Source organism: Pseudohaliea sp., from assembly GCF_054552115.1.
On the sequence record NZ_JBTOLW010000027.1, the window covers coordinates 1 to 54,266 of the forward strand.

Annotated in this window: 47 protein-coding genes; 30 read left to right on the plus strand and 17 right to left on the minus strand. The window is 68.2% G+C overall.

Annotated features, from left to right (window positions below):
- Positions 1-219 precede the first annotated feature (219 nt).
- Both ACX93N_RS12615 and ACX93N_RS12620 read right to left on the minus strand, forming a co-directional pair.
- The gene (locus ACX93N_RS12615; RefSeq protein ID WP_459428784.1) at positions 220-2,712 is read right to left on the minus strand and encodes an ABC transporter permease; all 2,493 of its coding nucleotides are present in this window, start codon (positions 2,710-2,712) and stop codon (positions 220-222) included.
- A complete protein-coding gene (locus tag ACX93N_RS12620) occupies positions 2,709-3,371 on the minus strand; it encodes an ABC transporter ATP-binding protein (protein WP_459428785.1) in 663 nt (220 codons plus the stop codon). Before ACX93N_RS12620 ends, ACX93N_RS12615 begins: the two co-directional genes overlap by 4 nt.
- 64 nt (positions 3,372-3,435) lie before the next feature.
- On the opposite strand from ACX93N_RS12620, the gene ACX93N_RS12625 reads away from it, so the two are divergent.
- From ACX93N_RS12625 to ACX93N_RS12635, 3 genes are all read left to right on the plus strand, one after another.
- Complete coding sequence (locus ACX93N_RS12625) at positions 3,436-4,032, plus strand: arylesterase (RefSeq protein WP_459428786.1); 597 nt, start codon at positions 3,436-3,438, stop codon at positions 4,030-4,032.
- Positions 4,029-4,856, plus strand: a complete 828-nt coding sequence (locus tag ACX93N_RS12630) for an ion transporter (protein WP_459428787.1) — start codon at positions 4,029-4,031, stop codon at positions 4,854-4,856. The genes ACX93N_RS12625 and ACX93N_RS12630 overlap by 4 nt, the downstream gene beginning before the upstream one ends.
- Before the next feature lie 366 nt (positions 4,857-5,222).
- Positions 5,223-7,697, plus strand: a complete 2,475-nt coding sequence (locus tag ACX93N_RS12635) for a TonB-dependent receptor (protein ID WP_459428788.1) — start codon at positions 5,223-5,225, stop codon at positions 7,695-7,697.
- A gap of 21 nt (positions 7,698-7,718) precedes the next feature.
- Here the strand turns inward: ACX93N_RS12635 and ACX93N_RS12640 are convergent, their stop codons facing one another.
- Positions 7,719-8,645, minus strand: a complete 927-nt coding sequence (locus ACX93N_RS12640; RefSeq protein ID WP_459428789.1) for a hydrogen peroxide-inducible genes activator — start codon at positions 8,643-8,645, stop codon at positions 7,719-7,721.
- Positions 8,646-8,784: 139 nt separating this feature from the next.
- On the opposite strand from ACX93N_RS12640, the gene ACX93N_RS12645 reads away from it, so the two are divergent.
- From ACX93N_RS12645 to ACX93N_RS12660, 4 genes are all read left to right on the plus strand, one after another.
- Complete coding sequence (locus ACX93N_RS12645) at positions 8,785-9,204, plus strand: rubrerythrin family protein (RefSeq protein WP_459428790.1); 420 nt, start codon at positions 8,785-8,787, stop codon at positions 9,202-9,204.
- Positions 9,205-9,311: 107 nt separating this feature from the next.
- Positions 9,312-10,634 (plus strand): heterodisulfide reductase-related iron-sulfur binding cluster, encoded by a 1,323-nt coding sequence (locus ACX93N_RS12650; protein WP_459428791.1) that lies wholly within the window; start codon positions 9,312-9,314, stop codon positions 10,632-10,634.
- 41 nt (positions 10,635-10,675) lie between these two features.
- Positions 10,676-11,278: a DUF3501 family protein gene (locus ACX93N_RS12655; protein ID WP_459428792.1), complete on the plus strand. Its 603-nt coding sequence runs from the start codon at positions 10,676-10,678 to the stop codon at positions 11,276-11,278.
- A gap of 14 nt (positions 11,279-11,292) precedes the next feature.
- Positions 11,293-12,117, plus strand: coding sequence for an HAD-IIB family hydrolase (locus ACX93N_RS12660; RefSeq protein ID WP_459428793.1), 825 nt, complete (start codon positions 11,293-11,295; stop codon positions 12,115-12,117).
- 22 nt (positions 12,118-12,139) lie between these two features.
- Here ACX93N_RS12660 and hrpB read toward each other — a convergent pair whose 3' ends face one another.
- Entirely contained in the window at positions 12,140-14,647 is a 2,508-nt protein-coding gene (gene hrpB / locus ACX93N_RS12665; RefSeq protein ID WP_459428794.1) for an ATP-dependent helicase HrpB, read from the minus strand.
- 128 nt (positions 14,648-14,775) lie between these two features.
- Here hrpB and ACX93N_RS12670 point away from each other — a divergent pair, with 128 nt between their 5' ends.
- Genes ACX93N_RS12670 through ACX93N_RS12685 form a run of 4 tightly spaced genes read left to right on the plus strand, consistent with a single transcriptional unit; the run spans position 14,776 to position 20,940 of the window.
- On the plus strand, positions 14,776-16,962 hold the full coding sequence (locus ACX93N_RS12670) for an ABC transporter substrate-binding protein (RefSeq protein ID WP_459428795.1): 2,187 nt from the start codon (positions 14,776-14,778) through the stop codon (positions 16,960-16,962).
- 13 nt (positions 16,963-16,975) lie between these two features.
- Positions 16,976-17,953, plus strand: a complete 978-nt coding sequence (locus ACX93N_RS12675; protein ID WP_459428796.1) for an ABC transporter permease — start codon at positions 16,976-16,978, stop codon at positions 17,951-17,953.
- A gap of 15 nt (positions 17,954-17,968) precedes the next feature.
- A complete protein-coding gene (locus ACX93N_RS12680; protein WP_459428797.1) occupies positions 17,969-19,339 on the plus strand; it encodes an ABC transporter permease in 1,371 nt (456 codons plus the stop codon).
- Positions 19,336-20,940, plus strand: a complete 1,605-nt coding sequence (locus ACX93N_RS12685; RefSeq protein ID WP_459428798.1) for an ABC transporter ATP-binding protein — start codon at positions 19,336-19,338, stop codon at positions 20,938-20,940. Before ACX93N_RS12680 ends, ACX93N_RS12685 begins: the two co-directional genes overlap by 4 nt.
- A gap of 6 nt (positions 20,941-20,946) precedes the next feature.
- On the opposite strand, the gene ACX93N_RS12690 is transcribed toward ACX93N_RS12685, so the two are convergent.
- The gene (locus tag ACX93N_RS12690) at positions 20,947-22,218 is read right to left on the minus strand and encodes a Na/Pi symporter (protein WP_459428799.1); all 1,272 of its coding nucleotides are present in this window, start codon (positions 22,216-22,218) and stop codon (positions 20,947-20,949) included.
- Positions 22,219-22,437: 219 nt separating this feature from the next.
- Here ACX93N_RS12690 and ACX93N_RS12695 point away from each other — a divergent pair, with 219 nt between their 5' ends.
- The 7 genes from ACX93N_RS12695 to ACX93N_RS12725 are packed head-to-tail and all read left to right on the plus strand — an operon-like array spanning position 22,438 to position 28,386.
- Positions 22,438-23,220 carry a DUF3450 domain-containing protein gene (locus tag ACX93N_RS12695; protein ID WP_459428800.1) on the plus strand — a complete coding sequence of 261 codons (783 nt, stop codon included), beginning with the start codon at positions 22,438-22,440 and terminating at the stop codon, positions 23,218-23,220.
- The gene (locus ACX93N_RS12700; protein ID WP_459428801.1) at positions 23,217-24,614 is read left to right on the plus strand and encodes a MotA/TolQ/ExbB proton channel family protein; all 1,398 of its coding nucleotides are present in this window, start codon (positions 23,217-23,219) and stop codon (positions 24,612-24,614) included. The genes ACX93N_RS12695 and ACX93N_RS12700 overlap by 4 nt, the downstream gene beginning before the upstream one ends.
- Complete coding sequence (locus ACX93N_RS12705; RefSeq protein WP_459428802.1) at positions 24,611-25,156, plus strand: MotA/TolQ/ExbB proton channel family protein; 546 nt, start codon at positions 24,611-24,613, stop codon at positions 25,154-25,156. The genes ACX93N_RS12700 and ACX93N_RS12705 overlap by 4 nt, the downstream gene beginning before the upstream one ends.
- Positions 25,149-25,559, plus strand: coding sequence for an ExbD/TolR family protein (locus ACX93N_RS12710; protein WP_459428803.1), 411 nt, complete (start codon positions 25,149-25,151; stop codon positions 25,557-25,559). The genes ACX93N_RS12705 and ACX93N_RS12710 overlap by 8 nt, the downstream gene beginning before the upstream one ends.
- 37 nt (positions 25,560-25,596) lie before the next feature.
- Positions 25,597-26,226, plus strand: coding sequence for an energy transducer TonB (locus tag ACX93N_RS12715; protein WP_459428804.1), 630 nt, complete (start codon positions 25,597-25,599; stop codon positions 26,224-26,226).
- Positions 26,223-27,464, plus strand: coding sequence for a hypothetical protein (locus ACX93N_RS12720; protein ID WP_459428805.1), 1,242 nt, complete (start codon positions 26,223-26,225; stop codon positions 27,462-27,464). Before ACX93N_RS12715 ends, ACX93N_RS12720 begins: the two co-directional genes overlap by 4 nt.
- A 49-nt stretch (positions 27,465-27,513) precedes the next feature.
- A complete protein-coding gene (locus ACX93N_RS12725) occupies positions 27,514-28,386 on the plus strand; it encodes a DUF2971 domain-containing protein (protein WP_459428806.1) in 873 nt (290 codons plus the stop codon).
- A 3-nt stretch (positions 28,387-28,389) separates the two neighbouring features.
- On the opposite strand, the gene ACX93N_RS12730 is transcribed toward ACX93N_RS12725, so the two are convergent.
- Positions 28,390-29,247, minus strand: coding sequence for a DUF1295 domain-containing protein (locus ACX93N_RS12730; protein ID WP_459428807.1), 858 nt, complete (start codon positions 29,245-29,247; stop codon positions 28,390-28,392).
- Complete coding sequence (locus tag ACX93N_RS12735) at positions 29,244-30,371, minus strand: zinc-binding dehydrogenase (RefSeq protein ID WP_459428808.1); 1,128 nt, start codon at positions 30,369-30,371, stop codon at positions 29,244-29,246. Before ACX93N_RS12735 ends, ACX93N_RS12730 begins: the two co-directional genes overlap by 4 nt.
- Before the next feature lie 124 nt (positions 30,372-30,495).
- Here ACX93N_RS12735 and ACX93N_RS12740 point away from each other — a divergent pair, with 124 nt between their 5' ends.
- On the plus strand, positions 30,496-31,386 hold the full coding sequence (locus ACX93N_RS12740) for a lysophospholipid acyltransferase family protein (RefSeq protein WP_459428809.1): 891 nt from the start codon (positions 30,496-30,498) through the stop codon (positions 31,384-31,386).
- Between the two features lie 11 nt (positions 31,387-31,397).
- Here the strand turns inward: ACX93N_RS12740 and ACX93N_RS12745 are convergent, their stop codons facing one another.
- Together ACX93N_RS12745 and ACX93N_RS12750 are read right to left on the minus strand one after the other, a co-directional pair.
- The gene (locus tag ACX93N_RS12745; RefSeq protein WP_459428810.1) at positions 31,398-32,759 is read right to left on the minus strand and encodes an MATE family efflux transporter; all 1,362 of its coding nucleotides are present in this window, start codon (positions 32,757-32,759) and stop codon (positions 31,398-31,400) included.
- A 77-nt stretch (positions 32,760-32,836) separates the two neighbouring features.
- Complete coding sequence (locus tag ACX93N_RS12750; protein WP_459428811.1) at positions 32,837-33,367, minus strand: peroxiredoxin; 531 nt, start codon at positions 33,365-33,367, stop codon at positions 32,837-32,839.
- Between the two features lie 243 nt (positions 33,368-33,610).
- Between ACX93N_RS12750 and ACX93N_RS12755 the strand changes: the two genes are divergently transcribed.
- The 5 genes from ACX93N_RS12755 to ACX93N_RS12775 all read left to right on the plus strand — a co-directional run bounded on the left by ACX93N_RS12755 (position 33,611) and on the right by ACX93N_RS12775 (position 38,423).
- Positions 33,611-34,021, plus strand: a complete 411-nt coding sequence (locus ACX93N_RS12755) for a hypothetical protein (RefSeq protein ID WP_459428812.1) — start codon at positions 33,611-33,613, stop codon at positions 34,019-34,021.
- 206 nt (positions 34,022-34,227) lie between these two features.
- On the plus strand, positions 34,228-35,904 hold the full coding sequence (gene bchE / locus ACX93N_RS12760) for a magnesium-protoporphyrin IX monomethyl ester anaerobic oxidative cyclase (RefSeq protein WP_459428813.1): 1,677 nt from the start codon (positions 34,228-34,230) through the stop codon (positions 35,902-35,904).
- Position 35,905: 1 nt separating this feature from the next.
- Positions 35,906-36,511, plus strand: coding sequence for a bacteriochlorophyll 4-vinyl reductase (gene bchJ / locus ACX93N_RS12765; protein ID WP_459428814.1), 606 nt, complete (start codon positions 35,906-35,908; stop codon positions 36,509-36,511).
- An 89-nt stretch (positions 36,512-36,600) separates the two neighbouring features.
- Positions 36,601-37,479 carry a WYL domain-containing protein gene (locus ACX93N_RS12770; RefSeq protein WP_459428815.1) on the plus strand — a complete coding sequence of 293 codons (879 nt, stop codon included), beginning with the start codon at positions 36,601-36,603 and terminating at the stop codon, positions 37,477-37,479.
- A 5-nt stretch (positions 37,480-37,484) separates the two neighbouring features.
- Positions 37,485-38,423, plus strand: a complete 939-nt coding sequence (locus ACX93N_RS12775) for a hydrogen peroxide-inducible genes activator (protein ID WP_459428816.1) — start codon at positions 37,485-37,487, stop codon at positions 38,421-38,423.
- Positions 38,424-38,465: 42 nt separating this feature from the next.
- On the opposite strand, the gene ACX93N_RS12780 is transcribed toward ACX93N_RS12775, so the two are convergent.
- Positions 38,466-38,987: a retroviral-like aspartic protease family protein gene (locus ACX93N_RS12780; RefSeq protein WP_459428817.1), complete on the minus strand. Its 522-nt coding sequence runs from the start codon at positions 38,985-38,987 to the stop codon at positions 38,466-38,468.
- A 337-nt stretch (positions 38,988-39,324) separates the two neighbouring features.
- Here ACX93N_RS12780 and ACX93N_RS12785 point away from each other — a divergent pair, with 337 nt between their 5' ends.
- Positions 39,325-39,690: a hypothetical protein gene (locus ACX93N_RS12785; RefSeq protein ID WP_459428818.1), complete on the plus strand. Its 366-nt coding sequence runs from the start codon at positions 39,325-39,327 to the stop codon at positions 39,688-39,690.
- A gap of 153 nt (positions 39,691-39,843) precedes the next feature.
- Here the strand turns inward: ACX93N_RS12785 and ACX93N_RS12790 are convergent, their stop codons facing one another.
- Entirely contained in the window at positions 39,844-41,151 is a 1,308-nt protein-coding gene (locus ACX93N_RS12790; RefSeq protein WP_459428819.1) for a cation:proton antiporter, read from the minus strand.
- A gap of 30 nt (positions 41,152-41,181) precedes the next feature.
- Here ACX93N_RS12790 and ACX93N_RS12795 point away from each other — a divergent pair, with 30 nt between their 5' ends.
- The 3 genes from ACX93N_RS12795 (at position 41,182) to ACX93N_RS12805 (ending at position 44,989) form a co-directional block, all read left to right on the plus strand.
- Positions 41,182-42,636 (plus strand): DUF2867 domain-containing protein, encoded by a 1,455-nt coding sequence (locus ACX93N_RS12795; protein WP_459428820.1) that lies wholly within the window; start codon positions 41,182-41,184, stop codon positions 42,634-42,636.
- 68 nt (positions 42,637-42,704) lie between these two features.
- Positions 42,705-44,321, plus strand: a complete 1,617-nt coding sequence (locus tag ACX93N_RS12800; protein ID WP_459428821.1) for an FMN-binding glutamate synthase family protein — start codon at positions 42,705-42,707, stop codon at positions 44,319-44,321.
- Positions 44,322-44,413: 92 nt separating this feature from the next.
- Positions 44,414-44,989: a Tll0287-like domain-containing protein gene (locus tag ACX93N_RS12805; RefSeq protein WP_459428822.1), complete on the plus strand. Its 576-nt coding sequence runs from the start codon at positions 44,414-44,416 to the stop codon at positions 44,987-44,989.
- A gap of 3 nt (positions 44,990-44,992) precedes the next feature.
- Here the strand turns inward: ACX93N_RS12805 and ACX93N_RS12810 are convergent, their stop codons facing one another.
- Positions 44,993-45,244, minus strand: coding sequence for a hypothetical protein (locus ACX93N_RS12810; RefSeq protein WP_459428823.1), 252 nt, complete (start codon positions 45,242-45,244; stop codon positions 44,993-44,995).
- Between the two features lie 239 nt (positions 45,245-45,483).
- Between ACX93N_RS12810 and ACX93N_RS12815 the strand changes: the two genes are divergently transcribed.
- Complete coding sequence (locus ACX93N_RS12815) at positions 45,484-47,247, plus strand: WS/DGAT/MGAT family O-acyltransferase (protein WP_459428824.1); 1,764 nt, start codon at positions 45,484-45,486, stop codon at positions 47,245-47,247.
- Positions 47,248-47,293: 46 nt separating this feature from the next.
- Here ACX93N_RS12815 and ACX93N_RS12820 read toward each other — a convergent pair whose 3' ends face one another.
- From ACX93N_RS12820 to ACX93N_RS12835, 4 genes are all read right to left on the minus strand, one after another.
- Entirely contained in the window at positions 47,294-48,211 is a 918-nt protein-coding gene (locus ACX93N_RS12820; protein WP_459428825.1) for a DUF808 domain-containing protein, read from the minus strand.
- Between the two features lie 9 nt (positions 48,212-48,220).
- A complete protein-coding gene (ppk1, locus tag ACX93N_RS12825) occupies positions 48,221-50,347 on the minus strand; it encodes a polyphosphate kinase 1 (protein ID WP_459428826.1) in 2,127 nt (708 codons plus the stop codon).
- A 98-nt stretch (positions 50,348-50,445) separates the two neighbouring features.
- Positions 50,446-51,321: a universal stress protein gene (locus tag ACX93N_RS12830; protein WP_459428827.1), complete on the minus strand. Its 876-nt coding sequence runs from the start codon at positions 51,319-51,321 to the stop codon at positions 50,446-50,448.
- Positions 51,322-51,380: 59 nt separating this feature from the next.
- Entirely contained in the window at positions 51,381-52,208 is an 828-nt protein-coding gene (locus tag ACX93N_RS12835; protein WP_459428828.1) for an alpha/beta fold hydrolase, read from the minus strand.
- A gap of 136 nt (positions 52,209-52,344) precedes the next feature.
- On the opposite strand from ACX93N_RS12835, the gene fghA reads away from it, so the two are divergent.
- Positions 52,345-53,187: an S-formylglutathione hydrolase gene (gene fghA / locus ACX93N_RS12840; RefSeq protein WP_459428830.1), complete on the plus strand. Its 843-nt coding sequence runs from the start codon at positions 52,345-52,347 to the stop codon at positions 53,185-53,187.
- Between the two features lie 11 nt (positions 53,188-53,198).
- Here fghA and ACX93N_RS12845 read toward each other — a convergent pair whose 3' ends face one another.
- Positions 53,199-53,906, minus strand: a complete 708-nt coding sequence (locus ACX93N_RS12845; RefSeq protein WP_459428829.1) for an alpha/beta hydrolase — start codon at positions 53,904-53,906, stop codon at positions 53,199-53,201.
- Positions 53,907-54,266: the final 360 nt, after the last annotated feature.

A 54,266-nucleotide genomic window follows, 5' to 3' on the forward strand; every position in this document is an offset into this window, starting at 1 on the left:
ACCCGGGGTTTTTGTGTTGTCCCGGCGGGGCTCACCGCGAAACTCTGGTGTGGTTGCGGGAGGGTGGGGCCGTTCTCTCCCTGTTACGCGTTTGGTGTCTTTCCTTTCCGGCATCCGCCCCTACGGCTTCAGCCCTGGACGTGGCTGCGGCGCGAGGAGTGGGAACGGAGGTAAAGCGCTTGAAGGTCCAGAGGCTACTGTGCCTTTCTGCCAGGAGCTTCAACCAGCCTCTTCCCGCAGCACTGCCAGCGGCGGCGTGTTGACGACCCGCCGGCAGCCCCAGACGCCAAGCGCAGCGATCAGTACGGCGGAACCGACAAGACCCAGGGGCCAGAGCCAGGGCGTGGGCCGGTAGGCCATCTCCAGGACCCGCGTCTGCAGCACCCAGGCGGAGAGCTCCGCGCCGAGCGTGGCGAGGACGCCGGCGAAAAGCCCGAGCGCGGCGAACTCGATTGCCAGGCCGCCGAGTACCAGCCCGCGCCGCGCGCCGAGGGAACGCAGCAGGGCGCTCTCCTGAAGCCGGCTGTCGACGCTCGCCTGCACGCCGGCGACGAGGACAAGCGCGCCGGCGAGGAGGATGATGGCCAGCACCAGCTCGATGGCGGCGCTGACCTGGCGCACGATGCTGCGCAGCTGCGAGAGCACCATATCCATTTCGATCACGCTTACCGTGGGAAACTCGCGCAGCAGCCGGTTGAGAAAGGCCTTGTCGCCGCCGAGGTGAAAACTGGTCATGAAAGTCGCCGGGTAATCGGCCAGCAGTCGCGGCGGGAAGATCATGAAGAAGTTAGGCCGCATGCTCTCCCAGTCCACCGCGCGGAGGCTGGCGACAGTCACCGCAAGCTCGCGGGCACCGATGCGCAGCTCGAGGCGGTCGCCGGGGCCGGCGCCGAGGCGCTCGGCAAACTCCTCCTCCAGCGACACCACGGCGGCGTCGCTGTCGGCGTTCCACCAGCTGCCCGCGAGCAGCTCGTTCCCGGGCGGCGGTGTCGCTGACCAGGTGAAGTTCGCCTCCCGCTGCCCCGGCCCGTCGCCCTCCTCGTCTGCCGGGAGCGGCTCACCGTTCACCGCCATGACCCGGCCGCGGATCATGGGGTAGAGGCCCTCGGAGGCAATACCGTCGGCGCGCAGCCGCCGCTCCACGGCGGCCACCTCTTCGGGGGCGATGTTGAGGATGAAATGATCCGGCGCCTCCGGCGGTAGCTGGGCCTGCCAGCTGTCGATGAGCGAGCTGCGCACCAGGGTCAGGAGCAGCAGCAGCATGATGGCAATTGCGAACATCACCATCTGCAGCGCGTTGCCGGCACCGCGGCGCTGCAGGCTGGCCAGTGCCAGGCGCCAGATGCTGCCCGCGCGCATGCCGGCCAGGCGGCCGCCGCGCAGGAGCAGCAGCGCGCCACCGCCGCCGACGGCAACGGTAAGGGCAAGGCCGGCCAGCACGGCGCCGGTGAGCGCCAGGTCTCGGGAGTACCAGGCCATGAGGCCGCTCACCGCCAGAAGGCCGAGGCCGTAATCGAGCAGGCCGCGCCCCGAGTCCAGGGGTAGGTCCCGGCGCAGTACGCGCAGCGGGCTCGCGCCGGCCAGGCGCCATAGCGGCGGCCAGGCGAAGCAGCCGAGACAGACCAGCGCAGTCACCGCGCCCACCAGCCAGGGGCGCCAGCCGGCGGGGCCCGGGTCGAAGGGCAGCCGCGCTGCCAGCAGATCGAAGGCGAGCGCCTGCAGCAGGAGGCCGGCCAGGCAGCCGGCGACGGTAGCGGCGACGCCGAGGAGCGCGAAGCTGCCGCCGTAGAGACGCCCGACGTAGCCGCTGGTAGCACCCAGGCTCTTCATGATCGCCACGTAGTCGGCATGCCGGGCGCAGAAGCGCCGGGCGGCGAGGGCGATTGCCACGGCGGCGAGCAGCACACCGAGGCTGCCGGCGAGCAGCAGGAAGCGCTCAGCGCGGTCCAGGGCCGAGGCCACGCCGGGTTGCCCCTCCTCCACGGAAAGCAGGCGCTGCCCCGGCGAGCGCTCCCCTTGGAGCCAGTCGCGGAAGGCGGCCACGGCGCCGGGATCACCGGCGAACAGCTGCCGGTAGCGGACCCGGCTGCCGGGCTGGACGACGCCGGTCGCGGGAATATCATCGACGTGCATGAGCACCCGCGGACCCAGACCGAGGAAACTCGCGCCCCGGTCCGGTTCCGTGCGTACGGCCCCGGCGACAGTGAAACGCGCTGCACCGAGCTCAACGCTGGCGCCGGGCTCGATGCCCAGGAGGGCAAAGAGCCGCGAGTCGAGCCAGAGCGCGCCGGGTTCAGGGCCACCAGCGCGGCCGGAAGCGCTGCCGAAGGGCTCGCGACTCGCCGTGAGTTCGCCGCGCAGCGGGTAGCCCCCGGAAACCGCCTTGACCGCTCCCAGGGCCATCGCCTCGTCACCGGCGCTTACCATGCTGGTGAAGGTCAGCACCCGGGCCGTGCGCAGGCCGCGGTCCGCGGCCTCCTCGAGCCAGTGCGCCGGCAGCGGCTGGCTGGCCTGCACGACGAGATCGGCGGCGAGGAAGCGGTGGCTCTCCTGGGCGAGGGCCCCCTGGAGACGCGCCGTGAAGGCGCTGATGCCCGTGACCACGGCCACCGCGAGAACCAGGGCGGCGAGCAGCACGCCGAGTTCACCGCCGCGCCAGTCGCGGGCGAGGAGCCGCAGGGCGCTGCCCCCGGGTCGCAGGGACGATTTCACGCTTCCTCGAGCTCCCCGGCCGTCATGCGCAGGCAACGCTCGCAGCGCGCCGCCAGCCCTTCATCGTGGGTGACCAGGACCAGGGTCGTGCCCTCCTCCCGGTTGAGCGCGAACAGCAGGTCGACAATGCGCTCGCCGGTCGCCGTGTCGAGGTTGCCCGTCGGCTCGTCGGCGAAAAGAATGTGCGGTTCCGCGGCGAAGGCGCGGGCAATGGCCACCCGCTGCTGCTCGCCGCCGGAAAGCTGGCGCGGATAGTGTCCCGCTCGCTCGCCGAGCCCGACGCGCTCAAGGTAGCGACCGGCGCGATCGGCTGCCTCGCCGTCGCCGCGCAGCTCGAGGGGCAGCATGGCGTTCTCCAGTGCAGTGAGCGCCGGCAGCAGCTGGAAGGACTGGAAGACAAAACCGATCTCACGGGCGCGCAGGAGCGCGCGGCCGTCTTCGTCGAGCCGGTCCAGGGCGACATTACCGATCTCGATGCTGCCCTCGCTGGCGAGGTCCAGGCCGGCAAGCAGCCCGAGCAGGGTGGATTTCCCGGAGCCGGACGCACCGATGATGGCCACCGTCTCGCCCGACTTGATTTCGAGGTCGATGCCTTTCAGTATCTCGAGTTCCCCGCCCGCTACAGGGACCCGCTTGCGAAGCGCGCGCGCCGTGATCATCCGTTTCTCCTTGTTCCGCGATTTACGCCGGCTGGCCGCCGCCGGATTGTTGCTGCTGGCGGCTATGACAGGCGCCGCGGCCGTCGAGGACGCAGGCAGTACCGGCGACGGGCGGCGCCTGCTCGTGCTGGGCGATAGTATCAGCGCCGCTTACGGGCTGTCCCTCGAGGAAGGCTGGGTCGCCCTCGCCGGGGCCGCCCTCGCGGAGCGCGGGCTGCCCGTCGAGATCATCAACGCGAGTATCAGCGGCGAAACCAGCGCGGGCGGCCGCCGGCGTCTGCCGGCGCTGCTCGAGGCCCACGATCCCGACGCCGTGGTCATCGAGCTCGGTGGCAACGACGGCCTGCGCGGCTACCCGGTAGACCAGCTTCGGCGCAACCTGGCGGCGATGGCCGGGGCCGCGCAGGCCAGTGGCGCCCGTGTCCTCCTGCTGCCCATGGAGATTCCGCCGAACTACGGCCCCCGCTACGCGGGCGCCTTTCGCGACAGTTTTATCCGGGTGGCCGAGGAAACCGGAGCCACCCTCGGCCCCTTCCCCCTCGAGAGCGTGGCGACGGATCCCGCCCTGATGCAGCCAGACGGCATCCACCCGACCGCCGCCGCGCAGCCGCTCATCGTCGAGACCCTGCTCCCGGCCCTGGCGGCGGTACTGCGCCCATGAGCCTGCGCGAGCAAAGCCCGCTGCAGCAGCGGCTGTACACGATCGTGTTCGGTACCGAGACGCCGGCGGGAAAGTGGTTCGATATCGCCCTGATCACGGTGATCCTGGTCAGCGTGACGGTGATCATCCTCGACTCCATGCCCGATTACCACGCGCGCTACGGGGACCTGTTCCACGATATCGAATGGGGTTTCACGCTGCTGTTCACCGCGGAGTACCTGCTGCGCATCTGGATTGCGCAGAACCGCCGGGCCTACCTGCTCAGCGTCTACGGCGTCATCGACCTCCTGTCGATCCTGCCCACCTACCTCGCCCTGCTCATGCCGCAGACGGCCCCGCTGCTCATCATCCGCCTGCTGCGGGTCCTGCGGGTCTTCCGGGTGCTGCGCCTCTTCGCCTATCTCAACGAGGCCAACCAGGTCGCCGGGGCCCTGCGCCAGTCGGCGCGGCAGATCTTCGTGTTCTTCGCCATGGTCGTCACCACCATGGTGATCTTCGGCTGCCTTCTCTATGTCATCGAGGGGCCCGGAAACGGCTTCGATAACATCCCCGTCAGCATCTACTGGGCCATCGTGACCATCACCACCGTCGGCTACGGGGATGTTGTCCCGGTCACCCCCCTGGGGCGCCTCATCTCGGCCATGGGCATGCTCGTCGGCTACGCGATCATCGCCGTGCCCACGGGCATCTTCACTTCCAAGCTCATGAGCGGCGCTGCCCGCAAGCTCACCGTCAACTGCCCCCAGTGCGCCCGCGCCGGCCACGAGCCCGATGCGCGCCACTGCAAGTACTGCGGCGCTGCCCTGTTCGACGAGAAGGACTGAGCTGAAAACAGTCTTTCAGCCATTCCCGGGGTGAGCCCGGGATACTGCTCTCAGTCGCTCCCCGATACACGCTTTGTGAGAGCAGTATCCCGGCCTCACCCCTAGCGCCTCATGAACTTCCAAAACGCTCAATTTTCCTGAGGCGGTAGGGGCGGCTGCCGGGGGATGGCCCCACCAAGCGTGTATCGGGGAGCGACCCGGCCAGGCTAGGCTGGGCGCATCCCCCGGCAGTCCGCCCGGAACACTACCCCAGGCGCGGTTCGAACAGCCTCTGACCGAGCACGGCCGGGGCTCTCGCCCCCTGTCGCCGATTCTGGTAGCTTCGACAGCAGCTTCACATAACGATAAGCCACAAGGAGCATCGCCATGCGCAACCGCACCCTTCCGCTGTGGGTCGCCGCCGGCACCGCGCTGCTGGCCCAGCACCCGGCCCTCGCCCAGGACCGGCGCCTGGAAGAGGTGATCGTCACCGCCGAGAAGCGGGCGACCACCGTGCAGGATACCCCGATCGCCGTTACCGCCTTCAGCGGGGAGGAGCTCGACCGGGCGCTGATCAACAAGCCCCTGGACATGCAGTTCAACGTCCCGAACATGCTGATGAGCAAGGACAACTTCACCACGGCGCAGATCTCCATCCGCGGCATCGGCAACCTCGCCGTCGGCGCGGCCGCCGACAGCGGCACGGGGATGCACTTCAACGGTGTATACCTGAACAACGGACGCATCTTCGAAAGCGAATTCTTCGACGCCGAGCGTGTGGAGGTGCTGCGCGGGCCCCAGGGCACGCTCTACGGGCGCAACACGACCGCGGGCGTGGTGAACCTGCTTACCCGCAAGCCGGGTGACGAGTTCGGCGGTTTCGTGAACGTCGAGGCCGGCAACTACGCGCACCGCAAGCTGAAAGGGGCGCTCAACATCCCGCTCACGGACCGGCTGGCACAGCGCTTCGCCGTCTTCTACCTGGAGCGCGACGGCTTCGTGGACAACCTGTTCACGGGCCGGGACATGGACGGCCGCGACATGTATTCGCTCCGCTCGTCCACACGCTGGCAGGGAGAGCGCACGGACGCCACGCTCACCATCCAGTACTTCGAGGAGGATTCGGACCGGATGCGCGGCAGCGCCCAGCGCTGCCTGAGGGACCCGGAGGGGGTGCTCGGCTGCCTGCCCACCGGGCTCGCGAATCAGCGGCCGCACAGTGGCGCCACGGTAGCCGGGTTCCTCGTCACCAACCTCGTGGCACCGCTCACGGGCCTGTCCTTCCCCGAGGACGACTTCGTCAACTCGCCGTTCTCCGAGGACCCGCGGGAGCAGTACCTCGATTTCACGCCGGTCTACCAGGTGGAGGACACGGTGATCTCCCTGGAGATCGACCACGACATCGGCGACCTGACCCTGAGCTCCGTCACGGGTTACCACCAGTCGGATTTCAGCGCGCGCAATGACTACGACTTCACGGTGGCCTCGGAACCCTGGCCCGTAGCGGTGACCGTGGACCGCGGCCCGGACGGCCCGATCACCGTTGACCGCGCCTACTCGACGGACCGCTCCACCACCAGGCCCGAGCAATGGAGCCAGGAACTGCGCCTGGCGTCGAACAGCGACGGACCCTGGAATTTCATGGTCGGTGGCTTCTATCTCGACTACGAGTCCGACGTGCACTATTACGTCTACTCCGCGGCCCTGGAACTGTTCGGCAGCATCGCCGGCATCCCACCGGAGCAGCGCCTGTTCGACAACGACACGCAGGACTACCGGCTCGAAACCTGGGCGGCTTTCGGCGAACTCTACTGGCAGGCGCGAGACGACCTCCTCGTGACCCTTGGCCTGCGCTACACGGAGGAGGAAAAATCCTCGCGGCAGCGCACCGTCTACCTCAACTTTCTCAGCGACCCGACGCAGCCCGGCGGCGACTACGACAGCTTCGGTGGCAGCTGGGAGGAGCCGACAGGCAAGCTCAACGTGACCTGGGATGTGAACGACGATGTGATGACTTATGCGACGCTCTCGCGCAGCTATAAAAGTGGCGGCTTCAACCCCATCGCTGCCGAGTCCCCCCTGCTCGCGCAGGATCCCTCCCTCGCCACCTTCGACCCGGAGTACATCAACAGCCTGGAACTGGGCGCCAAGACCCGCCTCTTCGACAATACGCTGCAGGCGAACCTGACCTGGTTCTACTATGATTACGAGGGTTTGCAGATCTCGAAGATCACCAACCAGACTTCCCTCAACGAGAACTTCGATGCGACGATCCAGGGCTTCGAGGGCGAGTTCATCTGGGTGCCGGACCAGCACTGGCGCGTCAGCGCAAACCTGGCCTGGCTCGACAGCGAGCTCGACGGCGGCAGCAGTCTCGATCCGGCAGATATCAATGGCCTCGGCACCACGGAGAACATCATTTCCACCCCCAACGCCAACGTCTACGTCGGCCCGGGCTGCCCCGGGGGCGCGGCGCCCTGCGCGGGCATCGAGCAGGAACTCGACGGCAACACGCTGCCCAACGCGCCGGAGTTTTCCGTCAACCTCGGTATCGCCTACCGCTGGCAACTCGGGGGCGGCATGGACCTGGTCGCAGCGACGAACTACTACTGGCAGGACGAGTTCTACACCCGGGTGTTCAATACCGGCAATGACGTCGTCGATGCCTGGGACGTGTGGAACGCGACGGTGACCCTGCACGGAGCGGACGGCCGCTGGTTCGCCGAACTCTGGGGGCGCAACCTCAAGGACGACGACTTCGTCACGGGCCAGTACCTGGGTGACCAGAACGTGGGCCTGGCGACCAACCAGTTCCTTCTGGAGCCCCGCACCTGGGGCATGACCCTGGGTTATCGTTTCTGAAGGGGCACGGCCCGGTCAGCGCTACTGCGTAGCCGCGATGAAGTCACCGAGCAGGCGGAACTCCGCCTGCCGGGGTGACTTGCGCCGCCAGAGCAGGCCGATCTGCCGCTCGACCCCCGGTTCGTCGAAGGCGCGCACGACGATGTCGGTACTTGCCAGCAGGTTCGCCTCGAGGGCCATGCGCGGCAGGAGCGTCACACCGATGCCATTCGCGACCATCTGCACGATCGTGTTCAGGCTCGTCGCCTGGTAGGGAACGCTCACGTCAGCGTCGCGCAGCTTGCAGGCCTCGAGGGCATGCTCGCGCAGGCAGTGACCATCCTCCAGGAGGAGCAGGTCCGTGCCGCGCAGGGCCCCCGTGTGCAGCGGTGTCGCCTCCGCCAGCGGGTGCGACGCCGGGCAGGCGAGAAGAAACTCGTCGGCGAAGAGCGGCCGCTCTTCCACCCCGTGCGCCGGGAACGGCAGCGCCAGCAGCAGGACATCGAGTTCGCCGCGGTTCAGGGCGTCAACCAGGTGCTCGGAAAGGTCCTCGCGGATGAACAGGCGGAACTCCGGGTAGGTCTCGCGCAGTTCCCGAAGCAGCGCCGGCAGGATGAAGGGCGCGATGGTCGGTATCACGCCGAGCCGCATGGCGCCGGCAAACGGCTCGGCCGCGGCACGGCAGGAGGCGACGATATCCTCGACGGCCAGGAGCACGTTGTTGGCCCGTGCGACCACGTCCCCGCCGAGGACGGTGAGCAGTACCTGGCGGTTGCTGCGCTCCACCAGGGGCGCGCCCAGCGTGTCCTCGAGTTCGGCGATGCCGGCACTGAGCGTGGACTGGGAGACATGGCAGGCGCGCGCCGCGTGGCCGAAGTGCCCGTGCTCGGCCACGGCGCAGAGGTAGCGCAGCTGTTTCAGGGTGGGCTGGCGGCTCATGGAAACACTCGCAAATGCGATCGATTCCATCGAATAATCCCAGCAATTTTTTTTAATTGCCAGAACCCGCTCCCTCCACTAGCTTGAACAGGCTGCCGCCGCAGGGTGGCACCCGCACCCGCAGATACCGCTAACAAACGGGAAACCGGTCAACGCAAGGAGAAGCACTATGTCGCTCAAGGGAAGCAAAACGGAACAGAACCTGAAGGACGCCTTTGCCGGCGAGTCCCAGGCCAACCGCCGCTACCTCTACTTCGCCGCCAAGGCCGACGTCGAGGGCTACAATGACGTGGCAGCCGTCTTCCGCTCCACTGCCGAAGGCGAGACCGGTCACGCGCACGGGCACCTCGAGTACCTCGAGGAAGTCGGTGACCCGGCAACCGGCCTGCCCATCGGCGGCACCGCCGAGAACCTGAAAGCCGCAATCGCCGGCGAGACCCACGAGTACACCGACATGTACCCGGGCATGGCGAAGACAGCCCGGGACGAGGGCTTCGACGAGATTGCAGACTGGATGGAAACGCTGGCGAAGGCCGAGCGCAGCCACGCCAACCGCTTCCAGAAGGCTCTCGATACCCTCGACGCCTGACCGGGGCGCGCCCCGCGCGAGCGGGCTCGACCACCGCGGGGCCGCCCCTGGCGGCCCCGCGTCGTTACGACTACCCCGGGAAATGGAAGCGAGGGAGGACAAGCTCCATGCGTGAAGGCAGCCTGGAGGCACCAACCCGGCACCCCATCGCCTGGAAGAGCGAGGCTTTCTGGGACCGCGAGGAACTCAACGAGGAGCTCGAGCGAGTCTACGATATCTGCCACGGGTGCCGTCGCTGCGTGAGCCTCTGCGACGCGTTCCCAACGCTCTTCGACCTCGTCGACGACTCGGACACCCTGGAAGTGGATGGCGTCGACAAGGCCGATTACAACAAGGTCGTGGATCAGTGCTATCTCTGTGACCTCTGCTACATGACCAAGTGCCCCTACGTGCCCCCGCACGAGTGGAACGTGGATTTCCCCCACCTCATGCTTCGCGCGAAGGCCGTGAATTTCCGCGAGCACGGAGCGGGGTTCCGGGACCGGACGCTCACGAGCACTGACAAGGTCTTCGCCGCGGCGACGATTCCGCTGGTGGATGTCACCGTGAACACGCTGAACGGCAGCAGCGGTTTCCGCAGGGCGCTCGACAAGACCCTGGGCATCCACCACGAAGCGCCGCTGCCGCCCTTTCACAGCAACACCCTGCGCAAGCGCGCGAAAGGCCTGCGCCAGGACATCACGCCGGCGCCGGTCGGCGAGACCCGGGGCAAGGTGGCGCTCTACGCCACCTGCTACGGCAATGCCAACACCCCGGAAGTCGGCGAGGACTTCATCGAGGTTTTCCAGCACAACGGCATAGCCATTGATCTCGTGCCGAAGGAGAAGTGCTGCGGCATGCCCAGGCTCGAGCTGGGCGACCTCGACGCCGTGGACAAGCTCAAGCAGGCGAACATCCCTGTACTCGCGGCCCTGGTCGACCAGGGCTATGACCTCACGGCTCCGATCCCCTCCTGCGTCCTCATGTACAAGCAGGAGTTGCCGCTCATGTACCCGGACGACCCGCTGGTGCAGAAGGTGAAGGATGCCTTCTATGACCCCTTCGAGTATCTCTGGCTGCGCCACAAGGGTGGCGCCCTGAAAACGAACTTTCCCAACGCCATCGGCAAGGTCGCCTACCAGGTCGCCTGCCACCAGCGGGTACAGAACATCGGTCTGAAGACCCGTGACGTGCTCGGTCTCGTGCCGGGCACGGAAGTCACGGCCCACGAACGCTGCTCGGGCCACGACGGCACCTACGCCGTGAAAAGCGAAACGCGCGCCAGGTCACTGAAGATCGCCCGGCCGCTGGTACGCAAGGTCGACCAGCAGGAACCGGACCACGTGGCCAGCGACTGCCCCATGGCGGGCACGCAGGTGGCACACCTGTCGGAGAAGGTCGATCACGCCACCCATCCCATGACGCTGCTGCGCATGGCCTACGGTCTGTGATAACTGCGGTGAACTCGATACCCGATTCCCAGGAGGCTGCAATGACAACGCACCTGACCCGCGAGGACCTCTGGTCCCTCGAGCAGTACTCGGAGGAGAGGCCGGCCTTCCGGGCCAGGGTCATGGCGCACAAGAAGACCCGCCAGGTCCCTCTCGGTAACCACGCGCGGCTCTACTTCGAGGACGCGCTGACCATCAAGTACCAGATCCAGGAAATGCTGCGCATCGAGAAGGTCTTCGAGGCCGCCGGCATTCTCGAAGAGCTCGAGGCGTACAATCCGCTGATCCCGGACGGCCACAACTGGAAGGCCACGTTCATGATCGAGTACGAGGATCCGGCCGAGCGGGCGCTGCGCCTCGGCGAGATGATCGGCATCGAGGACAAGGTGTGGCTGCGGGTCGGCGACAACGAGCGTGTCTACCCGATCGCCGACGAGGACCTGGAGCGGGACACTGCGGACAAGACGTCCTCCGTTCACTTCCTGCGTTTCGAGCTGACACCTCCCATGATCGCAGCAGCGCAGAACGGCGACCCGATCAGCGCCGGTATCGATCACCCGGCCTACCCGGTCGAGGGCAGCCCGGTCGACGACGCCGTGCGTGCGTCCCTGGTGAATGATCTGGCCAGCGCCCGGGTCCACTGAGGCTGCCAGCGGCGATGGAACTGGTCGTTTTCGACCTCGACGGCACGCTCCTGAACCGGGAGTCGGCGATTTCGGACTACACACGGGAAACGCTCCAGCTTCTCTCGGCAGCCGGCATCGCCTATACGGTGGCAACCGGGCGCACGCTTCACGGCGCCCGCGACCTTCTCGAAGGGCACGGCTTTCTCCTGCCGCAGGCTTTCAAGAACGGGGTGGTGATCTACAACCCGGAGCTCGGGCGCTACAGCCACCGGCACCTGCTCACCCAGGACGAGATCCGGCACGTCCTGGAGGCCTTCATCGACCAGTCGATCACCCCCTTCCTCTTCACCATCGAACCCGGCGAACGCCACGCTGTGTACCACGCGCCGCTGCAGACCCGGGCCGAGGAGCGGCTCGCAGACATGTTCCGCGGTGACCGGGACCTGCCCGTACTGCCCCTCAGCAAACTGCCCGCCGACGCGGACATCGCCAACGTCAGCGCCCTGGGCCCGGAGCGCGGTATCCGCGCGGTGGTCGACGCGGTTGCCGACGAACCGGGGCTGGTGGCCTACATGGGCACAGCCATCGAGGACCGGGACCTGTGCTGGGTGGACATCCACCACCACGCCGGCACCAAGGGCGATGCGGTGAGCTGCCTGAAGCAGGAGCTGGGTCTCGAGCGGATCATCTGCTTTGGCGACAGCGACAACGACCTCAGCATGTTCGCCGCTGCCGACGAGGCCTACGCACCGGCCAACGCCAAGGCGGAGGTGCTGGCGGCGGCCAGCGCCGTCATTGGCCATCACGACGAGGACGGCATCGCCCGCTTCCTGCGCGAGCGCTTCGGGCTCGGCTGAGCCCGTCCGAAGTCGCCGCCGGTCACGAGCGCCGGCGGCGGGTCGCGGCGGTCGCCTCGGCAGCCAGCGGGTCCTCCGGCCACGGATGCTTCGGATAGCGCCCGCGCTGTTCGCGCCGGACTGCCTCGTAACCCTCCCGCCAGAACGAGGCCAGGTCCGCCGTGACCTGCAAGGGGCGCCCTGCGGGCGACAGCAGGTGCACCAGCACCGGTACTCGCCCGCCGGCCACGCGCGGCGTCTCGGCACAGCCGAACAGCTCCTGCAGCTTGACGGCCAGCACCGGCACCGCTCCCTGCGTGTAATCGAGGCGCACTTCGCGGCCGGAGGGTACAGGGAGCGTCGCCGGGGCTTCCCGCTCCAGCCGCGCCGCAGCTCCGGCGGGCAGCAGGCCGAAGAGGCAGGCGCGGCTATCCACGGCCCGCAGCTCCTCCAGGCTTCGCGCCGCACCCAGGTAGGGACCCAGCCAGTCTTCCAGGGTCGCCAGCAGCGTCGCATCGGAAAGGTCCGGCCAGCTAGCGGGCGACAGGCGCCGGAGGAAGGCGACGCGGGCACGCCACTGCTCCCCGGCATCATCGAGGCCGAGGGCTTCGATGCCGAGCTCCCGCACCCGCGCCAGCAGCAGCGGTTGCGCCCGCGCCGGTTCCGGCGCCGGCAGCGTGTCGCTCGCCAGCGTCAGCGCGCCCAGCCGGCGCTCCCGGCGGGCCACGGCCCGCTCCTGCGCCGGATCCCAGCGCACTGCCTCGCGCTCGGTCACCAGCGTCGCGAGCGCCGCGCCGAAAGCGGACGGGTCCAGCGGAGCGGCGAGGCGGATCCGGTCCGGTGCGTCCCGCTCTCCCCCGCTCGCGGCGGCGACCGCGAGCCACGGCTCCGCCGCGAGGGGCGCCCCCCCGGGCAGCACCGCCCGCCGCCCGTTCGCGAGCTGGTAGGTCGCCTGGCGATCGCGCGCGATGCGTCGGGCGACGCGCTCCGGGTAGGCCCGGGCCAGGAGCGTCGCGGGGTCGCCGCCGCTGGCGTCCTCGACCCCGAGCAGGGATCGCAGACGCCGCACCTCGCGGCGCACCGCGTGGCGCCAGGCCTTGTCCACGCCTTTCCCGTGCTCCGCGCCGAGCACTGCAAGCAGCTGCCCGAGGTCCTCTCCGGCGCCCGCCGGTGGCCGTTCCTCGAGTAACGCTGCAAGCTCGCAGGCGAGGGCCTGCGCCGGGCCCGGCGGGGCCGTCAGGAGCATGTGGGCCAGGCGCGGATGTACCGGCAGTTCGAGCATGCGCCGGCCGTGATCGGTCAGGCGGCGGCGCCCGTTGGCTACGGCGATGGCACCAAGGCGGGCAAGGAGTTCGCAGGCAGAGGCAAAAGCCGCCGCCGGCGGCGCCTCCAGCCACGGCAACGCACCGGGATCCTCGGCACTCCAGGCAAGGACCTCGAGGGCGAGCGTCGCGAGGTCGGCGTGGCGGATCGGCGGCGATCGCTGCGCCTCGAGGCGATCATGCTGTTCCCGGCTCCAGAGCCGGTAGCAGCGACCCGGACCGATACGCCCGGCACGACCTGCGCGCTGGTCCGCACTGGCCCGGGAAATGCGCCGGGTGAGCAGGCGCCCCATGCCGCTGGCGCGGTCGTAGCGCGGTTCCCGGCAGAGACCGCTGTCGACCACTGCATCCACCGCGGGCAGGGTCAGGCTGGTCTCGGCGATGTCCGTGGCGAGTATGATGCGCCGCTCCCCGCCGGGCGGTGGCGCGAGTACGGCCTGCTGACGCGGCAGGGACAGCCCGCCGTGAAGCGCGAGCGAGGGCCCTGCCCGGGTGCCGAGCGCAGTGGCCACCCGGCGGATCTCCGCCTGCCCGGGCAGGAAGACCAGGGTGTCACCGCTGCCGTCCGCCTGCGCCTGCGCAACCGCGTCCAGGAGGGCCTCGACGGGGAGTTCACCGGGCCTCGCCGGCTGCCCGTAGCGGATATCCACGGGATGGGCGCGGCCCGCGCTGTGCAGGAGCGGGGCGTCGGGAAGCAGTGTGGCAAGGTCCAGGCCCTCGAGGGTGGCCGACATGAGCAGCAGGCGCAGGGGGTCCTCGTCACGGAGCAGCGAACGCGCCTGCAGCAGCATGGCCAGCGCGAGGTCTCCGCCGACGCTGCGCTCGTGGAACTCGTCGAGGATGACCAGCCCCACGTCCTCCAGCGCCGGATCCGCCTGCAGCAGGCGCAGGAAGACGCCATCGGTCACGACCTCGAGGCGCGTGCGTTTCCCCGACCGGCTGTCGCCGCGGACGCGGTAGCCCACCCGCTCGCCGGGGACCTCCCCGAGGCGCCCAGCCAGGAATGCAGCCGCACTGCGGGCAGCAAGGCGCCGGGGCTCCACCAGGAGGATGCGGCGACCGGCGAGCCAGGGGGCCTCGAGGAGATGCAGGGGCACGCGCGTGGTCTTGCCGGCCCCCGGTTCCGCCTGCAGCAGAGCTTCACCCCGTGTGCCAAGGGCACGGGCCAGTTCGTCGAGCATCTCCTCGATGGGCAGTGGACCGTCCCGCTGCCCGGCTTTTCGCTTCATGGTCTTTCCCCGCAGTCCCGGCCGCATGATAGCGGTGAGTCCCCGGAGACCCCAGCGCCCTGCGCCGGCGGGGTAGCCTGCCGGCGGGATTTTGCTATGCTGCGCCCTTTCCCAGCGAGTGGGACGCCGTGCCAGCGCCCGACACCCCCGACCAGCGCCCCGCCCTCCGCCAGCACATCCTCGCCTTCTGCGCCTGCCTGCTGCTCGCCGGCTGCGGCCAGGGGCCGTGGAACAACCCGCATCCGCCGCCCGAGGGCGACAAGCTCACCTACTACTCGGTGATGTCGCCCGCGCCGCCGAAGCATCTCGACCCCGCGATCTCCTACGCCTCGGATGAAGCGCTCTACCTCATGCAAGTGTACGAGCCCCCCCTCGGCTACCACTTCCTGAAGCGGCCCTACGAGCTCGAGCCCCTGGGCGTGGAGGCCATGCCTACGGTCACCTACCTCGACGCGGATGGCGAGCCGCTGCCTGTGGGCCGCGCCGACGAGGCCGCCTACAGCCGCTATCACCTCGCCGTGCGCGCGGACGCCCGCTACCAGCCGCATCCCGCCTTTGCGCTTAGGGAAGACGGCGCGCCGCGCTACCGCTTCGACAACCCGGCCGAGGGCCGCCGCTACCGGCAGATCAGCGACTTCGCACACTCCGGCTCCCGCCCCGTGCGCGCCGAGGACTATGCCTACGCCATCAAGCGCCTCGCCGACCCGGCGGCCGGCTCGCCGATGATCGCGTTTATGGGGCGCTACATCGTCGGCATGGAGGCGCTGACCGCCGAACTCGCAGAGGTGCCGAGAGACGGCTGGCTCGATCTGCGCGACTTCGATCTCGCGGGGGTCGAGGTCCTCGATGAGCGCCACTACACCATCACCATCAACGGGCGCTATCCACAGTTCGTGTACTGGCTCGCCATGCACTTCTTCTCGCCGGTGCCGGCGGAGGTCGATGCCTTCTTCCACAACCCGGGCTTTGCCGAGAGCAACCTCACCCTCGACTGGTGGCCCGTGGGCTCCGGCCCCTTCATGATGGTGAAGAACGACCCGAACAGCGAGATCGTCCTCGAGCGCAACCCGAACTACCACGGCGACGTGTACCCGAGCGCAGGCGCGCCCGGCGATCGGGAGAAGGGCCTCCTCGAGGATGCCGGCAGAACCATTCCCTTCATCGACCGCGCCGAGTTCCGCCTGGAGAAGGCGGTGCTGCCGCTCTGGACCAAGTTCCTCCAGGGCTACTACGACCGCTCCGGCGAGGTCCACGGCAACACCAACAGCGTCTTCGACCGGGCCTTTGTCGTCGGCCCCGAAGGCCTCGAGCTCGCCGACGACCTCGCCGACCATGGCATCACCCTGTCGCCGGACGTGAAGCCCGGGCTCTATTACTACGGCTTCAACATGCGCGACCCGGTACTCGGCGGCTACACGGCGGAGCGGCGCAAGCTGCGCCGGGCGCTGCAGATCGCCTTCGATGTCGAGGAATACCTGAGCATCTTCTACAAGGGCAACGGCTTCGTCGCCCACTCGCCGATACCGCCCGGTATACCGGGTCACAAGAAAGGCGCCGAGGGGATCAACCCCTACACCCATGACTGGGTAGACGGCGAGGCCCGGCGCAAGCCCATCGAGGCGGCGCGCCGGCTGATGGTGGAGGCGGGCTACCCCAACGGGCGCGATGCGCGCACCGGGGAACCGCTGAAGGTCTTCATCGATGTACAGAGCCAGGCCATCTCGACGACGAGCATGAACTGGATCGACCGGGCCTTCTCGCGCATCGGCGTGCAGGTGGAGTTCCGCCCCGCGGACTGGAACCGGACCCGGGAAAAGCTGCTGACGGGCAACACGCAGATCTTCTCCCACGGCTGGCTGGCCGATTACCCGGACCCGGAGAACTTCCTGTTTCTTCTCTACGGCCCGGAGAGTCCACTCCTCTGCAACTGCGACGGCGCCAACAACGCGAGCTACGAGCGGCCCGAATACGACGAGCTCTTCGAAGCCATGCGCATCGAACCGCCGGGGCCGGCACGCGACGCCATGGTGGAACGCATGGTCGACATGTACCGCGAGGATGCGGTCTGGCTCTTCGCCTACTATCCGAAGGATGTCTACCTGAACAATGCCTGGGTGCACAACACGAAACGCCACGGCATCTCCAAGAACACCCTCAAGTACCTGCGCATCGATCCGGAACTTCGCGCCGCGAAGCGGCGGGAATGGAACCAGCCCGTCACCTGGCCGCTCTATGCCGGCACCGGGCTCGTCGTCGCCCTGCTCCTGCCCGGTGTCATCGCCTACCGGCGCCGGCAGCGGGCAACGGCGCGCTAGAAGAGGATCCTACGTGTTTGCCTACATCGTCCGACGCCTGCTCTACGCCATCCCCATTCTCATCGGCGTCAACCTGCTCACCTTCGTGCTGTTCTTCGTGGTCAACTCCCCGGACGACATGGCCGTCTCCCAGCTCGGCGCCAAGTACGTGACGCCGGAGGCGATCGAGAACTGGAAGGCGAAGAACGGCTACGACAAGCCCCTGTTCTACAACGAGGCGGCGGACGGCCTCGGCGCGGTGACAGAAACGATCTTCTTTGCCAAGTCCGTGCGCCTCTTCGCCTTCGATTTCGGCCGCTCGGAGAGCGGCCGCGACATCAGCACGGACGTGCGCCGGCGCATGGGGCCGAGCCTCGCGGTTGCGCTGCCCACCTTCCTTGTCGGCATCGGCGTGAACATCTGCGTGGCCCTGATGGTCGTGATGTTCCACGCGACCCGCCTCGATCGCGCGGCGGTGATCGTGTTCGTGGCCCTCATGTCCATCTCTTATCTTTTCTACATCATCGGCGGCCAGTACCTCGTCGCCAAGACCTGGCGCCTCGTCCCCATCAGCGGCTTCCACATGGACGGCCAGGTGTGGAAGTTCCTGCTGCTGCCCGTCCTGGTGGGCGTGGTCGCCGGTATCGGCGCCGGGGCACGCTGGTACCGCACGCTGTTCCTCGAGGAGGCCAACCAGGACTACGTACGCACGGCTCGCGCCAAGGGTTGCAGCGAGCTGGCAGTGCTGTTCCGGCACATCCTCCCGAACGCCCTCATCCCCATCCTGACCGGGGTGGTCGTGCTCGTGCCCATGCTGTTCATGGGCAGCCTGCTCATCGAGTCCTTCTTCGGCATCCCCGGCCTCGGTTCCTACATGCTCGACGCCATCAACGCCCAGGACTTCGCCATCGTCCGCAGCATGGTCTTCATCGGTTCCATCCTCTACATCGTCGGCCTGATCCTCACCGACATCTCCTACACCTGGGCCGACCCCCGGGTCCGCCTGTCCTAGGAGCTGTCCGATCTCATGAAGCCCGTCATCCTCTGGTCCGACGCCCTCATCTTCCTGCTGGTGGCGGCTCTGGTGCTGTTCTTCTGGCGGCTGCGCCGCGACCCGCAGGCCCGGGAGCGCTGGCGCCAGGTGTTTGCCTCCCGCCTCGGCATGGCCGCCTTCACGGTCATCGTCGCCTACGTCGGCGTCGCCCTGCTCGACTCCCTGCACTTCCGCCGGGCGCTGCCGCCACCGGAGGGCGTCACCACCAAGGAAGTCTTCTACGACAACCAGGTGACCAGCGTGCTGGACACGCTGACCGCGGGCATGGGCGAGCGCTTCGAGCGCACCTACTCCGCGCCCTTCGCCCTGCGCTCCTTCGAGAAACAGACGATGAAGGACGCGGCCGGCAACACGGTGCGCGACTTCCCGCCGCTTCGCCACGCCGGCATGCACGTCGACAACCCCGCGGACAAGTGGGCCGACGTGGCCCGCAGGAGCACCCTTGCCCTGGCCTGGGGGCTGGCCCTCGCGGCGCTGCTGATTCTGCCCCAGTGGTGGCTGCTGCGGCACAGCCCCCTGCCCTGGGCAAGCTCGTGGTGGGTGCAGGGCGTTCTCGCCTGCGTCGCGGTCTGGCTGGTCAGCATCAGCCGGCATTACCACGTCCTCGGCACGGACCTCGGCGGCACGGATGTGCTCTACCAGTCCCTCAAGGGCGTGCGCACCGGCGTGCTCATCGGCGCCCTGTCCACCCTGGTGATGCTACCCATCGCGGTCACCCTCGGCGTCTGTGCCGGCTACTTCAAGGGCTGGGTGGACGACGTCGTGCAGTATCTCTACACCACGCTGAGTTCCATCCCGGGCATCCTGCTCATCGCCGCGGCCGTGCTGCTGTTCCAGGTCTACATCGACCTGCACCCCGACGCCTTCCCCACCGGGCTCGAGAAGGCCGACGCCAGGTTCATCGCCCTGTGTTTCATCCTCGGGGTGACCAGCTGGTCCACCCTGTGCCGGCTGATCCGCGCCGAGACGCTGAAGATCAGCCAGCTCGGCTACGTGCAGGCCGCCCATGCCTTCGGTGTAAGCCACGGGCGCATCCTCGCCCGGCACATCCTGCCGAACACGGTGCACATCATCCTGATCACCTTCGTGCTCGATTTCAGCGCCCTGGTGCTGGCGGAGGCGGTGCTGTCCTACATCGGTGTCGGCGTGGACCCGAGCATGGGCAGCTGGGGCAACATGATCAACGGCGCGCGCTCCGAGCTGTCCCGGGAGCCGGCGATCTGGTGGACCCTCAGCGGCGCCTTCCTGTTCATGTTCCTGCTGGTGCTGTCCGCCAACCTGTTCGCCGATCTCGTGCGCGACGCCTTTGATCCGCGCACGCGACTCGGACCGGAGGCCGCATGAATCAGCAGGCTGATACGCTGACCCTCGAGGGTCTTTCCGTCGAACTGGCGGACACGGCCCAGGCGCTGGTCAAGGATGTCGTCATTCACCTTCGCGCCGGGGAGATTTTCGCCCTCGTGGGGGAATCCGGCAGCGGCAAGTCCATCACGTCGCTCGCCGCGATGCGCCTGCTCCCCGACGCGCTTCGCGTCGGCAGCGGCCGCGCGCTCATGGGCGACACGGACCTCTTCGCCCTGCCCGAGGCGCGCATGCAGGCCGTCCGCGGCCGGCGCATGGCGATGATCTTCCAGAATCCCATGAGCGCCCTCAACCCGGTGCAGACCGTGTTCCGGCAGGTGGCGGAGACGCTGCGCCTGCACACGTCCCTGCGCGGCGCCGCCCTGCGCGATCGGGTGGCGTCACTGCTCGAGGAGGTGGGTATCCCCGATCCTCGGCAGCGCATGGGCTTCTACCCGCACCAGCTCTCCGGTGGCCAGCAGCAGCGGATCATGATCGCCATGGCGCTCGCCTGCGAACCGGAGGCGCTCATCGCCGACGAGCCGACCACGGCCCTCGACGTGACCATCCAGAAGCAGGTGCTCGAGCTCATCCGCGACCTCGCCCGCTCGCGGCGCCTCGCCGTGCTCCTGATCACCCACGACATGGGTGTCGTGCGGCAGACGGCCGACCGGGTCGCTGTCATGTACCGCGGGCGCATCATCGAGGAGGCCAGCGTGGCTGCCTTCTTCGCCGCGCCAAAGGAGGACTACAGCCGGCGCCTCATCGACGCCCTGCCGGGGAAGGACAGTTTCCTGCCACCCGTTCAGGCGCCGCCGCTCCTGGAGGTGCGGGATCTTGCCGTGCATTTCCCGGTGCGCGGAGGCCTTCTGCGCCGGGTGCAGGACGTCACCCGCGCGGTGGACGGCGTCTCCCTCACCCTCGCCCGCGGCGAGACCTTCGCCCTCGTGGGCGAGTCCGGCAGCGGCAAATCGACGCTCGGCCGGGCCATCCTCGGCCTGGAGCCCGCGAGCGGTGGCGAGATTCATTTCGACGGCACCCGCATCGACGGCCTCGACCGCGGCGCGCGGCAGTCTTTCCGCCGCCGCATTCAAGTCATTTTCCAGAATCCCTACAGCTCGATGAACCCGCGCATGGCGATCGGCGCCATCATCGCCGAGGGCATGCTGAGCCTGGGCATAGAAGCCGCGGAAAGCCGTCGCGATGAGCGGGTGGCCGCTCTGCTGGAACGGGTCCGGCTGCCCGCGGACTGCGCGCGTCGCTACCCGCACGAACTCTCCGGCGGGCAGCTCCAGCGCGTCGCCATCGCCCGCGCCCTGGCGGTGGACCCGGAACTCATCATCTGCGATGAGCCGACCAGCGCGCTCGACGTATCGATCCGTGCGGACGTACTGGCGCTGCTCGCCGAGCTGCAGCGTGAGGACGCGTTGGCAATGCTGTTCATCACCCACGACCTGTCCATCGTGCCCGGGCTCGCCCACCGTGTCGGCGTGATGCGCTCCGGCCTGCTCGTGGAAACGGGGACCGCGGAGAAAGTACTCAACGCACCGGCGCACCCCTACACGCAGGAACTGCTCGCCGCCGTGCCCCGCGTCAGCGGCTGAGGGGGCCTACTCGAGGCGCAGATCCACGGCCTCCACCTCGTCCTGCAGGCAGCCGATGTCCTCACGCTCACAGACCTCGACGGGCAGGTTCGGCTGGCGCCGCTCGAACAGGTATTCCGCACCGAACACTACGCCGGGGAGCACGAAGAACAGGGTCGAGATATAGCCGAGCGCCCAGCCCCGGTGGCCTTCCACGCGGCGGCCGAGCCACTGGCTGGAATGGACCGGCAAATCGCGCAGCACCGGGACCAGGGTGAACGCGAGCACGCCGAGGACATTGTAGAGCAGGTGCACGAGCGCAATCTGCAGCGCGAGTTCCTGGTTCGATCCGGTAATCGCGGTGGCCGCAAGCAGCGCCGTGACGCAGGTACCGATGTTGGCGCCCAGGGTGAACGGGTAGATCTGCCGGGTCGAGAGCACCCCGGCACCGGCCAGCGGGACCACCAGGCTCGTGGTGGTGGACGAGGACTGTACCAGGACCGTCACCAGGGTCCCGGATGCAATGCCCGTGAACGGCCCGCGGCCGATCGCGGTATCGATGATGCCCTTCGCGCGTCCGCTCATGGCGGCGCGCAACAGTCCGCCGAGGCACAGCACGGACGTGATGATGCAGGCGACCCCTGCGGCGATGGTCAGCAAGGCCGCCGGTGTCTGTGGCAGCAGGCCGCCAAGCAGGTCGCGCAGGCCGTGACCCAGGGGATCCGTGGCCGCGCCCACGAGGTTGAACCCACCGACCGACGCTTCCGGCCCGCCGCTCAGTGCCGCGGCGAGCACCCGGCCCATCCGCTCCAGCGGGTGGAACAGGGCCTCGATCGGAAGGAACACGACAATGCTGTAGAGGTTGAAGAAGTCATGCACCGTCGCCGCCTCGAAGGAGGCGCGGAAGGCGCCGCGCTGGCGGAGGTTGCCGAGGCTGACGATGGTATTGGTGATGGTGGTCCCCATATTCGCGCCCATGATCATGGGCACGGCGATGGATACGGGCACGCCGCCGGCGACCAGCCCGACGATGACCGACGTGACCGTGCTCGAGGACTGCACCAGGGCCGTGGCCAGGGTGCCGAGGATGACGCCGACCACCGGGTTGCTGGCAAAGGCGAAGATGGCAGCGGCGCCGTCGGCCCCGCCGGAGGCCCACTTGAAGCCAGTACCGATCGTACTGACGCCGACCAGCAGCAGGTAGATGAAGAAAGCGACGCCCGCCCAGAGCGCAGCGGGGGAAAGACGCTTGACCACCGCGGCCTCGTCGGCAACGGCGGCGGCTGGTTCAACAGGCATGGGGGCATCCCGGTATAAGCACTCCGGGAGTGTCGCTGTCCTTCATGACAACGCAGTGACAGGCCCGTGACAGTAGCCGGACACGGTTGACCGAGGTCAATGAGTCGACCGCCTCACCCCGCGAAACGGCTGCCGCGTTCGTTATGACACATTCCTGTAACAGAATTCCTTTTTCCTTGGGAAGCTTCAGTAAATGCACCTTCGAAACCGGGAAAGCCCATGACACGCAGAACCCGACTGGCCCTGCCAATCCTCATCGCCCTGGGCGCCAGCGCGGCGCCGCCACTCCCGGCCCAGGGGGACCTTGAGCGGATCGAGGGCGAAGGCCTCGCCCGCAGCGAGGAGCGCCGCGAAAGCCAGGCGACCGTCGATGCGCTGAACGCGGAGAACCGCGGGCTCCTCGAGGACTACCGGGGGGAGCTGCGCATCGTTCGCGGTCTCGAGGATTACGTGGCCATGCTCGACCGGCAACTGTCTGCCCAGGACGAGGAAATCACGGCCCTCGAGCAGTCCATCGGCGACGTGGCGGTGATCGAGCGGCAGATCCTGCCGCTCCTCGCCAGGATGCTCGACAGCCTGGAGAGCTTCATCCGTCTCGATGTGCCCTTCCTGCTCCCGGAGCGGAAAGCCCGTGTGGGTCGCCTGCGCGCCATGCTCGCGCGCTCGGACGTGACCACGGCGGAGAAGGCGCGGCGGGTTTTCGAGGCCTACCAGGTCGAGAGCGACTTCGGCCGCACCATCGAGGCCTACAAGGCGAAGATCGATGCCGGTAACGGCACCGTCGACGCCGACATGCTGCGCATCGGCCGCGTCGGCCTCTACTACCGCACCATCGGTGACGGCCGCCTCGGCTACTGGAACCACGCACAGGGGCAGTGGGTGTCTCTGCCGACCTCGCCCTACCGGCGCCTCGTGGACCAGGGGCTCCGCGTCGCGCGGCAGGAGATCGCCCCGGAACTGGTGAGCATTCCCCTGGTACCGAATGAGGTCGAGCGCCCATGAATACCCTGAAGCCCCTGCTGGCGGCCCTGCTGCTGCCGGCCCTGGTCCTGGCTGGCGCGGCCCGCGCCGCAGACGCCCCGGACGAAGGTCCACTCACACTGGAGTCACTTCTTGAGGCCGTCCGCGAGGGCCGCGTCGGCGACCGCGCCGAGGATCGGGAGCGGATCGCGCACTTCCGCGCCGAACAGGCCGAGCGCGAGCGTCTCCTCGCCGAGGTCCGGAGCCGCCGCGCAGAGCTCGAGGCCCGCAGCACCGCGATGGAAACGCGCTACGAGGAGAACGACCAGGCCATCGGCGAACTCGAGGAGCGCCTGCGCGAGCGCATGGGGTCACTGAAGGAACTGTTCGGCGTTCTCCAGCAGGTGGCCTCGGACGCCCAGGGCCAGTTTCACGTGTCCCTGAGCCGTCTCGAGCACCCGGATCGCGGCGACTTCCTGGTCGATTTCGCCGGACGCATGGGCCAGGCCAACCGCCTGCCGGCCATCGCCGAGATCGAGCGTCTCTGGTTCGAGCTGCAGCGGGAGATGACCGCGTCAGGGCAGGTCGTCACCAGGGCGCACCCGGTGGTCACGGCCGAGGGCGCCGAGCGCACGCTCCCGGTCACCCGAATCGGCCTCTTCAACGCAGTCGCCGAAGGCAACTACCTGCAGTTCATCCCGGAGACGGGCCGCCTCGTGGCGTTCTCCCGGCAGCCGGCGGGGCGCTACACCGCCGGCCTGGAGGCTCTGGAGGGGGACGGCGAAAAGCCTGTCGCCGTCGCGGTCGATCCGACCCGGGGTCAGCTCCTCGCCATCCTCACGCAGGCGCCGGACCTCGTCGAGCGTATCGCGCAGGGGGGCTACATCGGTTACACGATCATCGCCCTCGGCTGTGCCGGGGTACTGCTCGCCCTGGCCCGCCTGCTCCTGCTCTGGAATGAGACCCGGGTGGTGCGCCGCCAGCTGCGCGATACCGCCCTGCCACGGCCCGACAACCCCGTTGGCCGCATTATCCTCGCCGCACGCGAGGAAGACGCGCCGGACGTCGAGACGCTTGAACTCCGTCTCGGCGAGGCGGTGCTGGCGGAAGTGCCGCGGCTTAACCGCTTCCTGCCGCTGCTCAAGATCATCGCGGCCGTGGCGCCGCTCATGGGCCTCCTCGGCACCGTCACCGGCATGATCGTCACCTTCCAGGCGATCACGCTGTTCGGCGCCGGCGACCCCCGGCTCATGGCCGGCGGCATTTCCCAGGCACTCATCACCACGGTCCTCGGCCTGTGTGTCGCCATCCCCATGCTGCTGTTGCACAACCTGGTACAGGGTCGCGCCCGCGGTCTCACGGAACTGCTCAAGCAGCGCGCCGTCGCCCTGGTCGCAGCCCGGGCCGAAGCCCGCCGGGAGGCACCGCCGGCATGAGCCTGCTCCTCGAGCGCTGGCTGCCCTGGCTCGGCGACCTGCTCGAGCTCGGGGGCCCCGTGCTGGGGCTGATCCTCCTGATGGCCTTTGCCATGTGGATTCTTCTGTTCGAGCGCCTCTACTACCTCTTCGCCGAGTTTCCCCGGGAGCTGGCCCTGGCCGAGCGTCACTGGCGCAGCCGCCGGGAACGCAAGAGCTGGTTCGCCGAGCAGGATCGCAAGGCCATTACCGGCTACCTGGGCTCGCGCCTCGCCAGGAACTTTTCGCTGATTGCCACGCTGATCAAGGTCTGCCCCCTGCTCGGCCTCCTCGGTACGGTGATCGGCATGCTGGAAGTATTCGACGCGCTCGCCGCTACCGGGTCCAACAATCCGCGCTCCATGGCAGCGGGCGTCTCCAAGGCCACCGTATCGACCCTCGCGGGAATGGTCGTAGCCATCGTCGGCCTCCTCGCGCACAGCCTTTCCGAGCGCCGCGCCGCTGCGGTGCGCCAGGGCCTCGAGGGCCGATTCACCCAGTTCGAGGACCGCGACCATGCGTGACTATTTCTCGGCCATCACCGACGACAGTGACGAGAGCGGCGTTGATATCACGCCGATGCTGGATGTGGTCTTCATCATGCTCATCTTCTTCATTGTCACCGCCACTTTCATCAAGGAGGCGGGGATCGACGTCGACAAGCCGGAAGCCGCGACAGCCGTCGTCCAGGAAAAGGCGAGTATCCTCGTCGCCATCGACGCGTCGGACCAGGTCTGGATCAACCGCCGCCCTGTCGACCTGCGCTCGGTCCGCTCGATCATCGAGCGCCTGCACGCGGAGAATCCAAAGGGCACCGTGGTGATCCAGGCGGACCGGGAGTCGCGCAACGACACGCTGGTGCGGGTCATGGACGCATCGCGCCGGGCAGGCGTCTACAACATTGCACTCGCCGCCGATGCAGGCTGAGCAGGTCAGCGCCCCCTCGGTGAAGCGGCGGGGCCCGTTGCGATCGCTGCTGCCCCTGCTCGCCCTGCTCCTCGCCGGCGGCGTCGCGCTGCTGCTGGCCTGGTTCATGTATTTCCTCACCCACTCGAGCGAACTGCGGCTTAACCAGTCCGACCGCGTGCAGATGCTGGATTTCGTGCGCCTGAAGCGAAACGAGAGTACGGCGCGGAAAGACCGGCGCCCGGAGCGGCCGGAGCCGCAGGAAGCGCCGGAGGTGCCCCCGATGGATGCAAGCAGCAGCGCCGGCGGCGAGGTCCTCGCGGTCAGCGCCCCGAGCGCGCCGGTCGGCGGCCTCGCTATCGGCCGCGGCGGGCTGGGCCTCGGCGGCGACGGCGAATACCTGCCGATCGTGAAGGTCGCCCCCGTGTACCCGCGACGGGCACTAGAGCGTGGCATTACCGGGCAGTGCCTGGTCAGCTATACGGTTACCACCAGCGGCACCGTGCGCGATGTCTCGGTCATCGAGGAGTACTGCGACGACCCGTTGTTCCGGCGACCCTCCATCGAGGCGGCGCTGCGCTTCAAGTACAAGCCCCGGGTGATCGACGGCACGCCGGTGGAAGTCACGGATGTCTACAACATGTTCCACTACGAGAAACAGCCCGGAGCGACGGGAGGCGGACGATGAAACGGTGGCTGGCTACCCTGGGACTCCTGCTGGGGCTTGCCGGCCCAGCCCTCGCTGCCGGCGAGGCCGTGGTCGGCATGAGCGAGAAGGTCTTCGAGGCGCTGAACGAGGCGCAGGCCGCCCTCGATGCCGAGGACAACGCGGCGGCCCGGGCGATCCTCGAGGCCCTGCTGGAGCGGCGGAAGCTGTCTGCCTACGAGCGTGCACACACGCTGAACCTGCTCGGCTACTGCCGCTACGAGGCAGACGACCTCCCCGGCGCACGGGCAACCTATGAGCGCGCCCTCGCCCTGCCGGGCCTGCCCGAGTCCATGCAGGCGATGCTGCTGGTCACCCTCGGCCAGGTGAGCCTGGTGCAGGAAGACAACGAGGGCGCCGAGGGTTACCTTCGCCGCCTGCTGGCCCTGCCGGAGCAGGACCTGCCCCGGCACCGGGTGCTCTTCGCCGCAGCCCTCATCGGCCAGGCCCGTTTCGCCGATGCCCTCGAGCCGCTTCAGAGCGCCATTGCCGAGGCTGGCGCGGACGGTTCCGCGCCGCCGGAACAGTGGCTGTCCATGCTGGCTTCCGTTCACTACGAGCGCGAGGACTATCCCGCCATGCGCGACACCATGGCGCGCCTGGCAACGCTTTACCCGCGGGAGCAGTATCTCCTCAACCTCGCCGCGCTCCACGGCCAGCTCGGCGACAGCGGCCGGCAGCTGGCGCTGGTGGAAGCGCTGCGCGACGACGGCCGCCTGTCCCAGGAGACCCGCCTGGTCATGCTGGCCAACCTGTTTCTCGCCGAGGGCCTGCCCTGGGAAGCGGCACGCCTGCTCGAAACAGCCATCGACGACGGCCGCGTCGAGGCCGACCGGCGCAACCTGGAAACGCTCTCCCAGGCCTGGTACCTCGCCGCGGAAACGGAGCGCGCCATCGAACCCCTGGCCGCGGCCGCGGCGCTGGCCGAGGACGGCGAGCTCTACCTGCGCCTGGCGCGGCTGCACATGGACGCGAACGCCTGGGCCGCCGCCGAGGAGGCAGCCGGCCTCGCCATTGAGCGCGGCGGACTTCGCGAGGAGGGCCAGGCGTGGCTCGTGCGCGGCATGGCTGCCGCGCGGCGCGAGCAGTTCCGCAGCGCCCGCGACTACTTCACCGAGGCCGCGCGGCACGCGGACGCCGCGCGCTACGCGGCCCAGTGGCTGGCGTGGATCGACAGCGAGGCGGAGGCCGCCCGGCAGCGGGAGCAACTCGGCAGCTGAGTCCCGGGCCGCATTGCCGCCAGCGCCCGGACCCACCGATAATGGGGCCATGTTCGACGTCCTGACCCGCCAGCTCTTCGCCACGCCGCCGCGCGAGACCCTCTACCACTACACCTCTCTCACCGGCGTCCTCGGCATCGTCGCCAGCGCCGAGCTACGCGCCAGCGACATCCGCTACATGAACGACTCGACGGAGCTGCGCCACACCCTCGACCTGCTCGGCCGGCAGGTCACCCGGCGCATCCTCGCTGGCGTCGACAACCCCGCCCTGCTCAACGCCTTCCTGGAGTGGCTCTCGCACCGGGTGGTCAGCGGCCCGATGCTGTTCGGCGCCTCCTTCCGCGCCAACGGCAACCTGCTCAGCCAGTGGCGCGGCTACAGCGTCCACGGCAAGGGGGTCAGCCTGGGCATGGCCCCGGCACACATCCTCGCCTGCGCCGAGGCCCGGGACTTCCAGGTGGGGCGCTGTATCTACGCGCCGAGCGAGCAGGAGCGGCTCATCGGGCACATCATCGACGCGGTGGAGCAGCTGGGCGCCGCCTTCGAGCTAGCGGGCGAGGAGCGCAGCGAGAACCCCTGGCTGCCACTGTTCCAGCGCATCGAGGGGGATCTCCTGCGCATCGCCGCGGTGCTCAAGCACCCGGCTTTCGAGGAAGAGCAGGAATGGCGCATCGTGTCACCGGTGATCACTGACGTGGCGTCGGGCCCGGTCGCCTTCCGTGAGGGAAGTTCCATGCTCATCCCCTACTACCCCTTCGACCTGAGCGACGAGGGCGGCAGGCTGCCGCTGGAGCACTGCTACCTCGGCCCCACCGGCAACATCGACCTCTCCATGAATTCCCTGCGCCTGTACCTCGACAGCCAGGACGCCCGCCCGCGGCGCGGCATCACCTACTGCGACATCCCCTACCGCAAGCGGTAGCTGCTAGCCCCGCCGCGACCAGGGGAAGAGCACCGGCGTTCGCTCCAGGTAACGCCGATAGGCCGGGTCGTCCCCCCAGCGCTCCCGGCCGCGACGCTCGAGCAGTGGTACGCCGCTGACCTGGGTCAACAGCAGGTAGACGAACAGCGGCGAAACCAGCGTGACCAGCTGCCAGCCGGAAAGGAGCGGCGCGGCGGCGACGGCGACGCCGAGCCAGAGGAGGATCTCGCCGGCATAGTTCGGGTGGCGGGAAAAACGCCATAGCCCTTGGTCGATGAAGCGCCCGGGGCCGGCCCGGCGGCGGAAGGCGCGCTTCTGTGCATCGGCGACGGCCTCCAGGGAGAACCCGGCCAGCCACAGCGCGGCCCCGAGCAGGCCGAGGGGGCCGAGGCTACCGGGCGCCGCACTGCCGAGCGCCGCCCAGGCGGCACCGGCCGTCACCAGGACCCAGAGGCCCTGCAGCGTCCAGGTAAAGAAGAAGCGCGGACCGTTGTGCTTGATGCGGTCGAAACGCCCGTCGCCGCCGTCCTGGCGCACGCGCCGGAACAGGAACGCGCCAAGGCGCAGGGCCCAGAGCAGCACCATACCCGCGAGCAGGAGGCGCGCCGGGCCGCCGGGCCCCGCGACGTAGGCCGCGATGGTGAGCAGGACATAGGTGCCGCTCCCGGTCAGGTCGTAAAAGTGCTCCGTCCGCGCCAGGAAGGACGGCAGGAACACCAGCCACTGGACCGCGAATGCGGCGCCCGCGCAGAGCGCGAACACCGGCAGGCCGAAGGCGCTTGCCCCCTGCCAGGAACCGGCGGCCGCGAGCGCGCCGGCGAGGGCGAGCACGAGGACCAGGGCAGCGGCGAGGCGCATCATGCCTGCGGCGTGACCAGGAACTTCTGGCCGGTCGCCTGGCGCCCGTAGACCGACAGCGCCTCCAGGGTGAGCGCCTCCGCCAGGGACACCCGCGCCGTGTAGTGACTGGCGAAGGTGCTGGTCAGCTCATCGGCGACGCGGCGCTGCATGCGCTGCATGCGCTCGCCCCCGGCACGCTGCAGGAAGTTCGGCAACAGCCAGCCGCCCACCGCCCAGCTGAAGCCGAAATTGCGGTTGATGGTCGTCGGCGCGTAATCGAGCGCACCGTAGATGTACACCTGCTTGAAGACATCGGAACCGTAGCGGCTGTAGGCGTCCATCTGTTCCACGGCGACGGCTTCCATGCAGCCGAGAATCGTGCCCGCGAGACGGCCGCCGCCGATGGCGTCGAAGGCCAGGGTGGCACCGGTTTCCCGCAGCGCGGCGGTGAGGTCGTCGCTGAAGCTGTCAGCCGAGGAATTGACTACGTAGCTGGCGCCGAGGTCGCGCAGCAACGCCTCCTGCTCGGCCTTGCGCACGATGTTCACCAGTGGCACGCCGTCGGCGATGCAGATGCGGTTGAGCATCTGGCCGAGGTTCGAGGCCGCCGCCGTATGCACCAGCGCCCTGTGCCCTTCCATGGTCATGGTCTCCACCATACCCAGGGCCGTCATCGGATTGACGAAACAGGACGCGCCCTGCTCTGCCGTCGTGCCCTCGTGCAGGGGCAGGCACTGTGACGCCTTCACACAGCGGTACTGGCTGTAGAGCTCACCGCCGAAAACACCGACCGTACGGCCGGCCAGCGCCTGCGCCGCCGGGTCGTCACCGGCGGCGACCACGGTGCCGGCCCCCTCGTTGCCCACGGGCAGCGCCTGGCCAACGCGGCCGGCCATCATGCGCATGGCACTGTCAGGGACGTCGGCCTCGATCACCGGCCGCTCCGCGGTCCCCGTGGCGCGGGCCGTGGTCATGTCGGCGGTACCGAAGAGCAGGCCCAGGTCCGACGGGTTGATCGGGGCCGCCTCCACACGTACCAGCACCTCGTCCGCGCCGGGGGTGGGTACCGGCACCTCGGCCAGGCGCACTTCGAGGACCTGGTCCTCGCGCAACAGGGACTGGATCTGCAGGGCCGTCTCACTCATGGTCTCGTCTCTCGGGGTGGGAAGTCGCCGGACTGTAGCGGACTTGGCCGCATCCGTGAAGCCGCCCTGCGCGCCGGGCGCGGCATCGTTATACTCCGCCCGAGGATTTCATGGAGCACACCGGATGCTGCCCCGCCAGCTACTGGCCGCCGACAACGATCCCCTCGCCGACGCCGGCGCCCTCGCTCGGCATATCGAGCGGGCACTCGCCGTGCGCCCCGCCGGCGGCTGGGAACTTGAACTCGCCTATCGCCTGGTGCAGCAGTGGTTCAGCCCGATCGTCGTCGGCGCCGAGCGGCTGCCGGACGAGCCCTGCCTCTTCGTCGGCAACCACGGCCTCTTCGCCGTCGACGGCCTCGTCGTGCTGCCGCTCATGCTCCACGATTACGGCCGCTTCCTGCGCCCCATGGGTGACAAGTTCCTGTTCACGGATCCACGCCTGGCCGACTTCCTGGTCAGCCGCGGCGCGACCATGGGACACCCGGCCGTCTGCGGCGCGCTCATGGAGGCGCGGCAGGACATTCTCGTCTTCCCGGGCGGCGCGCACGAGGCGGTGAAGTGCAAGGCCGAGAAATACAGGCTGCAGTGGAAGGACCGGCTCGGCTTTGTGCGCCTGGCGGCGCGCCACGGCTATCGCATCGTGCCCTTCGGCCTGGTCGGCCCCGACGACTTCTACGAGCACCTGGTGGAGGGCGAGGACCTTGCCGACAGCCTTCCGGCGCGCTGGCTCAAGGCGCGGGGGCTGCTGCCCGGGGATCTGCGCAGCGATCTCGTGCCCCCGCTTGCGCGGGGCAGCCTCGGCACCCTGCTCCCGCGGCCCGAGCGCTGCTACCTCGGCTTCGCCGAAGCGCTCGACCTCTCGTCGCTCAAGGGCAAGCGGGTCGGCCGGCAGCGCCTTACCGCACTGCGCGACGAGGTTGCCGCAGGTATCGAGGTCCAGCTCGAGGGCCTGCTGGCGGCCCGGGCGCAGGACCGGGGCCAGGAAGGCCTCCTGCGGCGGCTCCTCAGCCTGTAGCGCTCTGCCGCTTACTCCGCGAGCGCCCGCGCCAGCCGGTCCGGGTGCCGCCAGTAACCGCCGAGCACACGCCAGCCGTAGAGGATGGCATTGGCGATGAGCGTCGCGACGAAACCCCACCAGCTGACCAGCGGGCCCACCATGAGCCCGAGAATCAGCCAGAGCTGCATGAGCAGCATGGCGACGTGCACGGCGATGGAGGTTCCCATCATCCAGCGCGTGTCACCGGCACCGCGCAGCGTGCCGCCGCAGACCAGGATCACCGCGTCAGCCATGACGTAGCAGGCCATGCCCACCATCATCGGCTGGCCGATGGCCAGGATCGGGGCGAAATCCGCCCCGGGGGTGGCGAAGACCTCCAGCAGCGGCACGCGGAACAGCAGGAAACAGAGCGCCAGCACGCCCGAATAGCCGAGGCCGATGAGCAGTCCGGCGCTGATCACCTGCGTTGCCCGGGACAGGTCCCCGGCGCCCACGTAGCGGCCGATGAGGCTCATGACCGCGATGTTCAGCCCCATGAGCGGGACAAAGGACAACATGTCCCAGTTGAACACGATGGCCATGGCCGCACCCTCGGCCACACCGTAGGACTGGTAGAGCAGAAGGAAGAGATTGAAGGTGCCGACACCGATGAATACCTCCAGGCCGGAGGGAAACCCCAGGCGCAGGAAGCGGCGGAGAATGCCCCCGTCGAAGCGGAACGACTCACGCACCCTGAACTGTGCGGCGTGCACGGGATTGAAATAGAACAGCGCATAGAGCCCGATAGTAAACGCGGCGGCGATCACCGTACCCAGCGCGGCACCGGCGATGCCGAGGGCCGGCAGCCCCAGCTTGCCGAAGATGAGCAGGTAGGACAGCGGGATATTCAGGCACACGCCCGTTACATCGCAGATCATCACCACCCGTGTGCGCCCGATGCCGGAAAAGTAGGAAGCCAGCGCATTCTTGAGCAGGAACAGGAAGGCACCGGCGAGCAGGGTCAGGAAATAGGTCCGCTCCAGCGCCGCCAGGGCCGGCTCGTGCCCCATCCACAGGAACAGGTCATCCAGCAGCAACGCCGCGAGCAGGATCAGGGGCTGGCAGGCCAGAGCGATCAGGGCGCCCTGGGTCACCACCCGGGGGCAGCGTTCGAGGCGCCGCTGCCCGTAATACTGGGCGACGATGGCGTTGCCATAGGACAGGATCCCGTTGAAGAAACAGACGGTAAGGAAGAAGCTCACACCCCCGCCCAGGGAGGCGGCGACGTGGGTGGCATCGATGCGCGACAGGAAGAAGCGATCCGCGAACATCATCAGGGCAAAGGCTCCCTGGGACACGACCATCGGCAGTGCCAGGCGGAACAGTTCCCTGAGGGTGGCAAACGAGAACACGGGGCTCTCCCGGGGTCATGGGGCCGCGTATTCTACGCCGCTTTGGTGCCGGCGCCACGGGGGCGCCGGCAGAAAGCTCACTGGCGGGGGACGCCGAGCGTCTCGAGGCGGGCGATCATGTCCTCGGCGGAGGTACTCGGCCGCACGGAGCGATCGATGTAGGCGATCCTGCCCTCCCGGTCGATGTAGAAGGTATGGCGCTTCGCAAAGCCCATGGTGTAGACGCCATAGGCGCGGGCCACCTCCCCCTCCGGGTCCGACAGGAGCGGAAAGTCCGCTTTTGTTTCCTCGGCGAAGGCCGCGTTCTTGTCGACCGGATCGGTGCTCGCCATGAAATAGCTGACGTCGAAGCGGCGCAGTTCCTCGCCGCTGCGCGCCAGCGACTTGCATTCCACGGTGCAGCCGGAGGTGAAAGCACGCGGAAACCAGGCCAGCACGACCGGCTGTTCACCGCGGAAATCTGCCAGGCGGTAGGTGTTGCCGTCCGATGCCTGGAGTTCGAAGTCCGGGGCCGGGTCGCCCACGGCGAGTTCTGCGCTCGCGGCGGCGGGCCTGAGCAGGGCCAGGACGAGCAGGCAGGCGATGGCGGGCAGGCTTCGTTGGGTCATGGGCAGTTCCTCGCTGGGATGGTCGATAAGCTACGCGCCGTGCAACATTCGGATCACAGGCCGGTCGCGGTGCTTTACCCGTCCTGCCTTTCGTTATAGCCTCCGGTGACGGTTGGCGGGTTCACCGCCCCGGCGAGGCGCAGTGTACTGACCCGTGCCCGCGAACAACAACACCAGCGACAGGTTGTCGACTGGGCGAGTGAAAATGCATATTCAAGTCGATTCAAGCAAGGGGATAGCGAGATGAACGCGAAAACCGTACTGGGCGCACTGCTGGTTTCCACCCTGGTTCTGGCCGGGTGCAGCAAGGAAGACGTCGATGGCGCGACCGACAGCGTCAAGGAAACCGCGGACAAGGTCGGCGATTCGACCAAGAGCGCCATGGACAAGGCCGGCGACATGGCCAAGGAGGCCGGTGACAAGACCAAGGAAGCCATGAGCGCCGCGGGCGAGAAGACCAGGGAAGCCATGGACAAGGCCGAAGCCATGGCCGACGACGTGATGGACGGTGCCGGGGAAGGTGCCGAGGAAGCCGGCGACGCCATGGAAGAGATGGCCGAGGACGCCAAGGCCGGCGCTGAAGAGGCCGCCGACGAGGCGGAAGACGCCATGGACGACGCCGAAGCGGCCATGGACGACGCCATGAACGGCTGATACCCGTCGCAGCGAGCCGCCGCCGGGCCCCCGCCCCGCGGCGGTTTTTTTTGTGTGCTCCCACGATGCCGGCGCGGGCGCGGGATACGGCTCACCGCCCGGCCATCCGCCAGACGGGCCCCGGCTCCTCCCGTTGATCCGTGTCAATTCAAGTTACCAATTGCATGTGTTAACTTAAATTGACAGCTGAAGGGAGGTACGGGTCCATGCGAATCGTCTTTGTCCATCCCAACTACCGCTCCGGCGGTGCGGAAATCGCCGGCAGTTGGCCGCCCGCCTGGGTCGCCTACCTCGCCGGCCACCTGCGCAAGGCCGGCTTCGACGATATCCACTTCATCGACGCGATGACCCACAACCTCGAGGAAGACGAGGTTGTGCGGCGCCTGGTAGAGCTGCAGCCGGACGTCATCGGCACGACGGCCATCACGCCGTCCATCTACATGGCCGAACGGCTCCTCGAGCTTGCCAGGGAGCATGTGCCCCAGGCCCTGCGGGTCCTCGGCGGCATCCACGCGACCTTCATGTTCAAGCAGGTGCTCTCCGAAGCACCCTGGGTTGATGTCATCGTCCGCGGTGAGGGTGAGGAGATCTTCACCCACCTCATGGAGGCGGTGAACCGGGGCGAGTACCTGCAGACCCGGGACCAGATCCGCGGCATTGCCTACCGGGACGGCACCGAGATCGTCGCCACCCCGGCCGCACCGACCATCAAGGACCTGGACGCGCTGGATCCCGACTGGTCGCTCCTTGAGTGGGACGAGTACCGCTACATCCCGCTCAACACCAAGGTGGCCATTCCCAACATGGCCCGCGGCTGCCCCTTCACCTGTTCCTTCTGCTCCCAGTGGAAGTTCTGGCGCGACTACCGCGTGCGCGACCCGATCAAGGTCGTGGACGAGATCGAGAAACTGGTCAACGAGCAGGGCGTGGGCTTCTTCATCCTTGCGGACGAGGAACCCACCATCAACCGCAAGAAGTTCATCCAGTTCTGCGAGGAACTGATTGCCCGGGGCCTGCCGGACAAGGTCAAGTGGGGCATCAACACCCGGGTGACGGACATCCTGCGCGACGAGGAGCTCCTGCCCCTCTACCGCCGGGCCGGGCTGGTGCACGTGAGCCTCGGCACCGAGGCCGCCGCGCAGATGAAGCTCGACCAGTTCAACAAGGAAACGAAGGTCGAGGACAACCGGCGTGCCATCGAGCTCCTGCGCAACGCCGACATCTTCATCGAGGCGCAGTTCATTGTCGGTCTCGACAACGAGACCGCCGAGACCCTCGAGGAAACCTACCGCATGGCCTGGGACTGGCAGCCGGATCTCGCCAACTGGGCGATGTACACACCCTGGCCCTTCACGCCGCTGTTCCAGGACCTCGGCGACAAGGTTGAGGTATTCGACTTCTCGAAGTACAACTTCGTGACGCCGATCATGAAGCCCGAGGCCATGGACCGGGGCGAGCTTCTCGACCGGGTCATGAACAACTACCGCCGCTTCTACATCAAGAAGGCGCTGTTCCACTATCCCTGGCGCGGTACCGGCTTCCGTCGGCGCTACCTCCTCGGCTGTCTCAAGGCCTTTGCCAAGGCCGGCTTCGCCCGCACCTTCTACGACCTGGGCAAGGCCGGCTACTGGGGGCCCCAGTCAAAAGACAAGGTGGATTTCCACTTCGACACCTCGCGGAAGATCGCGAAAGCCCAGCTGGATGACTGGCAGTCCATGCAGGATCGCGCGGCCCAGGCGAGGGCGCGGAAGCAGGCGCAGCAGCCGGATGCCTACGACATGCTGGCGACCGATGCCATGGCCGCGGACAACGTCGTGAAGGCCTGCGGTGGCGGTGAGCAGCAACTGAGCGAGGCGGAGATGGATGCGGCAGGGCGCGCTTGAGGTGGCCGCCCCCCGTGGCGCCGGTGATGCCGGCGCCAGCGGCGCGCGTATCGGGCCGAACAGCGTCCTGCAGCTCGTTCCCGTACTCGATGCCCAGCTGGGTCCGCTCGCCCGGCAGCGGCTGCTCGCCAGTGCGGGGCTGCAGGAACTGCCCCCGGACGACGGGCTCATGCCCGAGGGCCCGGCGGCGCTCCTGCACCAGGAACTCCGGCGCCAGTACCCCGCCGACGCCGGCGAACTCGCCCGCGAGGCCGGCGAGCGTACCGGTGACTATATCATCGCCCACCGCATACCGACCGTCGCCCGGCGCGTGATCCGCAAGATGCCGGCCTGGCTGGGCGCGCCGCTGCTGGCCAGCGCCATCGAGAAGCACGCCTGGACCTTCGCCGGCTCCGGCACCTTCCGCGTGGTCTCCCGACAGCCGCTCGTGTTCGAGCTGCTCGACAACCCCGTGGTGCGCGGCGAACGGGCCGACCGTCCACTCTGCGACTGGCACGCGGCCGTGTTCCAGCGCCTGTTCAACGTGCTCGTGGACAAGCACATGAAGTGTGTCGAGACCCGGTGCTGCGCGATGGGCGCGGAAAGCTGCCGTTTCGAGCTCACCTAGGCTCCCGTCCTGCCCTCGACCGGCGCCGCCCTTGCATTCACCGGCGCGCGACGTATGCTCGCGGGGAAACCAACGCCTCGGGGGCACCGATGGCCAGTGACCGGGACGCCACCTGGCCCTTCCGCTGGGACCTGCTGCTGCGCTACCGCTACATCGAGATCATTGCGCTCTGGGAGGGGCGGCTCACTACGCGCCACCTCTGTGAAACTTTCGGTATCGGCCGGCAACAGGCCAGCAAAGACATCAACAGCTACCGCCGGGACGTGGGTCCCGGGAACCTTCAGTACGATAAGCACCTCAAGGGCTATGTCCCCGCCCCCGCCTTTACCCCCCGGGTGACGGCCGGGCTCGCCGACGAATACCTGCAACTGGCCGCGCGCAACAACGAGCTCGCCAACGTCTTCGAGTCACTGAGCCTGGGCCTCGGTAACATCGAGGTGCTGGAGCTGCCCGTGCGGGATGTGCAGGCGGCAACGCTGCGGCCCATCCTGCAGGCCGCACGGCGGCAGCGGCGCATCGATGTGGACTATGTCTCGGTCAACAATCCGGACCGGGAGGGGCGCATCATCGTGCCCCACACCCTTGTCTACACGGGCCTTCGCTGGCACGTGCGCGCCTGGTGCGAGAAGAACGCCGGCTATCGGGATTTCGTGCTGAGCCGCTTCCGCGGTGAGCCGGACATGATGGACAGTTCCCCGCACGGTGCCGGCGCCGACGATGCCTGGCAGGAACGCGTCCAGCTTCGCCTGTGCCCGGACCCGCGCCTGTCCCCGGCGCAGCAGGCCGTGGTGGCAGCAGACTATGGCATGAGCGACGGCGAGCTCGCCATCGAGACCCGCGGTTGCCTGGTGCCCTACGTGCTGCAGCGGCTGCAGCTCGACCCGGATCGGGAGCCGGCGGCCCCGGCGGCGCAGCAGGTGGTGATCGCGAATCCGGACGCGATGCGCTGCTGGCTCTTCCGGGGCTGAGGGCCATGACCGACCGGCCCACGCTGCGGCAGCTCGAGTACTTCATGGCGGTCGCCCGCTGCGGCAGCCTGCGCCGCGCGGCGGACGAACTCGCCATCAGCCAGCCGACGCTCACGGCGCAGATCGCCCGCGCGGAGGCGACGCTTGGCGTCACGCTCTTCGAGCGTACGCGCAGCGGCGCCCGGCTGACCCCCGCGGGCCGGCGCCTCGAGCCGCACGCGCGGCGGGTACTCGAAGCCGTCGAGGAACTCGCCAGCGCCGCCGATGCGTCCCGCGGCGGGGCCGCGGGGACCTACCGCCTGGGCGTGAAGTCCACGCTGGGGCCATACCTGCTGCCACGCATCCTGCCAAGGCTGCACGAGCGCTACACGGACCTGAAGCTGTACGTCCGTGAGGATTCCGTGCGCCGCCTTGAGGAGGGCCTGGAGCGCGGCGAATACGACATGATCGTGACTGCCCTGCCCATCAACTCGCGGGAAATTCGCGCGGAGACGCTGCTGCGCGAGGATATCCGCCTGGTCATGCCCGTGGACCACCCGCTAGCCCGCAAGCCCCGGCTCACCGGCGCGGACCTCGCGGGGCAGCAGATCCTCACCACCGAGCAGGGGCACCTCTTCTCGCAGCTCGTCGAGCAGGCCTGCGCCCGCCTCGGGGCGGAGCTGCTGCGTGACTACCAGGGGACGAGCCTCGATGCACTGCGGGTCATGGTGGTCATGGGCATGGGGCTGGCGTTCCTGCCCGCCCTGTACATCGCCTCAGAGATCGACGATGACACGGGCCTTGCGGTCCGCGACATCGAGGGTGAAGGGATCGCGCGGATCCTTGTGCTCGCCTGGCGTGGCGGCTCGCCGGCCCGGGCTTTCTATCGGCGCCTCGCGGCGGATATCCGCGAACTGGCGCAGGAGGAAGTCGGCGACGTGGTGCAGGTACTGCAGGGGGACTAGGCGAGCCGGGACACCCGGGACGCAGATCCCTGACGCAGATCCCTAAAGTGCGGCGACCGTTTCCGGAAGACTGCAGCCGGAGAGATGCAGCGCCGGCGGGGCCATGCTGACGGTAAACGGCGCCGCGCGCCCCAGGGCGGAAAGCCCGAGGAGATTGCGCCCTGCGCCCGGCATCACGGCCACCTCGACCGGGCCGATATCGCAGTGCTCGCCGATACGGAACCGCGCCACCTCGTACACTGTCAGTGCCTGCAGGCGGTTGTTCGCGAGGCGCGCCGCAACCCGGCGCACTTCGCGCACCGCGCCACGGGCCTTGAGCCGGTCGAAGAAAGCCTCGCTGACCGTCACCAGGCCGGCCCCCGTATCGACGAGAAAGGAGGCGATTATGCCCCCGGCTTCAGCGTCGACATAGAGGCTACCGCCTGCAGACTGCTCCAGCGGGACCGCCGCGAGGGGCGGGCTGTCCGGGGCACCGCTGTCGGGGGAACCGCTATCCAGCGCCACGTCCAGCCGGGGCGCCGCGCCAGGCTGCGCGAAAGCCGTCACCGGGAGCAAGGCGCTCACTATCAAGGCAAAGCCGTGTTGCAACAGTGTCTTCACGTGGTCATGGCCGCCGTACGTCCTCGTTACGACTGACCACTGCAAGGCCCGAGCCAACTATTAAAAATCTTTATAATCAGTTAGTTAGAAAAATCCTGGCGCTATCGCCATGCACTCTCTGCGGGCATGCGCACAAGCCTGATGCACACTGCACCGCTGGCGATCATCCCAGGGTTTCAGCCCGAAGGCATGTGATAGCTAATTACTATATTAATTACTCAGTATTTATGTCAGGCATTGCCGCCCACTCTGGCATAGTAGGTACCGACGCAATGAGCGAACACCGCCAAGGAGGTGTGTGATGAAGACAACGAAGCTGTTTGCAGCCCTGGTCGCCGGCGCCCTCGGCGGCACCCTCGCCGCCGGCGCCATCGCCGAGGCGCCCGCGACGGGTGAGACGGTTACCGTCTGGGCCGTGGATCACAGCGGCCGCCCGCCCTTCAAGCGCGAGCGCGTGGAAGTCCCGGTCGTCGACACGGCCCGGCTGGAGCTCGCCGACGAGTCCGTCGAGACGGTCACGGTCTGGACCGTCGATCGCAGCGGCAAGCCTCCGTATCAGCGTCGCCGCGAGGAACTCCCGGTGACTGACATCGCCGCGCTGGAAAGCGCACCGGCAGAGGAAGAACCCCTGTTCCGCGGTCGCCCGCCGTTCAAGCGGCACCGCTAACCGAATCCGGCCCGCCCGCGGGCCGAACCGCTCCCTCCCCTCGGCGCTACCACCCTCCTTTGGGTAGCGCCTTTTTTTCGTTCCTGACCCCGGGCTCACCTCGCAACGAAAGCCCGCCTCTCTGCCCTGTCCCACGGGCCTGCCGCGGGCAGACTACTCCTCCCTGAGCAGAAGCCTGCCCGCACTGTCCGAGCCCGCCTCGTCAGCCAGTTCAGGCCGGTGCCCGTAGAGGCGGTAGAACAGCTTGATCCAGAAGGGGGAGAGCAGCGTGGTGTAGGCAATCACGAGGACCATGGCGGCATAGCTGGCGTTGTCGAAGACACCGGCGCTGCGGCCGAGCTCGGCAAAAATGAGCCCGACCTCCCCGCGCGGGACCATCGCCATGCCGATGGCGCTCTTCATCAGCCAGTGCTCCCGCAGCAGCAGGTAGCCGCCAGCGATCTTGCCGGCAATGGCCACAACCGCGAGCGATAGGGAAAAGAGCCAGACAAAGGCCGAGCCCCAGTCAACCTGGCGCAGGTCCAGGGATAAGCCCACGGTCACAAAGAAGATCGGCGTGAACAGCTGCACGATCGGCTTCATGTCACGCTCCACCTCGTCGGCGAAGTGACTGTCGCGGGCGAGGGCCGCGCCGAAGGGAAGGAAGAAGCGCCGGGACAGAGCAAGACCGGCCGCGAAGCCGCCCAGAAGCTCCGGCGCACCGACCGCGTGCGCCATCCAGGCGAAGAGCAGCACGAGCGACACAATCACGGTAGCCACCAGCCCGGGCATGTCCGTGACGCGGCCGTAGCGGCTGATAAGCGCCGACATGGCCTTGGCGGCGACCGGCGCGAGCACGAAGAACAGGCCCACGAAGAGCGCCAGGCGGGACACGTTGGCCAGCGACAGGTCGCCGGAACGGGAGAACTCGTAGAGCAGTGCGAGCAGAAGCACGCCCAGCACATCGTCGATGACCGCGGCGCCGAGTACCACCTGCCCTTCCCGGCTGTCCTGGCGGCCGACATCGCGCAGGATACGCACCGTGACACCGATGCTGGTCGCGGTGAGCGCGCCGCCGACGAAGAGCGACAACAGCACATCGAGGCCGAACACAAAGCGGCAGAGCCCATAGCCGAGGACGAAGGGCATGATGAAACCGCCGAGGGCAGCGACCACGGACTGGCGGCCGGAGCGCGCCAGCCGGTTGATGTCCGTCTCCAGGCCGACCTCGAAGAGCAGGAGGATGATGCCGATCTCCGCGAGCAGGCGGATGATCTCCGTTGCCTCGATCCAGCCGAGCAGACTCGGCCCCAGGACGATGCCGGCCACCAGTTCGCCGATGACCCCCGGGGCCCCGAAGCGCGTCGCGACCTCCGCGGCGAAGCGGGCAGCGACCAGGATGAGGGCGAGCTGGAGGAAGAAAGCGGAGGCTTCCATGCGGCGGACGGCCTTGCGGGAGACACTCGTAAAGTACGCTATCATCACGCGCTCCCGCCACCCTGGAGGAACAGCATGGACATGGCCCGAGCACCGGCCCGGGCGCTGGTCTTTGGCGCCAGCGGCTATATCGGCAGCAACCTCGTACCTTTTCTCGTTCGTGCCGGCGTACCCGTCCGCGCCGCGGCGCGCAGCTACGAGGTACTCGCCGCCCGCGGCTGGTCGGGCGTCGAGCTGGTCCAGGCCGATGCGCTGCAGCCGGCGACCCTGCGGGCAGCGGTCGCGGGCATCGACACGGCCTACTATCTTGTCCATTCCATGGCCGCCGGCAACGCCTTCACCCGCCTCGATCTCGAGGCGGCGGCCAACTTCGCCGCCGCCGCTGCCGATGCCGGCGTGCGCCGCATCATCTACCTGGGCGGGCTACTGCCGGAGGACGCGAGCGGCGCCCACCTCGCCTCCCGCCGCGAAACCGGCGAGGAACTGCGCCGCGGTCCGGTCCCGGTCACGGAGCTGCGCGCGGGGATCATCATCGGCCCGGGCTCCGCCGCCTTCGAAGTGATGCGCGACCTGACCCTTAACCTGCCGGTAATGATCACGCCGCGCTGGGTGCGCGCGAAGTCTCCGCCCATCGCCCTGGACAACCTCCTCGAGTACCTCGTGAGGGTGCCGCACTTTGCGGAAACCGCCGGCGCGATCCTGGACGCTGCCGGCCCCGATTACCTCAGCTACACGGACATGATGCGCCTGGTCGCCGACGTAGCCGGCAAGCCGCGTCCGCGCATCATTCCCGTGCCGCTGCTCACGCCGGGCCTGTCGTCATACTGGCTCGGCCTGACCACCGCCGTTCCCGTCGACATCGCGCGCGCGCTCATCGGCGGGCTGAGACACGACTTTCCCGCCGACGACAGCACCCTGCGTCACCTCGTCCCTCAGCGGCTCCTCGGGGTGCGCGAGGCCATCGAGGCAGCGTTCGCGGCGGAACGGCGACACGCGGTCGCGGCGCGCTGGACCGAGGGGGCCTTCGCTCTGCGCGGCTACCGCCATGACACCGCCTTTTATGCCAAGCGCGCCGGTGGCACCGCTCTCGCCGCCGCGCCGCCGGAGGCACTCTGGGCCCAGCTCATCCGCATTGGCGGCCGCAACCGCTACTACTACATGAACTGGCTCTGGACGCTGCGCGAGCTGGTGGACTGGCTGGTCGGCGGCGCCGGCTTCAGCCGCGGCCGGCGGGACCCCGACAGCCTGCGCCTCGGCGACGTGGTGGATTACTGGACCGTGATCGGTATCGACCCGCCGCGGCACCTGACACTCTACTTCGGCATGAAGGCGCCGGGCGCCGGCGTACTGGAGTTCGAACTCAAGCCGGAGGGCGCCGGCCGGACCCGGCTCACGGTGAACGCCTACTGGCACCCGCGGGGCATCTGGGGCCTGCTCTACTGGTACTCGCTGGTGCCGGCGCACCTGTTCCTGTTCCGCGGCTGGACCCGCGTCATCGCCCGCCGGGCGGAGGCCGCGGGCACCCCCTGAGCCCACTGCCGGGCACCGCGCCTTCCGGTACACTACGGCGCGGACCCGCCTATCGCCGAGGAGGCCCCATGGCCCGCACCCTGTTCTTTGCGCTGCATGCCCTCGCCCTGGTGAGCCTCTACGCCGCCGGCCTCGACAGCCTGCTCACCTGGCTGCTGTTTCTCGCGCTGCTCGGGACCTTTGCCCTCGGCCTTGTCGACCTCGCCCAGACGGAACACAGCCTGCGCCGCAATTTTCCGCTCTTCGCCCGGGCCCGCTGGGTGGCCGAGCACCTGCGCCCCTTCCTGCGCCAGTACCTGCTCGAGTCGGACATGGACGGCGCACCGATCAATCGCATGTTCCGCTCCATCGTTTACCAGCGCGCCAAGGGCGATCTCGATACTGTGCCCTTCGGCACCCGGGTCGATAGCTACCGGGAAGGTTACGAATGGATCGGTCACTCCATCGCCGCGCTCAATCTCAACGACCTCGATCGCAACCCGCGCGTGCGCATCGGCGGCCCGGACTGCGCCCGTCCCTACGACGCCTCCATCCTGAACATTTCCGCGATGAGCTTTGGTGCCCTTTCGGCCAATGCGGTGCGCGCCCTGAACAAGGGCGCACAGCTCGGCGGTTTCTACCATAACACCGGCGAGGGCGGCCTCTCCGACTACCACCGCGCCTACGGCGGCGACCTCACCTGGCAGATCGGTACCGGCTACTTCGGCTGCCGCAACCCGGACGGTGCTTTCTCACCCGAGCGCTTCGCAGACACGGCGGCCCTCGACGCCGTGCGCATGATCGAGGTGAAGCTGTCCCAGGGTGCCAAGCCCGGCCACGGCGGCATCCTGCCGGCAAGCAAGAACGACGAGGTCATCGCGCGCATCCGCGGCGTCGAGCCGCACACCGAGGTGGTGTCGCCCTCCGCCCACACGGCCTTCGACTCGCCGCGGGGACTGCTCGAGTTCCTCGCCCGGCTGCGCACCCTGGCGGGCGGCAAACCGGTCGGCTTCAAGCTCTGCGTCGGCCGGCAGAGCGAGTTTATCGCCATCTGCAAGGCCATGGTGGAGACGGGCATCAAGCCGGACTTCATCACCGTGGACGGCGGCGAGGGCGGCACCGGGGCTGCGCCCCTGGAATACAGCAACTCGGTGGGCATGCCGCTGCGGGATGGCCTGGCCTTCGTGGTCGACTGCCTCATCGGCTTCGGCCTGCGCGATGATATCCGTGTCATCGCCGCCGGCAAGCTGATCACTGCCTTTCAGCTGGCCAAGGCCATGGCCCTGGGCGCGGACCTGTGCAACAGCGCCCGCGGCATGATGCTCGCCCTCGGCTGCGTGCAGTCGCTGGTGTGCAATACCAACCGCTGCCCCACGGGCGTGACCACCCAGGACCCGCGGCTGACCCGCGGCCTCGACGTCGAAGACAAGGGCGAGCGCGTGGCGCGCTACCAGCACGAGACGGTCCAAGCGCTCCTCGACATCGTCTCTTCCGCCGGCCTGCGCTCGCCGGGTGAACTCAACCGCTCGCACATCTACCGGCGCATCGACCCGGAGCGGGTCGCGCGCTACGACGCGCTCTACCCTTATCCCGGTGTCGGCGACTTCCTGCGCCACCCGGCGCAGGGACCCTATGCAGCCTTCATCGAGGAGGCCAGCAGCGACTGTTTCCTGCCGCGCAGCTACGTGTTCGCCGGCGAGGCCTGAGCACGGCACGCTATCCCGCCCTTGCGCTGGATCAAGGTCCTCAGCCGCCCACTGTATTAGCGTTGACTAAGGTATTCTGGCTGGAGGTCCCCATGAACTATCCCAAGCTCACTGCCGCCCTGGCGGCGTCCCTGCTCGCGGCCACCCCGGGCCTGGCCGGCGACGTCGACCCGCGACAGGCCGAGGCCCGCAGCCTGGTCAAGCGCTTCGTCGGCACCGTCAAACCGCTGCTGACCTCGACGATCCAGGAACAGGGCCCCGTTGCCGCCATCGAGGTCTGCGCCGAACGGGCCCCCGCACTCGCGGACCAGCTGAGTGAGGAGACCGGCTGGTCCGTGGGCCGGGTCAGCCTGAAGCCGCGCAACACGGAGCGCGCGCAGCCGGACGCCTGGGAACGGGAGCAGCTGGAGCGCTTCGCCGCCCGCGCGGCGGACGGCGAGCCAGGCCCGATGCTGAACCACGGCGAGGTCGTCGACGGCCGCTACCGCTACATGCAGGCACAACCGGTGGGCGGCGTCTGCCTCGTCTGCCACGGCGAGAGCATCGAGCCGGCGGTGGCCGAGGCGATCAGGCACTACTACCCGGACGATCGGGCCACCGGTTATCAGCTCGGCGAGATCCGCGGCGCCATCACGCTGACGGCACCGCCGGAAAGCACCGGGCCCTGACGTTCAGGGCCCGGCGAGTTCGCGGATGATGATCGACCTGGGGTCCAGGGCGCCGTAGCATGCCTTGACCGGGACGCGCTCGTTGAGGCCGTGGGCGTACATCTCGTCCGGGTTCATGAAGATACCGCTCACGCCCCGGGTGGGTACACCGGCGCTGCGGACATCCATGCCGTCCGTGCCGCCGGACTCCATGCAGGTGATCAGGTCGAGGCCCGGGTAGCGGCTGTGCACGGCCTTGGTGACGACAGCCAGCACCTCTCGCCGAGTTCACCGCCGAGCTTCTCGCCCACCTTCTGGGAGTAGGCCTGGTCCTTTCCGTCCAGCGAACCGGCAAGCGATGCACCTTGATGGACTCCTCTCTCAGGCGAAGAAAAGTGTGGGTCAGCTGCGCCACGCCGAACCTGTTGTCGATGGTGCCGCGCGACGCTGTGGCGCAGGGTCGCCATTCCGGTACACTGCGGCAAAGCATAACAGTAACGAGACGAGGAGCACCCATGCGCCGCATTGACCTGACCAGTGCCGGCTTTCTCCTCCTGGAGAAGCGCGAGACCCCCATGCACGTGGGCGGCATCAACCTGTTCACCCTGCCCGACGGGGCCGCGGAGCACGAGTTCCTCGGCGATCTCCGGGAACTGCTGCGCAGCACCACGGCGTTCCGCAAGCCCTTCGGGGAGTACGTCGTCACCGGCAAGACCGGACTCTACTGGGAGAAGGACGAGCATATCGATCTCGACTACCACGTGCGTCACTCGGCGCTGCCAGCGCCGGGCCGCTACCGGGAACTCTTCGCCCTCGCCTCGCGCCTGCACACCACCCTCCTCGACCGGACCCGCCCGCTCTGGGAGCTGCACCTGATCGAGGGCCTGCAGAATCGCCAGTTCGCCGTGTACAACAAGATCCACCACGCGGCCATCGACGGTGTCGGCGCCATGCACCTCACCCGTAGCATGTGCTCCGAGGACCCGGAAGAGCGCATCGATTATGGCCCCTTCTCTCTCGAGGCCTACGAGATCTACAAGGAGATGCGCTTTGGCGCGCGGAAGAAACCCGTGCCGCCCAGGCAGTCCGAGCTGCGCAACGTGGTCGACGCCATCAAGCACCAGTACGACTCCTCCATGCACCTGGTGACCGCCATGCGCCGCTTCGGCGCCGCTTTCATCGGCCGCGGCGGCAACCTCGCCGTACCATGGCACAACGTCCCCAAGACCACCCTGAATACCAGGGTTTCGGGAGCGCGCCGCTTCGTGGCGCAGTCCTTTGATTTCCAACGGGTGCGGGCCGTGAGCAGGGCCCTGGACGCAACGGTGAACGACGTGGTCCTGGCCATGTGCTCCGGCGCACTGCGCCGCTACCTGCTGACCCGCGACGAACTCCCCCGGCACTCGCTCAAGGCCATGGCGCCGGTATCGCTGCGCGACGAGACGGACCTCGACTCGACCAACGCCGTGGGCTTCATCACCGCGGACCTCGCCACCAACGTCTACGACCCGGAGAAACGCCTGCGCACGATCCAGGACTCCATGCGCGCAGGCAAGGACCTGCTGCGCTCCCTGTCCTCGCGCGAGGCGGCCCTGTTCATGCAACTGACCCAGGTGCCCGCACTGCTGACCTCCGTCCTCGGCCTGGCCTCCCGCTACCCGGCCTTCAGCACCGTGGTCTCCAACGTCCCGGGGCCGCGAGAGCGCCTGTACTGGAACGGCGCCCGGCTCGATGGCATCTACCCCGCCTCCATCGTCTTCGACGGCTTCGCCATGAACATCACCATGGTCAGTTATGTCGACAAGCTGGACTTCGGCATTGTCGCCTGCCGCCGCTCCCTGCCGCAGGTGCAGCGCATGATCGATCACCTCGAGGAAGCCCTCGCAGAGCTCGAGGCGGTGGCAGGTACCGCTCCGGCAGCGACGCGCAGCCGGACGACGCAGGGCCGCGGGCCCAGGCGACCGGCCCGCCAGGCCAGCGTCATCAAGCCCAAGCTCGCTGCCAGCGACAAGGCACCCGCAAAATCCCGGTCAGCGGCGAGCGGGAAAGCCGTGCCGAAGAAGGCTCCCTCGAAGAAGGCTCCCTCGAAGAAGGCCTCTTCGAAAAGGGCGTCTCCGAAAAACGCCCCCGCGAAAAAAGCCCCTTCGAAAAAAGCCCCTTCGAAAAAAGCCGCAGCGAAAAAGGCCATAGCGAAAAAAGCGTCTCCGAAGAAAGCAACGCCGGGCAAGGCAAGGCGCGAGAGGGCCGCGAGCAAGCGCAGCGCCGGGGCCGGCCGCTGAAGCGCCAGCCAGATCCACATTGAAACCGGGGAACCAGCCCTGGCTGTTAAGGTGATTTCCCGCCGCTGAGGCGCTGTACGACGGCCACGACCGCGAGCACCAGGAAACCCGCGAGGACACCGACAAGGGCGCCTGCCAGGACCGGTCCGGCCAGTTCGCCGACGGGCCCGAAGCGCGCCGCAGCCGCGGCGACGGCTTGCTCCAGGGCGTGGGCGCTGTGCAGCAGGATGCCGCCGCCGACCATGAACATGGCAGCGGTGCCCACCACGCCCAGCGCCCGCATGAGCCAGGGCGCAAAGGCCAGCAGACCCCTCCCCAGGAACTGCAGGGGCGCGGACTCGCGCTCCGCCAGGTGGAGGCCTGCGTCATCGAGCTTGACGATTCCCGCCACCAGGCCGTAGACGCCCACCGTCATGATCAGTGCAATGGCAGAGAGCACACCGACCTGCGTCGCCAGGGCTTCGCCGGCTACGATGCCGAGCGTGATGACGATGATCTCGGCAGAGAGAATGAAATCCGTACGCACCGCGCCGCGAATCTTCTCCCGCTCGACCTCCCGCGGGTCCGCCACCGGATCCGCCAGACGCTCGATGCGCTTCCGGTGGGCCTGTGCCCTGCTTTCCCGCGAGACCGACACGGCGTGCCAGAGCTTCTCGCTGCCCTCGTAGCACAGGAACAGTCCCCCGCAGACCAGAAGCGGCGCGATCGCCCAGGGCGCGACGGTAGCGAGGGCCATGGCCGCTGGCACCAGGATCACCTTGTTGCGCAGGGAACGCACGGCGACGGCCCAGACCACGGGAAGCTCCCGGTCCGCACGCACGCCGGTGACCTTCTCCGCGTTGACCGCGAGGTCGTCGCCGAGCACCCCGGCGGTCTTCTTCGCGGCCACCTTGGACATGACAGAGACGTCGTCCAGAATCGCGGCGATATCGTCGAGAAGAACGAGAAGACTACTGCCGGCCACGGCGCTGCCTCAGCCGCGCCGCGGCGCCGGGAGCATGTTCGAGCGGGGATAGCGCGGACGCTTGCCCGTCGCGAGGTAGCGCTGGATCGCCTCCTGCGAGCGCAGGGCCACGGCTTTCTTGCGCCGGGCGACAAACTCGTTTTTCTGCAGCGGATCGATGATCCGCGCCTTCTGGTTGTCGTGCCACTGGATGTCGAGGACATCCTGCAGCACGCGCTGCGCATCGGCATCAAAGATGGGGACGAGTACTTCCACGCGATAATCGAGGTTGCGGGTCATCAAGTCCGCGGACCCGATGAAGTAGCGCGGCTTGCCGCGGTTGTAGAATACATAGCTTCGCGGATGCTCGAGGTAGCGATCGACGATGCTGATGCCCTCGATGTTGTCCGAGCGCCCGGGCACGCCCGGCAGCAGGGAGCACATGCCGCGGATGATCAGGCGCACCTCCACCCCGGCTTCGCTCGCCTCGTAGAGTTTCAGCGACAGCTGCTTGTCGACGAGGTTGTTGCACTTCAGGGTGATCGCCGCCCGATGTCCCTTGCGGGCATTGCGGATCTCCGCCTCGATCATCTCGATGATCGCCGGACGGGTCGAGTGCGGCGACACGAGCAGCAATCGATACTCGGGCCGCTTGTAGGTGTATTTGAGAAAGTCGAAGACGTTGGCGACATCCTCGCCGATGGTCTGGTCGTAGGTGAGCAGCGTGAAGTCCGTGTATAGCCGCGCCGTCTTCTCGTTGAAGTTGCCGGTGCCGATGTGGCTGTAGTAGCGAAGACCGCCCTGCTCCCGGCGCTCGATAAGCAGCAGCTTGCTGTGCACTTTCAGGCCCGGGATGCCGAAGATGACCTCGATGCCGCCCTCCGTGAGGCGCTGGGCCCAGTTGATGTTCGCCGCCTCGTCGAAGCGCGCGGCCAGCTCGACCACTGCGCGCACGCGCTTGCCGTTGGCGACGGCGTTGAGCAGCGCATCGACCACACGGGACTCGCTGGCCACCCGGTAAAGGCAGATCTTGATGGATTCCACCGCCGGGTCCAGGGCTGCCGTCTTGAGCAGGTCGATCACGTAATCAAAGGGGTGGTAGGGGTAGTAGAGCAGGATGTCCTGCTCGCGGATATTCTCGAAAATACTGTTGGCTGCGTCGAGTTCGGGCACACGCACCGTCGGCAGGGGCTTCAGCTCGAGATACTTCGGCCCCACCCGGGGGAAGCTCATGAAGTCCTTGGAATTGTGATAACGGCCGCCGGGGATGAGGCTGTCGTATTTACCGAGGTCGAACCGGGCGACCAGGAAGTCGAGCAGGTGCCGGGGCATGTCGCCGTCATAGACGAAGCGGACCGGATCTGCCCGCTGGCGCTGCTTGAGGCTCGTGGCCATCTTCTCGATAAGGCTCTCGGTGATACCTGCATCGAGCTCGATCTCCGCGTCCCGGGAAAACTTGAAACAGTACGCGGAGGACTCCTCGATCGGCAGGATGCCGCGGAACATCTGCGGCAGGCAGGCGCGGATCACGTTGTCGAGGGCAATGAACACCCGGCCGCTCTTGCCCTTGCGCCGCGGAATCTCGACGAAGCGGTTGAGCCGGTCCGTCGGCACTTCCACCACCGCATAGGTATGCCTGTCCGCGGCGACGAGGTCGATGGCGAGATAGAGAGACTCGTCGTTGAGCACCGGAATCGCCTGCCCCTCGTAGAAGAGAATCGGGTCGAGCTCCGGCAGCACCGTGGTCGTGAAGTAACTCTGCACGAACTCGGCCTGGTTGGGCTCCAGCTGGCGCTCGTTGATCATGTAGATGCGCCGGCGCTGCAGGGCTTTCATGACCTCGTTGTAGACGCGCTCGAAGTCACGCTGGGAAGCGACCACCGAGTCCTGGATTGCCGTGAGCAGGTCCTTGGCCTGCTGCCGTGTATTGCCCCGGGAGACGGAAATGAGCCGGCGCACCTCGGCCACGCGCACACGGAAGAACTCGTCGAGGTTGTTCGAAAAGATACCGAGGTAGCGGAGGCGCTGGATCTCCGGCACTGTGGGGTCGGCGGCCTCCTGCAGCACCCGGTCGTTGAAGCGCAGCCAGGACAACTCCCGCGGCATGAAGAGCTTTTCGTCGAGGTCCGCAAGGCGCGGCTGGATGGGGCTGGTCATGGTGCTCCTGTGCTGCTGCCACCGGGCCAGTCCCGGCTTCGTGCCCCAATATGACAGGAACGGCGCGGCCCTTCCACCGCGCCCCCGGGAGGCCGGGTTCAGGTACCTGGCTTCAGGGCGACCACGTCCGTATTCAGGGTCTGAAGCACTGCCTCGGCGGTATTGCCGAGGAGCTTGGCCTTGACGCCGGTGCGGCCGACGGTACCCATGACCACCAGCTGCGCGCGCGAGCGGGCTGCCTCGGAGGTGATCACCTTGGCCACGGGACCACGCTTTGTGCGGAAAGCCTTCTCGGGGATGCCGTGCTTCTCGGCGAGCTTGCTGATGCGCGGCAGCATCGCCTCCCGCTGCTCTTTTGCGTAGCTGTCCGGATCGACGATATCGAGGTCCGCCAGCAGCGTGGGAATCTCGATCGCGGCGATGATGCGCAGTTCCACACCCAGGGCGTCGGCGTAAGCCTTGGCGCGGGCGAGCACAGCGTCGTTGAGCTCCTGCTTGGTGCGCGAGCGCGTACCGAGGTCGAGGGTAGCGAGCACCGGCTTGGTGCGGCTCCACTGCTTCTCGGCCGCGATGAGCACCGGTGCCGGGCATTCCCGGAGCAGGTGCCAGTCCGTCGAGGTGTAGGTGAAGGTGCCGCTGCGGTTGCCGGTCTTGACCACGAGATCGTATTTGCCGCCGGCGCAACGCTTGCTGATCCACTCGTGAATATCTTTCATCCACACCACGCGCAGGGACACGTCCTGCCCGGGCCGGGCGTGGCTGTCGATGCGTTCACGCAGGGCCAGTTCGCGCTGATCGAGAAGCTGGCGCTTGAGTTTCTCCTGCTGCGCCTTGTCACCGGTGAGGCGGCGCAGGGAGGCATACGTGAAGGCGACCACGTCGACCCTGTGGCCCAGCTTGTGGGCGAGCTCCAGGCCCCGCGGCGTGGCGACACACCTGTCGTCAAGGTCGGCAATAACCAGCAGCTTTCCCATGGTGACTTCGTCCGGATGATGTGCCCCCATTATAGGCAGCGCAAACGCTGTGGCCAGCCTCAGCGGTCCGCGCGGGCGAGGAAATCGACCACGCGCTGCGCCGCCTGCGCCGGGTGCTCCAGGGGGAACAGGTGTCCGCCGGGGCAGCCGTGCAGCTCCGCCCCGGGCTGCAGCCGCGCCCAGCGCAGGAACATCGCCTTCGTGAGCGTGTCGGAATGCTCCCCGCGCAGGCCCAGGGTGGGCAGGCGCAGGCGCGCAAGCCGCGGCCAGACGAGCGGCGCGCTGGCGTAGATCGCAGCCTCCCAGGCCGCCGGAAAGGCCAGTTCGACACCACCACCCGCCGCAGGCCTGCAGCTCGCGGCCACGTAGTCGGCGAGGACCTGGTCGTCGAACGCGCGAAAGGCCCGCTTGCCGCGGTAGAAGGCAAAGGCCTCGTTCTCGTCTGCGAAATGCTGCGGCCGCGCCAGGGTACGGCGGATCATGGGCATGCGCTGGAGACGTCGCCGAGGCGTCAGGCGTGTAGCCAGCACGAAGCGCGCGGGCAGGAAAACCGGATCCAGGAGCATCAGACCGCGAAAGCGCTCCGGCGAACGGCCGGCGGCCAGGAGACCGATGGTCCCGCCCATGCTGTGGCCGAGGAGCCAGGGCCGCTCGAGCCCGCTGGTCTCGAGCGCGGCGAGGAGGTCTTCGGCGAAGGAGGCCCAGCGCAGCCGTCCCGCGGGCGGTTCCGGAGCGCCCCAGAGCGGCCGGTGGCGCACAGCGACTACCCGACAGCTGCCCGTCAGCCGGTGCAGAAACTGCCGGTAGCTCGCCGGCGGGTAACCGTTGGCGTGCGCGAAGAGCACCGGTGTCCCCTCCCCGCCGAAATCCTCGATGCGCTCGTCCATGCTCCCTCCCCGCGGTCGCTCCAAGGGTACTCGAAGCGCGACCGGGGAGGCAGCCCTCGAAATCGCCCCGCAGCTGCGTATACTGCCGCGACGTCCCCGCACCCCGTGCCACGACCGCAAGGAGACCACCATGGCTATGGAAACGCTCGCCGCCAGCCGCTGTTTCGACGGAGAGCAGCTGCGCCTGCGCCACGCCTCCACTGCCCTCGACTGCAGCATGACCTTTTCCGTCTACCTGCCGCCGCAGGCAACCGCCGGGCCGGTGCCGGTGCTGTACTGGCTCTCCGGCCTCACCTGCACGGACGAGAACTTCATCACCAAGGCCGGCGCCCAGCGCTACGCCGCCGAGGCCGGCATCGCCCTCGTCGCGCCGGACACCAGCCCCCGCGGGGACGGCGTACCGGACGACCCCGAGGGCGCCTGGGACTTCGGCCTGGGTGCGGGCTTTTACGTCAACGCCACCGAGGCGCCTTGGCGCGATCACTACCACATGTACGACTATGTCGTGCACGAACTGCCCGCGCTGGTGACCGCCGAGTTCCCGCTGCGCGAGGGCCCGGCGGCCGTCGCCGGCCACTCCATGGGCGGCCACGGCGCGCTGGTGACGGGCCTGCGCAACCCGGAGCGCTACACGAGCATTTCCGCCTTCGCGCCGATCTGCGCTCCCTCCCGGTGCCCCTGGGGACAGAAGGCCCTCGGCCACTACCTGGGCGAAGACCCGGCGCAGTGGCGCCACTGGGATGCAGAAGCGCTGCTCCGCGACGGCGCCCGGGCGCAGCCGCTACTCGTGGACCAGGGCGAGGCCGATGGCTTCCTGGCGGAGCAGCTGATGCCGGAACGCCTGGAGGCGGTCTGCGCCGACACCGGCGTCGAGGCGACCCTGCGCCGGCAGCCGGGCTACGACCACAGCTATTACTTCATCGCCAGCTTCATCGGCCAACACATCGCCTTTCACGCAGAGCGGCTGGCAGCGGTCTGAGGCGTGCAGAGTTACTGGCACGTGGGATAAAGCAGCCAGGCCCACTCGCGGGGACGGAACGGCTGCCAGTCGCCCGCGGGCTGAGCGAGACGCTCGGCGACGAGGAACCAGATCGCCGGGTTCAGGGTCATGCCGCAATGGCTGCCGCGTACCTGGATGCTCTGCGCCTGCGGGTGCGCCGCGTCCGCCACCTGCCGCGCGGTGCGCCAGTTGCAGATGCCGTCTCCCTTGGAATAGATCGCCGTTGTGGGCACCGGCGGCGCCGTCGGTAACACGGTTTCCGGGATCGGCAGGTCGTCCCGCGGGTTCAGGCTGGCGAAGAGCCGCGCCGGGTAGGAACCGGTCCAGCGCCCTTCGCCGAAGGGGCTGCCCAGAGAGATCACCTGGCGCACCCGCGCCGGCAGCTCGCGCGCCAGCTCCCGGGCGAAGATGCCGCCGAGGCTGTGCCCCACCAGGGAGATCGGCCCGCCGTAGCGCGAGGCCAGGAACTCCACCCGCTCGACCAGTGCCTCCAGGACACCCTCGCGGGGCCCGAGGTTGCGGCCCTGGGCCCAGCCGTGCACCGCATAGCCCTTGCGCGCCAGGAACCGGCGCAAGGCGGCGTTATAGCCGTCGGAGCCCAGGAAACCCGGCAGGATCATCACCGGGTGGCCGTCGCCCTCGGGGGCACTGGCCAGCAGCCCGCGGGCGAGGCGCAGAGACAGCACCTCGAGCACCACGCGGTGCGCCTCGGTAAGCGCCAGCAGCGGATGGGGCGGCGGGATATTGGTGTCGACGGGGGGCCGGTACCGGTCCTCGACCGGCGTGGCCCCGGCAAGCGCCTGATTCAGCCTGGACCTCCTGCACGGTGTGCGGGGCGCTTCTTGCGGGAAGCGGAATATCGTTATACAGGAAGAGCATAGCGCACGGCGGCCGCCCGGGAAAGAGAGACCGGGGAGAGTGTTAGCCCAAAGCAGTAATGTCCCCTCTGCCCAATTTTAAAATGTCCCCTTTTTGGTTTTTGGAGGGGCATGGTGACGGAGCGCATTACCATGAGCAGGCGGGAGGTGGATCGGCTGGGTGTGATTCAGGCTGTAGCA

What these genes read in the sequence shown, in the direction of transcription:
- ACX93N_RS12730 (WP_459428807.1), bottom strand. Translation starts at nt 29,247, where the DNA reads ATGATGCGCCTCGCCGCTGCCCTGGTCCTCGTGCTCGCCCTCGCCGGC.
- ACX93N_RS12805 (WP_459428822.1), top strand. Translation starts at nt 44,414, where the DNA reads ATGAACTATCCCAAGCTCACTGCCGCCCTGGCGGCGTCCCTGCTCGCG.
- ACX93N_RS12640 (WP_459428789.1), bottom strand. Translation starts at nt 8,645, where the DNA reads ATGGAATCGATCGCATTTGCGAGTGTTTCCATGAGCCGCCAGCCCACC.
- ACX93N_RS12635 (WP_459428788.1), top strand. Translation starts at nt 5,223, where the DNA reads ATGCGCAACCGCACCCTTCCGCTGTGGGTCGCCGCCGGCACCGCGCTG.
- ACX93N_RS12690 (WP_459428799.1), bottom strand. Translation starts at nt 22,218, where the DNA reads ATGCCTGTTGAACCAGCCGCCGCCGTTGCCGACGAGGCCGCGGTGGTC.
- ACX93N_RS12625 (WP_459428786.1), top strand. Translation starts at nt 3,436, where the DNA reads ATGACAGGCGCCGCGGCCGTCGAGGACGCAGGCAGTACCGGCGACGGG.
- ACX93N_RS12680 (WP_459428797.1), top strand. Translation starts at nt 17,969, where the DNA reads ATGAAGCCCGTCATCCTCTGGTCCGACGCCCTCATCTTCCTGCTGGTG.
- ACX93N_RS12740 (WP_459428809.1), top strand. Translation starts at nt 30,496, where the DNA reads ATGCTGCCCCGCCAGCTACTGGCCGCCGACAACGATCCCCTCGCCGAC.
- ACX93N_RS12735 (WP_459428808.1), bottom strand. Translation starts at nt 30,371, where the DNA reads ATGAGTGAGACGGCCCTGCAGATCCAGTCCCTGTTGCGCGAGGACCAG.
- ACX93N_RS12645 (WP_459428790.1), top strand. Translation starts at nt 8,785, where the DNA reads ATGTCGCTCAAGGGAAGCAAAACGGAACAGAACCTGAAGGACGCCTTT.
- ACX93N_RS12795 (WP_459428820.1), top strand. Translation starts at nt 41,182, where the DNA reads ATGGACATGGCCCGAGCACCGGCCCGGGCGCTGGTCTTTGGCGCCAGC.
- ACX93N_RS12630 (WP_459428787.1), top strand. Translation starts at nt 4,029, where the DNA reads ATGAGCCTGCGCGAGCAAAGCCCGCTGCAGCAGCGGCTGTACACGATC.
- ACX93N_RS12775 (WP_459428816.1), top strand. Translation starts at nt 37,485, where the DNA reads ATGACCGACCGGCCCACGCTGCGGCAGCTCGAGTACTTCATGGCGGTC.
- hrpB (WP_459428794.1), bottom strand. Translation starts at nt 14,647, where the DNA reads ATGAAGCGAAAAGCCGGGCAGCGGGACGGTCCACTGCCCATCGAGGAG.
- bchE (WP_459428813.1), top strand. Translation starts at nt 34,228, where the DNA reads ATGCGAATCGTCTTTGTCCATCCCAACTACCGCTCCGGCGGTGCGGAA.
- fghA (WP_459428830.1), top strand. Translation starts at nt 52,345, where the DNA reads ATGGAAACGCTCGCCGCCAGCCGCTGTTTCGACGGAGAGCAGCTGCGC.
- ACX93N_RS12695 (WP_459428800.1), top strand. Translation starts at nt 22,438, where the DNA reads ATGACACGCAGAACCCGACTGGCCCTGCCAATCCTCATCGCCCTGGGC.
- ACX93N_RS12620 (WP_459428785.1), bottom strand. Translation starts at nt 3,371, where the DNA reads ATGATCACGGCGCGCGCGCTTCGCAAGCGGGTCCCTGTAGCGGGCGGG.
- ACX93N_RS12685 (WP_459428798.1), top strand. Translation starts at nt 19,336, where the DNA reads ATGAATCAGCAGGCTGATACGCTGACCCTCGAGGGTCTTTCCGTCGAA.
- ACX93N_RS12785 (WP_459428818.1), top strand. Translation starts at nt 39,325, where the DNA reads ATGAAGACAACGAAGCTGTTTGCAGCCCTGGTCGCCGGCGCCCTCGGC.
- ACX93N_RS12790 (WP_459428819.1), bottom strand. Translation starts at nt 41,151, where the DNA reads ATGATAGCGTACTTTACGAGTGTCTCCCGCAAGGCCGTCCGCCGCATG.
- ACX93N_RS12710 (WP_459428803.1), top strand. Translation starts at nt 25,149, where the DNA reads ATGCGTGACTATTTCTCGGCCATCACCGACGACAGTGACGAGAGCGGC.
- ACX93N_RS12725 (WP_459428806.1), top strand. Translation starts at nt 27,514, where the DNA reads ATGTTCGACGTCCTGACCCGCCAGCTCTTCGCCACGCCGCCGCGCGAG.
- ACX93N_RS12755 (WP_459428812.1), top strand. Translation starts at nt 33,611, where the DNA reads ATGAACGCGAAAACCGTACTGGGCGCACTGCTGGTTTCCACCCTGGTT.
- ACX93N_RS12700 (WP_459428801.1), top strand. Translation starts at nt 23,217, where the DNA reads ATGAATACCCTGAAGCCCCTGCTGGCGGCCCTGCTGCTGCCGGCCCTG.
- ACX93N_RS12770 (WP_459428815.1), top strand. Translation starts at nt 36,601, where the DNA reads ATGGCCAGTGACCGGGACGCCACCTGGCCCTTCCGCTGGGACCTGCTG.
- ACX93N_RS12800 (WP_459428821.1), top strand. Translation starts at nt 42,705, where the DNA reads ATGGCCCGCACCCTGTTCTTTGCGCTGCATGCCCTCGCCCTGGTGAGC.
- ACX93N_RS12720 (WP_459428805.1), top strand. Translation starts at nt 26,223, where the DNA reads ATGAAACGGTGGCTGGCTACCCTGGGACTCCTGCTGGGGCTTGCCGGC.
- ACX93N_RS12705 (WP_459428802.1), top strand. Translation starts at nt 24,611, where the DNA reads ATGAGCCTGCTCCTCGAGCGCTGGCTGCCCTGGCTCGGCGACCTGCTC.
- ACX93N_RS12650 (WP_459428791.1), top strand. Translation starts at nt 9,312, where the DNA reads ATGCGTGAAGGCAGCCTGGAGGCACCAACCCGGCACCCCATCGCCTGG.
- ppk1 (WP_459428826.1), bottom strand. Translation starts at nt 50,347, where the DNA reads ATGACCAGCCCCATCCAGCCGCGCCTTGCGGACCTCGACGAAAAGCTC.
- ACX93N_RS12835 (WP_459428828.1), bottom strand. Translation starts at nt 52,208, where the DNA reads ATGGACGAGCGCATCGAGGATTTCGGCGGGGAGGGGACACCGGTGCTC.
- ACX93N_RS12660 (WP_459428793.1), top strand. Translation starts at nt 11,293, where the DNA reads ATGGAACTGGTCGTTTTCGACCTCGACGGCACGCTCCTGAACCGGGAG.
- ACX93N_RS12750 (WP_459428811.1), bottom strand. Translation starts at nt 33,367, where the DNA reads ATGACCCAACGAAGCCTGCCCGCCATCGCCTGCCTGCTCGTCCTGGCC.
- ACX93N_RS12830 (WP_459428827.1), bottom strand. Translation starts at nt 51,321, where the DNA reads ATGGGAAAGCTGCTGGTTATTGCCGACCTTGACGACAGGTGTGTCGCC.
- ACX93N_RS12815 (WP_459428824.1), top strand. Translation starts at nt 45,484, where the DNA reads ATGCGCCGCATTGACCTGACCAGTGCCGGCTTTCTCCTCCTGGAGAAG.
- ACX93N_RS12655 (WP_459428792.1), top strand. Translation starts at nt 10,676, where the DNA reads ATGACAACGCACCTGACCCGCGAGGACCTCTGGTCCCTCGAGCAGTAC.